A 57,671-nucleotide genomic window follows, 5' to 3' on the forward strand; every position below is an offset into this window, starting at 1 on the left:
GACAGTCTCTCAGGTGCTTCCGGCCGTGGCACAAACCGGCGGCGGTCCGAGGATGTCGGCAAGGTATTCCCATGCACGCTGGCGAAGGTGGGGTGGAAATCTGAGTCGTAGTTCCTATCCATAAAGGATGGCTTACCAGTACACCTACCTTGCCCAGCCGGGCCCCGAGCTCGGCATAAAGGTCGATGCCACGAAGACGTACAAGGCAGGCATCGTCTGGCGGTCGACAGTTGCATGTGCGCAAAAGAAGTTAGCTCTAGCTTGGCCGGACCAACCGTAAAATCCAGGAGAGCAGAGCGCCGCGGCGTAGGCTTTCTGCACGACCATCGAAAGGAACAACGTGAACGTCCTGTCTCTCGTCAAGCAGACCATCACGTTTACTGAAGTTCGTCGGCGGTTGTTCTTTCGCCGGGAAACAGAGCGAGTGCGAACCTTTCTGGATTTCGCTATCGACGGGGTACCGCTGCGCGAGCTTGCCCTCGCATGGGACCCCTCCGTGGATACAGACAGGTTCTCCACCAAGCTGACCGAGGATGACCCGCACGAAGCGGCCGACGAGATCGACGCGCTGCTGGGCCGAATGGGACTCGAGCCCAACGAGTATCAGGGATTGCTGTTCCTCCCCGGCAGCCAAAACATAACGGCCGATGGTCTCGCGGCACAACTGTCCTTCGAAACGGACCATGTCGTATGGGGAAATTTCGCGTGGGGCGACGCCAGCCCCTGGCTCGACTTCGACGCCTCCCACCGAATCGAGAACGCGCCGATGTTCACCTTTGACCGACTTCAGTACGAAACCGTGCTCCTTGAGGCTCGTGACCACTACATCCGCTACATCGCTGGGCCGAGTCGTGGTTGAGTGATCGTCCTGCATTATTCACAGCGCGCCAAAGAGCGGGCCGGTAGTCGATCGGCTTATGGAAGAGACAGCGAACCTCGATGATCAGCGCCACGGGATCTTTGAACGGACTCTGTTGATTTCCTTGAGCGCATACGCGGCGTCGGCCTCCACCGGGATGTCTTGCCTGTCCGTCCAGCGCCAGAATCGCTCAGCCTCGTCAAGCAATTCGAGGCAGAAGCTGACAGGTTCCACGCGGGCCTTGGTACGCGCGATGGTGAAGAGAGCTCCGCCGTGGATGCGTTCCAGAATGATGGGAGCGGGGCTATCGGGGAAGGACATTTCTCCCCGACCGTCTGTTAGATAGCCCTCGACCACCATCACTAGGTAGTGCCAGATGCCGCAGACGTCGTCCCACACAGGGACACCGAGCAAGGGAATCCCCTCCCAGGTCAGGGTTACGACGCCGTCGTTGTATGTGAAGTGGTGGCGTTCCCCGGTACTCAGCCAGGCTTTCTTGCCCGCTTCTTCGTCGGCATAGAGGTCTACCAGGTACTTGTCCGGATGCTCTTCGAAATCCTCAAGATCCTGCACCCCGCGGACGAGAATGCCAGTAGTGCTAGTAAGGTGCTTCCTTTCTGCGCCCAAGCTACGGCTCCTTCAAGTTTTCATGTCTACTCTTGAATCTATTCCATCGGATGTGCTGGTTGAAATACCCGCGAGGAAGCACGGGGGTGGCGGGTCGGTTCATTCAATAAGGATCCCTCCAACGGCCACTTTCTCTGGCGCGCATCTCTGAGTAACAGCACGACCTTCCTGGCAGCATGAATTATCCAAGGTTGAAGCGATGTAATGAAGGCTTGCTTGACTGCTGAGGTGCCCGGTGAGACCTCTACGAGCTACTTATTCGGGAACGAACAGGAGGTCGGAACAGGTGGAAGCAATAGACGGACGAATCGTTGCTGTAGCGGTGGGTTTTGCTGTCCTTATCGTGCTGTTCATTGTTCTGCTCGTGCTCATGGCGCGACGGAGTAAGGGCACGAATGCCCGGAGCTCGATGAAAGGGATCAATGTAACAGGTGTCACGGCCTCGACCGTGATTGATTCGGGCGATAATCCCCAGGCGGTGATGGGACGAGTGCGGGATTTGATTGCCCGGTCCCGCCGTTACAGTGATCTTTCGGAAGGAGACGACAGCTTACGGTTCCGGGTGAAGGGTAACTTCTGGAGTTGGGGCGGAGTGGTGACCCTCGATCTTGCACCGCACGACAGGGGAACGAGAATCCAAGCCCGTTGCCAGCCCTGGCTCAAGACAACGATGATCGACTACGGACAGAGGTAAGGATTTAGCGGAGTTCGTTGATGCTTTCCTCGAAAGGGAAACCCGCAGTAATCCAAAGTTGGACTAGGAACGATCCGAGCGGTGTCGGTTAGCCTGGATGCTTTTCGGAATTCTGGCTCCGCTTCTTATTGCGACGGGTGAGGACAGGCACCATGATTGCGGCACCAAGAACAAAGGCGCCAAGCAGGGCGAGTATTGCAATACCGAGAGTGAAGGCATCTTGAATAAGGTAGAAGACCAGCGCACCAAAGCCGGTTACCAATAGGTACCAAACCGCTCGGCCAAGGCCCGCCCGACCGTCTCCGCCTCGGGAATTATCCGGAACAAAACCCGGCGGGACGTGACCATTGTTGAACATTTCCGGCCGCTTCCGTTGAGCCAGCGTGGAAAACCAGACTAACTGCTTCAGCAAAGGCCGGCCACAGACTTGAACGGCCTCGTGCAAGCGAAAGCTGCAGCTGGCGTCATTCTCCTGAGCGGTCGCTCCTTGAAAAAAGTGGCCCCGGCACCACCAGCTCGTGAATCCTGTAAGCCGATGGCTTACCAGTACACCTACCTTGCCCAGCCGGGCCACGTCCCGAGCTCGGCATAAAGGTCGATGCCACGAAGTCGTACAAGGCAGGCATCGTCTGGCGGTCGACAGTTGCATGTGCGCAAAAGAAGTTAGCTCTAGCTTGGCCGGACCAACCGTAAAATCCAGGAGAGCAGAGCGCCGCGGCGTAGGCTTTCTGCACGACCATCGAAAGGAACAACGTGAACGTCCTGTCTCTCGTCAAGCAGACCATCACGTTTACTGAAGTTCGTCGGCGGTTGTTCTTTCGCCGGGAAACAGAACGTGTACGAACCTTTCTGGATTTCGCTATCGACGGGGTACTGCTGCGCGAGCTTGCCCTCGCATGGGACCCGTCCATGGACACCGACAGGTTCTCCACCAAGCTGACCGAGGATGACCCTCACGAAGCGGTCGACGAGATAGATTCGCTGCTGGGCCGAATGGGACTCGATCCCGACGAATATCAGGGATTGCTGTTCCTCCCCGACAGCCAAAACACAACGAACGATGGTCTCGCCGCACAACTGTCCTTCGAAACAGACCGCGTCGTATGGGGAAATTTCGCGTGGGGCGACGCCAGCCCCTGGCTCGACTTCGACGCCTCCCACCGAATCGAGAACGCTCCGACGTTCACCTTTGACCGACTTCAGTACGAAACCGTGCTCCTTGAGGCTCGTGACCACTACATCCGCTACATCGCTGGGCCGAGTCGTGGTTGAGTGATCGTTCTGCATTTTTCACAGCGCGCCAAAGAGGCGGCCGTTTGTCGATCGGCATGGGACGAATACTTCGAGAACGGGCGTTAGTTTCGGAGTGAAACGTGTCGTTCAAGGTCTTTCCAAGCTTGTTCAGGTTGAATCTCTTTATGCGCGGCCGTGTCGAACTCATTGCTTGGGCCCTGCGGGTCTGCTTCGTCATTCTGTTCGTGGCCGGCTTCCTTTACCTCTGGTTCTTGAGTGGTAACCCATGGCCGGCGGTCGGGGCACTGATCGGCGCGACGCTAGGGGCCATACTAGGTCTCTGGTTCAGGAATCGCAGACGCCGGGGATACCTCGTTCGCGGCCAGTTTGAGGGGTATCTGCGAGCATCAGCCGAGGTTCTTCCCCGGCCGCAGGGCAAATGGCAGTTCGGCCTCGCCACACCCACCAAGGGACAAATTGCCTTCCAGCCGCGCTGGAAAAATTCGCGGCATGACTACGCTGACGTTGTGATTCTGCCTGTTACCGGGGTCAGCCAGATACGGGAGCCGACTCTGGTAGACGCCATCTTTCGGATTCGGCCCAACTCCCGGATTCTGGATCTCGAAACGCCTGCCGGTCCTGTTCATCTCGCCGGTCATATCGAAGAACTGCGAAAGACGGCAGAAATTAGTGGCGGAGAGATTGAGAGAGGAGTCCGGTCTTGAGATTTAGGGCTTCCTCACAGTCATTCAGCAACAGGCCAACAGTGTAAAAAGCGGCCTGTTAGTTAGGGGCGGGCTGCTGCGTCAAAAATGTCCCTTACGGGGTGTCCCGTATAGGCGACACAAATCGTCTCGTAAGAGGGTTCTCCAACGGACAAACCCAGCGCTGACTAGCAGTGTCGAGGCAACTGACTGGACACCATCCCACATAGATAGACCGGTGCTGTGGCCGGTGACGGGGAGATATGTGACACACTCATTGGCATGGCTGAATTACTTGTTGGTTACGCCAGATGCTCAACCGATGAGCAGGACCTCACCGCACAGCGCGATGCGTTGACTCTCCTCGGTGTCGACACGGAAGGGATCTATGTCGATCACGGACTCACCGGAATCAATAGGAATCGGCCAGGGCTGCGCGAGGCAATGGCGGCATGCCGTGCCGGCGACACTTTGATCGTGACCAAGCTGGACCGCTTGGCTCGATCCGTTCGAGACGCCCATGACATCGCAGACGATCTGGCAAGTCGGGAAGTCAAACTGAACATCGGGGGCTCAATCCACGATCCGACCGACCCTATGGGCAAACTTCTGTTCAACGTCCTGGCAATGATCGCGGAGTTCGAAACCGACCTCATCCGTTCTCGAACCCGCGAGGGCATGAAAATCGCCAAGGCCAAAGGCCGCCTGCGCGGCAAGCAACCGAAACTGTCGCCCAAGCAGGAAGCTCATCTTTACAAGTTGCACATCGCCGGCGAACACACCATGTATGAACTGGCCGAACTGTTCTCCGTTGGCCGATCCACTGTCTACCGCGCGATCGAAAGAGCAAGACTAAAGTCCCCTCATGAGGACGGTGCTTGATGCAGTGCGCAGACGACATCTGACCACGAAGGCACCGCGGTGCCTTCCTCGTGAACGTGCTGGGGTAAACGGGCCGGCCGGCCGGCCCGGCGGTGGCGGCCTTAGAAGTCCCAGTCCTCGTCTTCGGTATTGACGGCCTTGCCGATGACGTAGGAAGAGCCGGAGCCGGAGAAGAAGTCGTGGTTCTCGTCCGCGTTCGGGGACAGCGCCGACAGGATGGCCGGGTTCACGTCCGTCAGGGACGAGGGGAACATGGCCTCGTAGCCCAGGTTCATCAGCGCCTTGTTGGCGTTGTAGTGGAGGAACTTCTTCACGTCCTCCGCCAGACCCACGCCGTCGTACAGATCGTGCGTGTACTGCACTTCGTTTTCGTACAGTTCGTAGAGCAGGTCGAAGGTGTAGTCCTTCAGTTCCTGCCGCTTGGCCTCGTCCACCTTCTCCAGTCCCTTTTGGAACTTGTAGCCGATGTAGTAACCGTGCACGGCCTCGTCGCGGATGATCAGGCGGATCAGGTCGGCGGTGTTGGTCAGCTTGGCCCGGGACGACCAGTACATCGGCAGGTAGAAGCCGGAGTAGAACAGGAAGGACTCGAGCAGGGTGCTGGCGACCTTGCGCTTGAGCGGGTCATCGCCGGTGTAGTAGTCCACGATGATCTGCGCCTTCTTCTGCAGATTCTCGTTCTCGTTGGACCAGCGGAAGGCCTCGTCGATCTCCTTGGTGGAGCACAGCGTGGAGAAGATCGAGGAGTAGCTCTTGGCGTGCACCGACTCCATGAACGCGATGTTGGTGTACACCGCCTCTTCATGCTGGGTGATGGCATCCGGAATCAGGCTGACGGCGCCGACGGTGCCCTGCACCGTGTCCAGCAGGGTGAGGCCGGTGAAGACCCGCATGGTCATCTCCTGCTCGGCCGGGGTCAGCGTGGCCCAGGACTGCACATCGTTGGACAGCGGCACCTTCTCCGGCAGCCAGAAGTTGTTGACCAGGCGGTTCCAGACCTCCACGTCCTTCTCGTCCTGGATGCGGTTCCAGTTGATGGCCTCAACGTGGTGGAGCAGCTTGACCTTCTCCGTCATTTCTAACCCTCGGATTCCTTTGGTGTTTACTTCAAGTCTAGTTCGCGCGGGGTGGCGCTTAAGCGCCGAAGCCGCGCCCTTTTGGGAAAGGGCGCCGCTCGGTGGACGTACGACGGCGGGCGCGCACCCGCCGTCGTACTTTTCAGTTGCTTTGGGCTACTACAGCATGCAGCTGACGCAGCCTTCCACTTCCGTGCCTTCCAGCGCGAGCTGGCGCAGGCGGATGTAGTAGATGGTCTTGATGCCCTTGCGCCACGCGTAGATCTGGGACTTGTTGATGTCCCGGGTGGTGGCGGTGTCCTTGAAGAACAACGTCAGGGACAGGCCCTGGTCCACGTGCTGCGTGGCAACCGCGTAGGTGTCGATGATCTTCTCGTAGCCGATTTCGTACGCGTCCTGATAGTAGTCCAGGTTGTCGTTGGTCAGGTAAGGAGCCGGGTAGTAGACGCGGCCGATCTTGCCTTCCTTGCGGATCTCGATCTTCGACGCCACCGGGTGGATCGAGGACGTGGAGTTGTTGATGTAGGAGATCGAGCCCGTCGGCGGGACAGCCTGCAGGTTCTGGTTGTAGATCCCGTGCTCCATGACCGAGGCCTTCAGCTCCCGCCAGTCCTCCTGGGTGGGAATGTGGACGCCGTCGAAGAGCTCCTTGACCTTCTCGGTCTGGGGCTCCCAGACCTGGTCCGTGTACTTGTCGAAGAACTCGCCGCTGGCGTACTTGGACTTCTCGAATCCGCCAAAGGTCCGGCCGGTCTCGATGGCGATCCGGTTGGATGCTCGGATGGCGTGGTAGACCACGGAGTAGAAGTAGATGTTGGTGAAGTCCAGGCCTTCTTCGGAACCGTAGTACACCCGCTCCCGCGCCAGGTAACCATGCAGGTTCATCTGGCCCAGACCAATGGCGTGCGACTGGTCATTGCCCTTGGCGATCGACGGCACTGAGCCGATGTTGGACATGTCCGACACCGCGGTCAGGGTCCGGATAGCCGTCTCGATCGTCCGCCCGAAGTCCGGCGAGTCCATGGTCTTGGCGATGTTCAGCGAGCCCAGGTTGCAGGAGATGTCCTTGCCGGTCTCGTCGTAGGACAGGTCGTCATGGTACGTGGTCGGCTGCGAAACCTGCAGGATCTCCGAGCACAGGTTGGACATGATGATCTTGCCGTCGATCGGGTTGGCCCGGTTCACCGTGTCCTCGAACATGATGTACGGGTAGCCGGACTCGAACTGGATCTCCGCCAGGGTCTGGAAGAAGTCGCGTGCCTTGATCTTGGTCTTCTTGATCCGGCTGTCGTCCACCATCTCGTAGTACTTCTCGGTCACCGAGATGTCCGAGAAGGGCATGCCATAGACTTTCTCCACGTCATACGGGGAGAAGAGGTACATGTCCTCGCCCTTCTTGGCGAGTTCGAAGGTGATGTCCGGAATGACGACGCCGAGCGAGAGGGTCTTGATCCGGATCTTTTCGTCCGCGTTTTCGCGCTTGGTATCCAGGAAACGGTAGATGTCCGGGTGGTGCGCGTGCAGGTAGACGGCACCGGCGCCCTGGCGCGCACCGAGCTGGTTGGCGTAGGAGAAGCTGTCTTCGAGCAGCTTCATCACGGGGATGACGCCGGAGGACTGGTTCTCGATCTGCTTGATCGGTGCGCCGACCTCGCGGATGTTGGTCAGGGCAAAGGCGACGCCGCCACCGCGCTTGGACAGCTGCAGGGCGGAGTTGATGGAGCGGCCGATGGACTCCATGTTGTCTTCGATGCGCAGCAGGAAGCAGGAGACCAGTTCACCGCGCTGCTTCTTGCCGGCGTTGAGGAAGGTCGGCGTGGCCGGCTGGAAACGGCCCTCGATGATTTCGTCCATCATCTGGGTGGCCAGCTGCTCGTCGCCACGGGCGAGGTGCAGCGCCACCATGCAGACGCGGTCTTCGTAGCGCTCCAGGAATCGCTTGCCGTCAAACGTCTTCAGTGTGTAGGAAGTGTAAAACTTGAAGGCACCCAGGAAGGTTTCGAAGCGGAACTTCTTCTTGTACGCGCGGTCCCACAGGCCGCGCATGAAGTTCATGGTGTACTGGTCAAGCGTTTCACGCTCGTAGTAATCGTTCTTGACCAGATAGTCCAGCTTCTCCTCAAGGTCATGGAAGAAGACGGTGTTGTTGTTGACATGCTGGAGGAAGTACTGGTGTGCAGCCTCCCGGTCCGCCTCGAACTGAATCCTGCCGTCGGGACCGTAGAGATTCAGCATGGCGTTGAGCTCGTGGTAGCCCAGGCCCTTGTACGCCTCGGGCAGCTCCGGCTTCGAATCCGCTACTGCCGGGTCTTCAACTGTCGTTTCCAAAAGTCTTCCAATCCTTGTTTCACACGCTCGACGTCGTCCGACGTGCCCATGAGCTCAAATCTGTAAAGGTGCGGTACATCGCATTTGGCCGCGATCTTGTCTGCGGCCAGGCAGTAGGTAGTACCGAAGTTCGTGTTTCCGGCGCCGATCACGCCCCTAAGCAGCGACCTGTTTCCCTCGTTGCGGAGGAACTTGAGCACTTGCTTGGGAATGGAATTGCGGCCTGATTCCCCACCGTAGGTGGGAACGATCAGAACATATGGTTTCCGGGCATAAATCGTTTCTTCCTGGGTGCGAAGCGGGATTCTTGCCGCTTCCACACCCAGCTTCGTGACAAATCGGTGCGTATTTTCCGATGCCGAAGAAAAGTAGACCAGTGACGCACTGGTCGATGAACCGGGGCCTGCTCCGGAGCCGTGCCTAGTGGCTCCTTCGGCCATCAGCGTAGCTGCCATGGAGATTGCCTCCCGACTTTGTTGGAAATCAGGCCACCGAGGTAGCCGCAGACTGGGCGAGCTCGGCGATCTTGTCCGGACGGAATCCGGACCAGTGGTCCTGCTCGGTGACGACTACAGGAGCCTGCATGTAGCCGAGCGAACGGACGCGCTCCAGTGCAGCCGGATCCTGGGAGAGATCAACGCTCTGGTAGGCGATGCCCTTCTTGTCCAGAGCTCGGTAGGTTGCGTTGCACTGCACGCATGCTGGCTTCGTGTAAACCGTTACAGTCATGGTCCCTCTCCCCTAAAACTTGGTGACTATTAGTCGCTGTCTGTCGGGATTCAAGTTGGTAGTTCAGGTGTTCCTGAGTCTGTCCCTGCCAGCGGTTTCAATCTACTACATCCACTACATCTAGTGCACGCTTCTGGGGCGAACCCCTAGATGATGTATTACAAGTATGTCATTTGTGCGTCCTTCAGTCCACAGGCATTGGGGATAATTCCTGCTCCCGGCCCTTGATTTGGCGCAGTTTTCGCTCCCCCGTCCACAAGCTGTGGACAACGATCCCCACAGGTACAAATAGTTCGTGTCGCCGATTCTCCGGGCGTGTCGAATAGCGTCGGCCGTCACCATGGCCAGTGGCCGGTGGCACAGATGTGCTCGACGGATGTGGCTCCCGCCGCCATTTGCTGCACCCGCCGACACCGCTCTGTAGGTTCAACTGTCCTGCTCCCGCCGGTGCATAAGATGCCATTAATACAACATTCGCCAAGCGTGAGGAATTCCGATGGTCAACCCGGTCCATTTGCGCACTCTGCTGGAGGTGACCCGGCGTGGCTCCTTCGCTGCCGCCGCCGTGCAACTCGGCTATACCGCCTCCGCCGTCTCGCAGCAGATGTCCGCTTTAGAGCGGGAGGCCGGGGTAACCCTTTTTGAACGCTCTGCGCGCAGCGTCCGCCCGACCGAGACCGCATTCGTCATGGCCCGCCATGCCGCGAAGGTCCTGACCGACATCGATGCGCTGCTGGCGGCAACCTCGCGCACCCATGACACCACCGCCCAGGAAGTCCGGCTGGGGATCTTTCCAAGTCTGGCCACGTATGCGTTGCCGAGACTGCTCCGCCTGCCGCAGTGGCCCAATCTGGGCATCAATCTGAAAGTTTTCGTGGCGGAACCGGCCCAGACCATCCAAGGCCTGCGCACCGGCGGCGAACTCGATCTGGCCCTGGTGTACCAGGTGGGCCAGGGCGGACTGGCCTGGCCGCATTCGGTCAACAGGCAATGGCTCGGCGACGATAATTTCCGCGTGGTCCTGCCCGAATCATGGGGGCTGCAGGCCGGCTCCCAGGTCTCCGCGTCGCAGCTGGCGGAAATGCCCTGGATCATGCATCACCCCGGCACTTCCGATGCCACGGTGATCGAACGGCTCTTCGCCAGCTGCAACCTCCACCCACGCGTGGTTGCCTATTGCGACGATTTCAACGCCAGCCTCGAAATGGCAGCCGCCGGATTCGGCGCGGCCCTGGTGCCGGAGCTGGCCATGCAGCACATGGACAGCGGTGTGGTGGTACTGGACGTGCCGGAAATCCGCCTGGCCCGGAACATTTTTGCCCTGCTCATCAATGAAAAGCAGAATGCCCAGGTCGGCCTGTTCATGGAACAGCTCTCCGACATTCTCCGCGGCCTGAGCATCAGCCCGCGGCGCCGCTAAGCCACCCCGACGGCCGCGCAAAAACGCGATGCCCCGGCAGGCAGCCGCCGGCCGGGACATCGCGTTTTGGGTGGGTTGAAAAGTTCTATCCGGCCAGGCTGTCCACAAGTGAGGCGCGCACCGTGCGGGCGGCCTCCACAAGATTCTCCAGGGACGCCTTGGTTTCCGGGTAGGCGCGGGTCTTAAGACCGCAGTCCGGGTTGACCCACAGCTGCCGTACCGGCACATGTGCGACGGCGGCACTCAGCAGTTCCTGGAGCTCCCCTGCCGACGGGATGCGGGGCGAATGGATGTCGTAGATCCCCGGTCCCACGCCTCTGGCAAAGCCGTGCTGCTCAAGGTCCTGAACTACTTCCATCCGGGAGCGGGCCGCCTCGATGCTTGTCACGTCCGCATCCAAGGCATCGATGGCGTCGATGATCTCACCGAACTCGGAATAGCACAGATGCGTATGGATCTGCGTAGCGGCGGCAACGCCGGAGGTAGCGAGTTTGAAGGAGCCGACGGACCAGCGCAGGTAGTCCGCGTGGTCGCGCCGGCGCAACGGCAGGAGCTCCCGCAACGCCGGCTCATCGACCTGGATGATTTTGGTGCCGGCCTCCTGCAAGTCCGAAATTTCGTCCCGCAATGCCAGCGCTACCTGGTTGGCGGTCTCCTCCAGCGGCTGGTCGTCCCGCACAAAGGACCAGGCCAGAATGGTCACCGGTCCGGTCAGCATTCCCTTCACCGGCTTCTCGGTCAGCGACTGCGCGTAGCGCGTCCACGGAACCGTGATGGGTGCCAGCCGGCTGACGTCGCCCCAGAGAATGGACGGACGGGTGCAGCGGCTGCCGTAGGACTGGACCCAGCCGTGCACCGTGACGTCGAAGCCGTCCAGGTTCTCGGCAAAATACTGGACCATGTCGTTGCGCTCGGGTTCTCCGTGCACCAGTACGTCGAGACCCAGTTCCTCCTGCAGTTCGATGACGCGCTTGATCTCCTCCTTCATGAGCTGCTCGTAGGCGGCGTCTTCCAGTTCGCCTTTGAGCGCGCGGGCCCGGGCCAGCCGGATGTCGCGGGTCTGCGGGAAGGATCCGATGGTGGTCGTTGGCAGTGCGGGCAGCCGCAGAACGTCCTGCTGGGCGGTCCACCGGCTCTCGAACTCATCGCGGGTGAAGTCGGCCGGAACCAGTCCCCCGGTCCGGGCGCGCACGGCGCTTTGCCGGACGCCCGGAGACTGCCGGCGGGTTTCCAGGATGGCTGCCGCGGCCGCCACCTCTGCGGCAATCGCGTCAGGCCTGCCGACCGCCCGGGCCAGGGTGCGGACCTCGTCCACCTTCTGGTCCGCGAAGGCGAGCCAGCTGCGCAGGACCGGGTCCAGCTGCTGCTCCTGCTCCACATCGTGCGGGACATGGAAGAGCGAGGTCGACGTCGCGACGGCGAGCCCCTCGACGGATTCCTCCAAACGTCGCAGCTTGGCTGCTGCGGCGGCCAAGTCTGCCTTCCAGATGTTCTGGCCGTCCACCAGGCCCGCGACCAGCACGGTGCTCCCCAGCGCCTCCAGCTCCGCCGCTGCAGGGACAGTTCCGTTGACCAGGTCCAGATGGAGGGCATCCAGGCCGGAAGCGGCCAGCACGGGCAGCAGCCCGCCCAGCGAGCCGTAGGACGAGGTCACCAGCAGGCGCGGCCGCTGCGGGGCCTGAAGTTCCGTGGCCAGCGCGATGTAGGCCAACTGGACCGCCGCCGCCAGTTCCCCTTCGGACAAGTCCTGGTCGGCTACCAGGGCCGGCTCCTCGAGCTGGACCCATTCGACTCCGGCCGCCGCCAGGGCGCGAAGCACCTCGGCGTAGACCGGCAGCACGTCGGCCAGGCGCGACAGCGGCTCGAAGCCCGCGCCGGCGTCGTTAGCCGCTTTGCTCAGAAGCAGGAAGCTGACCGGCCCCACGAGCACGGGCCGGGTGGTGAAACCTGCCTGACGTGCCGCCGTGAAGTTCTCCACGATCCAGTCATTGGCGAGGCGGAACACCGTCTCCGGCCCGAGTTCGGGGACCAGGTAGTGGTAGTTGGTGTCGAACCACTTGGTCATCTCCAGCGGAGCGCGGTCGGCGTCGCCGCGGGCAAGGGTGAAGTAGGCGTCGAGCCCCAGCTTGCCCTCGCCGTCGAACAGGTCGGCAAAGCGGGACGGCACCGCGCCCAGCGTCACGGCGGTGTCCAGGACCTGGTCATAGTAGGAGAACGACGCCGGGACCGCCGACGCGTGGGCGTCCAGTCCGAGTTTGGTCAGGTGCGCATAGCTGCGGTGGCGCAGGTCCTGGCAGGTCTGCTCCAGCTCGGTGGCAGTGCTGGCGCCGGACCAGAAGTTCTCCAGGGCCTTCTTCAGCTCCCGGCGGGGTCCGATTCTGGGGTAGCCAAGGATGGTGGCAGCGGGGAAAGTTTTGTCAGTCATGGGATAAGTCCTTAAATCTCGTGTAGCGCGAAAGGTGAGTTGCGGCGGTAGCCCTAGGGCGCCGTCGTGCGTGAGGTTTTACGCCCGGGCCAGCACCTTGTGGCGAACCGGGGCAGCCGGTCGGGGCAGCTGCAGTTTCTCCAGCAGCTGGAGGGCGGAGACATGCTCGTTGAAGGTATAGACATGCAGCCCGGGAGCCCCGGCGTCCAAAGCCGCGTTGGCAAGATCGACGGTGGCCTGGATCCCGATGCGCTGGCGCGTCGAGTCATCACCGGCGCTGGCCAGCCGGTCGCGGACGGCAAGATCCACGTCGATGCCGGCCAGCTGGGCAAGCCGGTCGAGCCGGCGGACACTGGTCAGCGGCATGATCCCGGGAATGATCGGGATGTGGACTCCCGCCTGCCGTGCACGGCGCAGCAGCGATGAATAATCGTTGGCGTCAAAGAAGATCTGCGTGATCGCGAAGTCCGCGCCCGAGGACTGCTTGGCCAGCAGCACCTCCACATCGTGCTCGAAGCTGGGCGATTCGGGATGCCGGCTGGAGTAGGCAGCCACACCGATGGCCACTTTCCCCGCGGCCAGGTGGGCTGTCCGCTGGCGTTCAATCCGCCGGATCAGTTCGACCAGCTGCTGCGCGTACCGCAGTTCTCCCGAGGGTCTGCCCGAGCTGCCGGCCGGGGCATCGCCGCGCAGCGCCAGGATACCCCTGACTCCCCTGCCGATGATCGCCTCGATGGTCCGGGCAAGCTCCACACCGCTGCTCCCGACACAGGTCAGGTGGGCCAGCGGCCGCAGCCGGGTCTCGTTCTGCAGCCGTTCGAGCAGCTCCAGGGCCGTTCCCTGGTTGGAGCCTCCGGCACCGTAGGTAACCGAAACATAGTCCGGTGCAGTGCTTTCAAGTTCGCGGATGGTCCGCCAGAGGGTCTCCTCTGCCTGCGCATTCCTGGGCGGGAAGAGCTCGTAGGACAGGGCGGGATGGTTGGTGATTTCCGCATCGATGTATGGAAGCGTTGGGGTTGGCGGTGACATTTGTATCCTTACGGTGAGGTCACGCGGCTGCAGAGAAGCCAGGGCGGAAGAACCGCCGGAGGCAACGCAGCACACGTGATTGTTCGGAAAGGAGCTCAGGAGCCGGCCTGCGTTGCATGCGGCCGCACGCAACGGGGACTCCTGTGCCAAATGTCAGACCCACACCCGGGGCACCCACACCCTCATTGAGAGGGTCGCTGACCTGTTACGGAAGTAACTTGTCCAGAACTCTACGCACGGGCAGCAGAGCCGACAAGCAAAGGACCGATGGTGACGGCACGTTTCCGTTCTTGACGGGGCCCGCGGCATATGTGACGGGCGGAGCGTCATGCCAGAGGAAATGTGACGCGCAGAGAAAGGGCCGATAGCCCGATGACGATTGCAGGGAAAAGAAAAGAGCCGCTCAATCTGAGCGGCTCTTTTCATCGGTGGAGCTGAGGGGACTCGAACCCCTGACCCCCTGCATGCCATGCAGGTGCGCTACCAGCTGCGCCACAGCCCCGTTTCCGGTTTCTACCGTCTTGCCCTGCCCGGTTCGTTTCCTCCCCGTGCCGCAGCAACTTGAATATTCTATGCAGAGGATCCATCAGATTCCAAATCGAGCCCGCCCCGGCCCCAATTCCAGCAAAACCGCGCCATTCCGCGGCTTTCGGCTCGGATCTACGAGGTGATCGCTGCCGGCAAGGTCTGAGTTTGATCTAAATCACATCGCTGTTATTCGCCGGGCCGCAGTCACGGGCGGCATTTCCCACTGTACGGGCGTGCAAATGCAAAAATCCCCGGACGGCCGATAACGGTATCCGGGGATCATCTCAAAGCTTGAAGCTTCGGGCGTTACTCAATCACTCGCCGTCGGACGCTGTTGCCGGGGCTTCGTCGAGCTGCAGGTCAATCTGCGGGCAGTCCTTCCACAGGCGCTCCAAGGCGTAGAAGACCCTGTCTTCCTCGTGCTGGACGTGGATGACAACCGTGGCGTAATCGAGCAGCACCCAGCGTCCTTCGGACCGGCCTTCGCGGCGGACCGGTTTCAGATCATGCTTGTGTAGCTCTTCTTCGATGCCGTCAACAATCGCGTTGACCTGGCGCTCGTTGGAGGCGGAAGCAATCACAAAAACGTCAGTGATGGCCAGGCGCTCGCTGACGTCGAGGGCGATGATGTCCTGGCCGATTTTGTCGGAGGCAGCCTTGGCAGCCATCCGCGCAATGGAAATCGAATCTTCTGAGGCTGCCATAGGGCTCCTTATTTGGTTAGGTACTGGTGGAACTAATTGCTGAGACCGACGATCATCATAATCAGTCCGGTGATAAAGGCTGCTCCGCCGAGCACCAGAGCCGCGATGACAGCAATCCTGGCGCTGTTGGCTTGGCTAGCAGTCCGTGCGTCCAGCGGGTCCAGGCCATGAGCGCTCCTGGCACTGAGCGGTTCCACTTTCCTGCCGCGCCCGTCGGCGACGGCTTCGGCCTGAGCCAGAAGCCTGGACCTGGCCGGCGCTGCCGGTGTGGCCGGCCTCGTGCTCGGTGCCGCCGGACGAGAGCCGGGCGTTGGAGGTTTTTGTCCCGGTGCTGCCGGCAAGGACTTCGACTTGGCGGAACCGTTGGGGACAGGGCCGCTGTTGCCAGCGGGTCTTCCTGCCGGGGATGGCTTGTCCGCCGGTGCGGGCCGTTCTGCGGGCGCTGGCTTTTCCGCGGGCGCGGGCTTCCGCTGGGGTGCCTCCGACCGTTTCGGGGCCAGCGGTTGGGCCGGTGCAACAGGTCGCACCGGTACGCCTGGCCGTGAGTCCGCGGCCCGCTCCGGCGCATTGCTCACCAGCGGAACGTTGGACGTCGGGGACGGACGCAGAACATGCTTATCGCTGCCCGGCAGACGCACGAATTCCATCGGAGCCGAGGCGATATCACCCGGCCCCGCGGTCTGCCGCCGCTGCTGGTTCTCCTGGCTCAGCCGCTGTTTGTCCGCGGCCCGGCGGTTCAGCACGGCCGCACGTTCGGCCAAGGCCTTCTGCTGGGCCAGGATTTCCAGATCCACCGTCCGGGGGTCCTGGTCCTTGCGAGCCTCCATCATGGTGGCGAGGTTCTTGGCCTGACCCATCAGCAGTTCCCTGGCTACCAGAGCCTGCTCGACGGTCATCTTTCCGGCGTCGACGGCTTCAGCGGCAGCGTCAGGTAGAACAGCTGCATCAGTAACCTGGGGCTCCGCTGCGCCGGCGGCTGCGCCTGTGCTCCGGCGGCGGCGCTCCCGGCGTCCGCCCTCGATGGGGGGCCGGTTGGGCCGGTACTGCGCATCGGCCTGAGGTGCTTGAAGAGGACGCTCCTTTGCCGGCGCCTCCCCCGCTGCTGTAGAGGCAGGCTTGGCGGGCCGGTTCGCCGGGGCGGCTACCGGCGAGCGGGACGACCCTTCGGGCTGCGGGCCTTGTTCCCGTTCCAGTTGCTGGCGCCTCAGTTGGCGCCGGGAGGGTTGTTCCTGCGCGCCAGGAACAACAGGAATCGCCTCTGTCAGGGCACGGTAGGCACGGTGCGCTTCACGATCCCGGGCGCGGGCTTGGGAAGACCGCTCGCTGCCTTCGGACGGGCCTGGCGGCGTCGTCGTACCGCCCGCAGTTCCTGCCGGCGTACCACCGCCGTCCGGAGTCCCGCCGGGCCCACGCTGCAGCCGGGCTTCTCTCCGGCTGCGCGGCGTCTGCGATTCCTTACTCATTGATAACTTTTCACCCAGAATGTGGAGGTATTTACGGCTTAGTTTGTTGCGGGGAACCGATCAGCCGGTTCCAGTGCCCGGTAGAGACCGTATTTGGCAATGTACTGTACTACGCCGTCCGGAACGAGGTACCAGACGGGTTGGTCTTCGGCCACCCGGTCCCGGCAGTCGGTCGATGAGATGGCCATGGCCGGGACTTCGAGCAGGCTGACGTCCTTGCGTCCCAGATCATGCAGCTCGTGGCCTGGACGCGTGACTCCCACGAAGTGCGCCAGCGACCACAGTTCGTCGATGTCCTTCCACGACATGATCTGGGCCAGCGCGTCCGCACCGGTGATGAAGTACAGCTCAGCTTCCGGACGGGCGGCCCGCAGATCACGCAGCGTATCGATCGTGTACGTCAGTCCTGGACGGTCGATATCCACCCTGCTCACCGTAAAACGCGGATTCGAAGCGGTGGCAATCACGGTCATGAGATACCGATGCTCCGCGGGTGAAACAGACCGCGAGGATTTTTGCCAGGGATGGCCCGTGGGAACAAAGACCACTTCGTCCAGATCGAAAACCGCCGCCACCTCGCTGGCCGCGACCAAGTGTCCGTGGTGGATCGGATCGAACGTGCCGCCCATGACCCCGAGCCGGAATTTGCGGCCAGAGGCTCTGGTACCAGGCAGCGTGGCCGCTGTTCCGGTTGAGGGGGAAGCCATAGGCACTTTAGCGCTGGGCTTGGCCGTGATCGTGCTTATTCGGGTGCTGGCGGTGCGGGTCCGCATGCTCCTCGACGGCGGAGTGGCGGTGGCCGACACTGGTAAAGGCGACGGTGGTGAACATCATGATCAGGAAGACCACGAAGATTCCGCCGCCGATGACCACCGGCGACACCGGAAGTTCAACGTGGGCCTCGCTGGCCACCAGCGCGGCGCCGAATACCTGAGTCAGCATATTTTCTCCCTTGGGAATGGATGGACCGCCCGGGCAGGCGGAAGTTCAGTTCTGTCTAATGGTACGCGTTCGCGCGGCGGAACACCCATCGGACGCTTCCGAGCGACGGCTCGGGCCGGTGGCCGCCGGGTGTGCTTAGTCCCGGACCTGGCCCTCGCCCTGCACAATCCACTTTGTGGTGGTCAGTTCCCGCAGGCCCATGGGGCCACGGGCATGCATCTTCTGCGTGGAGATGCCGACTTCGGCGCCGAGGCCCAGCTCGCCGCCGTCGGTAAACCGGGTGGAGGCGTTGACGATCACCGCGGCGGAATCAATCTCTGCAACGAAGCGGTCGGCGTTACCAAGATCATTGGTAATGATGGCCTCGGTGTGCCCCGTGGTCCATCTGCGAATGTGATCGAGCGCGTCGTCCATCGAGTCCACCATGGCGACGGCGAGATCCAGGTCCATGTATTCACGGCCCCAGTCTTCATCCGTTGCCCGCTCGACTTGGATTCCGTCCGGCACGATCGCGGCCACGCGGTCATCGACGTGGAGCCGGACACCGGCCCCGGCGAGCGAACGGAGCACGTCCACGCCCGCGCCGGCGCCCGAATGCAGGAGCAAAGTCTCTACGGTATTGCACACCGAAGGCCGCTGGGTCTTGGCATTAAGCAGGATCTCCACGGCCATTTCGGTGTCTGCCGATTCGTCCACATAGATGTGCACGTTGCCTTCGCCCGTTTCGATCACAGGCACCCTGGCGGTACTGAGCACAGTCTGGATCAAGTCACGGCCGCCGCGCGGAATGAGCACATCCACCTTGCCGCGGGCCTCCATCAAGGCTTTCGCACCCTCGCGGCCGTACTCATCAACACTCAGTACCGCGTCCGCGGGCAGGCCTACCCGGTCCAGCGAATCCCGGATGATGCCCAGCAAAGCAACGTTCGTCTCGGCTGCCGCACTTCCGCCCCGCAGGATGACGGCGTTGCCACTCTTGAGCGCCAGACCGGCGATGTCCACGGTGACGTTGGGACGGGCTTCATAGATAGCGGCGACCACGCCCATGGGCACATGGACCTGCCGCAGCCGCAGCCCATTGGGCAGCGTCTGCCCGCGCATCACGGTACCGACGGGGTCCGGCAGGCCGGCCAGGCTGTGCAGTGCCGCCGCGAGCGAGTCGATACGGGCAGGATCCAGCTTCAGCCGGTCCAGCATCGCCTTGCTCGTACCGTTGTTGCGGCCTTTCTCGAGGTCCAGCCGGTTGGCATGCAGCACAATGTCGCGCTTGGCAACGAGCTGCTCGGCGATCTCTACCAGCGCCCGGTCCTTCCACGCGCGGTTGGCGCGTGCCATCCGCCGCGAAGCCCCACGGGAGCGTTCGGCAATACTGTGGACGGCGGCAGTGACATTCGGCTGCTCTGCAGCGGACTGCTCGGTAACGGCCGGGATCTGGGAGTCAGCTGTCTGGGTCATAGTCCGATTTTAGCCGTTATAGTCCCTGACCGTTTTCGCGTTACGTAGTCTGCCGTCCTACAGGACCACGAGGTCGTCCACGTGGATGACCTCGCGCTCATACTGGCGCCCCAGGCTCGCCCCCAGCTCTTTGGTGGATCGTCCCAGCATCCGGGGCAGCTCGTAGGAGGAGAAGTTCACGAGTCCGCGGGCAACGATGCGGCCGGCCGAGTCGGCCATTTCCACCGGATCTCCCGGCTCGAAGGTGCCCTTAACCGACGTGATCCCGGCCGGGAGCAGCGAGCGGTGGCGTTCCCGCACGGCCTGCACGGCGCCGTCGTCGATTGTCAGGCGGCCCTGGATGGAGGCCAGGTGTGCCAGCCAAAGCAGCCGCACTGGGCGGCGCGTGCCGTTGGTGCTGAACCACGTGCCCACATCCTCGCCCGCCAGCGCCGCGGCGGCATTGGCCGTTGCCGTCACAAGCGCGGGAATGCCGGACTCGGCAGCCATGGCTGCGGCCTCGACCTTGGTTACCATTCCCCCGGTGCCCACGCCGGCCTTGCCTGTGCGGCCGATGCTGACCCCGTCCAGGTCGGCGGGCCCGGCAACGTGCGCGATGCGCTTGGCCCCGGCCTTCGGCGGTCCGTCATAGAGGGCATCGACGTCGGAAAGCAGGACCAGCGCATCGGCTTTAACCAAGTGGGCCACCAGCGCTGCCAAGCGGTCATTGTCGCCGAACCGGATCTCATGTGTGGCGACGGTGTCGTTCTCGTTAACCACCGGAACGACGCCGAGGTGAAGCAACCGGTTCAGCGCCCGGTAGGCATTCGCATAGTGCTGGCGGCGCATCAGGTCTTCGGCGGTCAACAGCACCTGGCTGACGGCCACGCCGTGGGCGCCGAACGCCTGGGTATAGCGGGCCATCAACAGCCCTTGGCCCACGCTGGCAGCCGCCTGCTGGGTGGCCAGGTCACGGGGGCGGCGCCCCAATCCCAGCGGAGCCAGCCCGGCAGCGATGGCACCTGAGGAAACCAGGATCAGCTCCGTGCCGGTGTTGCGGCGCGCGGCCAGCACGTCCACCAGGGACAGCAATGCGTCCTCGGAGATGCCTCCCGCAACAGAGGTCAGCGACGATGAGCCGACCTTAACTACTACCCTGCCGGCGGTCCGCAGCAGTGTACGGTCCGCCGGTTGAGAGCTAGCTTTCATCGTCTTCTTCCGAGGCCCCGCTTCCGGCGTGGTGCTTGTAATTGACGGATTCGGTCCAGATGCCGGCCTTGCGCTCGGCTTCCAGCTCCGCGCGTGCCGCCGCCCTGGCATCCTTGCGCTCCTGCTGTTCCTGGCGCTTCTGGCTGCGCGTGGGACGGCCGCTGAAATCGTCGAGCCGGATGTCGGTCCCGCGCGGTGCGCCGGCCAGCAGCTCGGCGCCGCCCATCATGGTCGGCTCCCAGTCGAAGACAACGGCGTCGTCTTCGCCGATGACCACGGTGGATCCCGGCACGGCTCCGGCCTTGAAGAGTTTGTCCTCGACACCCAGTTTGGCCAGGCGGTCCGAGAGGTAGCCGACGGCCTCGTCGTTGTTGAAGTCAGTCTGCTTGACCCAGCGCTCCGGCTTCTCGCCGAGCACCCGGTACAGCGGCTCAAGGTTCTTCTCTTCCTTGCGGATGATGAACCCTGCTTCGTTGACGGCCCGGGGCCGCAGGACAACCTTCACCGGCGCCGGCGCGGCTGCCGCCTCCTGGCGTGCCGCGGCGACGATGTCCGCCATGGCAAAGCTCAGCTGGCGCAGTCCCTCATGGCTGACCGCAGAGATTTCGAAGACTTTATAGCCGCGCTTCTCCAGTTCGGGCCGGACGAATTCCGCCATGTCCTTGCCGTCGGGCACATCCACCTTGTTCAGCGCCACCAGCCGAGGGCGCTCGTTCAAGGGCACGACGGCGCCGTCGGCACCGGCGTAGCTGAGGTCGACGGCGTAGGCAGCCAGTTCCGCCTCAATGGTCTCCAGGTCGGAAATCGGGTCGCGGTCGGCTTCCAGGCTGGCGCAGTCGAGAACGTGCACCAGGGCGGCGCACCGCTCTACGTGGCGCAGGAATTCGTGGCCCAGGCCCTTGCCTTCGCTGGCACCGGGGATCAGCCCGGGCACATCGGCGACGGTGAACCGCACGTCGCCGGCCTGGACGACGCCCAGGTTGGGCACCAACGTGGTGAAGGGATAGTCGGCGATCTTCGGCCGCGCGGCACTCAGGGCCGCAATCAGGCTCGACTTACCGGCCGAGGGGAAGCCTACCAGCGCGATATCCGCCACGGTCTTCAGCTCCAGGACGATGTCCCGCTCGTCGCCGGGGACCCCCAGCAGGGCAAAGCCAGGAGCCTTGCGCTTCTGCGACGACAGCGAGGCATTGCCCAGCCCGCCCTGGCCGCCAGCCGCCGCCACGTACTCGGCGCCTTCGCCAATGAGGTCGGCCAGCACTTCGCCGTCCTTGGTCTTGACCACGGTGCCGTCCGGGACAGGCAGGATCAGCGTTTCGCCGTTGCTGCCATGGCGCATATCGCCCTTGCCGAAGTCGCCGTTGCTGGCGTGCCGGTGCGGTGCGTGGTGGTAGGACAGCAGGGTGGTGGTCTGCGAGTCGACCCGCAGGATGACGTCGCCGCCGTTGCCACCGTTACCGCCGTCCGGACCGCCCAGCGGCTTGAACTTTTCACGCTTGACGGAAACACAGCCGTGGCCCCCGGTTCCACCGGATACATGCAATACAACCCGGTCAACGAAAGTTGCCACGTTTATCTCCTTTTACTTCAGGTGATCCCGGTTCACACCGGATGTGCCCATCAGTGATTCTAGTCTGGTTAAACACCAGTGAGGCGGACCCGCGGCCCGCCTCACTGGAAAGCTGTATTACTGCCGAAAATTACTCGGCAGCTGCTGCAGCAACGATGTTCACAACGCGGCGTCCGCGGCGAGTACCAAACTCAACCGCACCGGCCTCGAGGGCGAACAGGGTGTCGTCGCCGCCACGGCCGACGTTGGCGCCCGGGTGGAAGTGGGTGCCACGCTGGCGGACGATGATCTCACCAGCGGAAACAACCTGGCCGCCGAAGCGCTTTACGCCCAAACGCTGAGCGTTGGAATCGCGACCGTTGCGAGTGGAGCTCGCACCTTTCTTATGTGCCATTTGCTATGCCTACCTTTTGTGTCTATGGAAACTGTTGGAAGCCTGCCGACCGCAATTACGCGATGGAGGTGACCTTGACCTTGGTCAGTTCGGAACGGTAGCCCTGGCGCTTCTTGTAGCCGGTCTTGTTCTTGAACTTCTGGATGACAATCTTCGGCCCGCGAAGATTCTCAATGATCTCTGCAGTGACCTTGACCTTGGCCAGCTCATCAGCTGCGGAGGTAACCTTGTCGCCATCGACCAGGAGCAGCGCGGGCAGCTCGAAGGTGCTACCGGCTCCACCGGGGACGCGGTCAAGGGTTACGAGGTCTCCAACGGAAACCTTTTCTTGGCGGCCGCCTGCGCGGACAATCGCGTACACCACTTGGGAACTCACTTCTCTCGACGTTTAATACAGTTATGCGCTTTGAATACAGGCGGTAAAAGGATGCCTGCCAGCACTGTGCAGTGACGCCTACGGGATTTACCCTTCGAAGGCGTTCGCACCGAAGATCAAGATTACGCTATTTCCGCTATTTCCTGCAAATGACGCCCCCGCGGCGCGCCGCGGAACTGCGCTGTTAGCCCGGCCACACCGGTTGTGGTTCAAGCATAAAGCCTCGGCGCATCGAAAAAGTGGAGCTCATAACGCGCCGAATGCTCGAAGGCGGCCATCATCCGTTCGCGTTCCTGCTCCGGCAGCTGCTGGGCAGCCGCGTCCATGATTGCCACGGCCTGCCGGGTGGCTTCCGCAAATTCCTCGTCCGCATAAGTCTCGATCCACGCGCCGTACGGGTGACCCGCGGCTCCGGCGGACTTGTACCGGTCATACAGTTCACCGCCTACGTGGGCATACAGCCAGTAGCACGGAACCACAGCGGCCACCAGCTCCGCGTAGCTCCCCGCGGCGCTAACGGCAAGCAAGTGGTCCACGTACGCCTTGGTGACCGGCCCCTGTTCCGACTGGACGCCGCGGCCGGCGAGCCATTCCCGGTGCAGCTGAGCCTCGACTTCGATGCAGTTATGCGCGCTCTTGGCCCAGAAAAGCTGTTCCTGCTCGGTCGGCGCCAGCGCGCTGGCACGGGCCAGTGCCCGCGAGTAGCCATTAAGGTAGCGCGCGTCCTGGGCCAGGTAGTAGCCGAACTGCGCTTCGCTCAAGGTCCCCGCCGCGAGCTGCCGCACAAAATCCAGCTCCATGATCTCGGCCCGGATGCCGGCGGTGCGTTCCCAGACTTCCGTGCTGAACCGGTCCGCCGGACGCGGCGTGTGCTGGTGGAAATGGTGGATGGGCCCGCTGCCCTTCCCGACCTCCAGCTCGTCAGCGCGCACCAGCGCACCGAACAGCCACTCCTTGACCTCTTTGAGCGACTCCGTCCAGTCCCCCGTCCGGGCCTGCACCGTGGCCATCGCTGCCGAGAGCGAGCAGCCGGTCCCGTGCGTGTTTTTCGTCCGCACCCGCCCTGAACGGAATTCAACCACCTCGCCCGCCAGCCGGCCGTTCACATCCACCAGCGCATCGGGGCAGTCCTCCGCGGGCAGGTGTCCGCCCTTGACCAGAACCATCACGCCATGCCGGCGGGAGAGCTCCCTCCCCTGCGCCAGCGCCTCTTGCCAGTCTGCGGCAGGCGCGGCACCGAGCAGCACCGCCAGCTCCGGCAGGTTCGGCGTCACGAGGTGGGCCTGGTTGAGCAACAGGCGCAGCGCTTCCTCCGCTTCCGCAGCCAGCAGCCGGTCGCCGCTGGTGGCCACCATCACCGGGTCCAGGACAACGACGGCGGGGCTCACCTCAGCGAGCCAGCGGCCTACCGTGCCAATCACCTCGCTGTCACCAAGCATGCCGATCTTCACCGCATCGATGCAGACGTCGTCGCTGACCGCGGTGAGCTGTTCGGTGAGGAATGACGCCGGCGGCGTGTGGACGGAGCGCACGCCTTGGGTGTTCTGCGCTACCAGGGCGGTCACCGCGGCCATACCGTAGCCGCCGTTCGCTGCGATGCTCTTCAGGTCCGCCTGGATCCCGGCGCCGCCGGACGGATCGGTTCCTGCAATGCTCAAAACCCTGGGGGTGGTTCGAATGGTCATGGCTGCTCCGTTGCTGCTCAGGGCGGAACACGCACGGCAGAATTCCACGCTGGCCAGCCAGCGGCCCGAAGACTGCAGCGACATCCCTCCGCCAGTCCTAACTGGTTCAGGTTCAACGGGTCTAAAATCTCAGCCAGCCAGTCGCTGGCACCCCGTGTCACTGCTGCCAGCCTAATGCATCAGGGGCGGTCCTTTCGACATGAAAGGACCGCCCCTGTTACTAGCAGCAATTACTCAGTGTGGGATCAGAGTTCCGACGCGGGAACTCCGACTCCCAGAATGACCGGCTGCACCGGAGTCTTTTTCTCGGCATCAGGCTTGGCCCCAGCTTCTTCATGGCCCGCCGACGCATCGGCGCCGCCCGCTCCGGAGGCCGGCTGAACTGCCGGGGCCGCCTTCGCGGACTGCTCCATGCCGTCACGCTGCTCAATGGGGGCTTGATTCGCGGATCCCTGGGGGCTGCTTGCGGCACGACGACGGCGGCCGCGGCGCTCCGGCGGCGCCGTCACCTCAGGTTTTGCCTCCGGAGCCGGCGTCGGCGTCACCTCAGGCTTTCCCGCAGGTTCCGGTTGCGTTTCCGGCTCCGGCTCCGTGACGATCTCCGGGCTGACCTTGTTGAAGGCATCCGTCAGGCTCGCCAGCGTCAGGACCGGCTCTTCGCGGGCCGCTACCGGGCTGTGTTCGGCGCGGGGCAGCACAACCTTTTCGCCGTTGATGGTCAGGACCGGAGCCTCGGGGGTTGCAGCCGGTTCCGCCTTGCGGGCCGCCTCGTGTTCCTCGGCCTCATGGGCGGCGTGGGTTGCGGCGGCGATGGAGGCCAGTGCGGCACGGGCCGCCTGAGCCTTGGCTTGCCGCTCGGCGTCGTCCTCATGCTCCGGTTCCACAACATTGTCCGGCGTCGAGGGCGCAGCGCCCTGGTTGTTCTGGCTCTTGCTCCGGCGCTTTTCACTGCGGGACGGCTTCTCCGGCCGCCCCGGCTTTTCAGCGCGGACAAGGTGCTGGTGGTGCTCAGCAGCCACCGCGGCACGGCGGTGCTCCAGCGGTTCGTCGTGGGTGACCACGCCGCGGCCGCCGCAATGCTCGCAGTTCTCGCCGAAGACCTCCAGCAGCCCGGTGCCCATCCGCTTGCGGGTCATCTGGACCAGGCCCAGCGACGTCACTTCGGCTACCTGGTGCTTGGTCCGGTCCCGGCCCAGGCATTCGACCAGTCGGCGCAGCACCAGATCGCGGTTGGCCTCGAGCACCATGTCGATGAAGTCGATGACGATGATGCCGCCGATGTCGCGCAGGCGCAGCTGCCGGACTACCTCTTCGGCCGCCTCCAGGTTGTTCTTGGTGACGGTCTCTTCGAGGTTGCCGCCGGAGCCGGTGAACTTGCCGGTGTTGACGTCCACCACGGTCATGGCTTCGGTACGGTCGATGACCAGCGACCCGCCCGAGGGCAGGAAGACCTTGCGCTCGAGGGCCTTGTGGATCTGCTCGTCGATCCTGTTGGCCGCGAAGATGTCGTCCGCGCCGGTCCACTTCTCCAGCCTGTCCACGAGATCCGGTGCCACATAGGTCACGTAGGCCTCGATGGTGTCCCAGGCCTCTTCACCGGACACGATGAGCTTCGAGAAGTCCTCGTTGAAGACGTCGCGGACCACCTTGATGGTCAGGTCAGGCTCTGCGTAGAGCAGTTCCGGCGGCAGCGTCTTGTTGGAGGTCGACTTGCGTTCGATCCCTTCCCACTGCGCGCGAAGCCGGTTGATGTCGTTCATCAACTCTTCTTCGCTGGCGCCTTCGGCCGCGGTGCGGACAATGACGCCGGCGCCCTCGGGGACGTGTTCCTTCAGGATCTTCTTGAGTCGGTTGCGCTCCACGTCAGGCAGCTTCCGGGAGATGCCGGTCATGGAACCGCCGGGCACGTAGACGAGGAAGCGGCCGGGCAGCGAGATCTGGCTGGTCAGGCGGGCACCCTTGTGGCCTACCGGGTCCTTCGTGACCTGGACGAGCACCGAGTCGCCGGACTTCAGTGCGTTCTCGATCCGGCGGGGCTGGCCCTCCAGATGCGCGGCCTCCCAGTTGACCTCGCCGGCGTACAGCACGGCATTGCGGCCGCGCCCAATGTCAACGAACGCCGCTTCCATGCTCGGCAGCACGTTCTGGACCTTGCCAACGTAGACGTTGCCGATCAGGGAATCTTGCTGCGTCTTGGACACGAAATGCTCGGCCAGCACGCCGTCTTCAAGGACACCGATCTGGATCCTGTCATCGCGCTGGCGGACAATCATCTGGCGGTCCACGGATTCACGCCGGGCCAGGAACTCTGCCTCGGTGATGACCTGGCGCCGCCTGCCGGTTTCGCGCGATTCACGCCGGCGCTGCTTCTTGGCCTCAAGCCGGGTGGAGCCCTTCACCGAGGAGACGCGGTCGCTGGGCGGGGTCTCGCTGACCGGACGCGGAGCGCGTACGCGGGTCACCGTGTTGGGCGGATCATCGTCCTGGCCGCCGGTCAGCTCGAGGTCCTGGTCGCCGCGGCGCCGACGACGACGGCGGCGGGCAGTTACGCCGTCGCCGGACTCTGTAGCGGCTTCTTCGGCGCCTTCACCCTGGGTCTCCGTCTCGGTCTCGGTGCCGGTTTCGGCTGCGTCGGCACGGTTCCGGCCCTTGCTGCGGCGGTTCCGGCGGCTGCGGCGACGGCCGCTTTCTTCATCCTCGTCGGTCTCTTCCTCGGCGGCGGCCGGACGGACGGGGCGGACAGCGGTCAGGTCAGGCGCGTGGAAGAGGACCTGTACGGGCGATTCGGGGACAGCGAAGGGGCTCAGCACCGCTGGCTCGTTGGCCTCTTCCGCCTCTTCCCCTGCCGCGGCTGTATTCTCGGTGGCCTGGCCGGAAACCGGCTCTGCGGCAGACGGCTCTGCGGCAGACGGCTCTGTGCCAGACGGAGCTGGGGCCGACGTATCTGTGGGGGACGCATCCGGTCCGGCTGCGTCGGGGCTCTCCTGCGTGGCTTTCGGAGCCGCCGTTCGGCGTGCACGGGTGCGGGTGCTGCGCGTGGCGGGAACGGTGCTTCCAGAGGTATCCGCTTCGCCAGGCTCCGCTACAGTCCCGGACTCGGCGCCGGCGGCATCCGGTGCCGTTTCAACGGCGGCTTCCTGCGGGGCTGCGCTGTCCACGGCGACCTCCGGTGCTTCAGTCCGGGGCTGCGCCTTCCTGCGCTTGCGCGGGGCTTTCGCCACGGCCGCGTCTTCAGCCGGCTCTGCTGCCGAAGCTGTATCCTCGGCCACCATTGCGGGAGGTTCTGTCGGCATGGGCGGTACTGCGACGCCCGCTGCCGAACCTTCGTCGGCCGGTGCCGATGCCGTCTTGCGGGTCCGGCGCACGCGGGTCTTCGCCGGTGCTGCTTCTTCCCCGGCGCCCTGGCCGGCGGCTGCTTCGGCGGGCTGCGCTGCCATATCCGTAGCCGCAACGGCGGTTGCTGCGATGTCCTCCGTCGCGGCTGTCGACGGGGCCTCCGCCGTTTCCGCCGCGGGCTTGCGTCGGGCCCGGGTGGCCCGTTTGACCGGCGCCTTGGCCGTAGTTTCGGTTGCTTCTGGTGTTGCGATTGCGGCGGCGCTGTCCGTGCCCGCTGCTCCGGGAGTATCCGACTGTTCGGATGTTGCCGGGTTTACCTGTTCATTATCCATTTATTACTGCACTCCAGCCCCTGGAGGCACCGGCCACATTCCGGTACCGCCAAGGAAAGTAGCCGGTTATCCTTCGGGCCACGTGGCCACCCGTCACCGGAAGTCCTTGTCGTATCTCCCGAGCTCGCGCCATCTGTGGGGCGCGGTACACTCAGGGACCAGCGGCGCTTTTCCTACTACCGCATATATTCTCTTCATCGGTAGGGTCATCTGGCGGATTCCGCAGGGCCCATCCGGATGATGGGCTCCGATATCGGAAGCATCGCCGACAAACCTGGAAGCCTGTCGCTGGACCGGTAGTGGCATGTGGTTCCATTACCAGCCAAGAGCCATTCTCTCATATAGGCCCGGTTTTCGTTATCATTTGGCGCTTCTGCAGCGGATAGAATCGTCCCAGACATTCCCTGATGGAAGAGGAGCCCGGTGAACCACCATACGGCCCACGCCGAATCCGGCGCAGAAACCGTCCCGGCCGGACATCGTCCGGACAACGCCGTAGCGGTACATTTTCGGCACAAACCCTTCGCTTGGCTCCTGCTCGCCACCGGCGTCGTCGGTTGGATCGCTTCGGCCATCCTTGTCCTGGAGCGGCTGGCCGTCTACGTAGACCCGGGCCACGTCACCAGCTGCGACGTTAATCCGTGGGTCTCCTGCGGCGAAGTATTCAAAACGTGGCAGGCAGCAATCTTCGGGTTTCCGAATCCGTTCATCGGGATCGTGGCCTTTGCAGTGCCGATTACGACGGCGATGGCGATGCTCGCCGGCGCCCGGCTCCGCCGCTGGTACTGGATCGGACTGCAGGTCGGGGTGACGCTGGGTTTCATCTTCGTGGTCTGGCTGTGGAGCCAGGCGCTGTTCGACATCTTTATCCTGTGCATCTACTGCATAGTGGTCTGGGCCATGATGATCCCGATGTTCGTCATGGTGACCGTACGCAACCTGGTGCACGGGGCGATCAAGGCGCCGGCCGGTGTGGTCGCCTTCGCCAGCGACTGGGCGTGGACCCTGACGATCATCCTCTGGGTAGCCACTGCGGCGAGCGTTTTCATCCGCTTTATGAACGTGTTCCTCGGCGGTTGATGCCGGCGGCAGCGAGGTGCCGCTAACCCCCGTACGGCAAAGGCCGCGCACATCCGGCGAGGATGTACGCGGCCTTTGCCGATGCAGCCGGAGACCGGGCTGCGGGAGGTTCAGCTGAACCAGATGCCGATCTCGCGCTCGGCGGACTCCGGCGAATCCGAACCGTGCACAAGGTTCTGCTGGACCTTCAGGCCCCAGTCACGGCCGAGATCGCCGCGGATTGTCCCCGGTGCCGACGCCGTCGGTTCCGTTGATCCAGCCAACGAACGGAATCCCTCGATCACGCGCTGCCCTTCGAAGACGGCTGCCGCAATCGGCCCGCTGAGCATGAACTCCACCAGCGGCTCGTAGAACGGCTTGCCGACATGCTCGGCGTAGTGCTGCTCCAGCAGTTCACGGGTTGCGTTGACCAGTTTCAGCTCGACGAGCTTGTATCCCTTGGCTTCCACCCGGGCCAGGATGGTTCCGGTCAGCCCGCGGGTCACACCGTCCGGCTTGACCAGTACAAGAGTGCGTTCAACGCTCACGTTTTCTTCTCCTCAAATCGCTTCAGTTCTGGCTCGAGAGCCCGTTCAATCCTATGCGACGCCGCCGCCGGCTAGCTGTCTGCTGCCTCCGGCCCCGGCTGCGGCCTTTCTTCCGGGTGGGTTCGTTCCCATTCGGCTTGTTGGGCGTCGCGCTGGGCATTCTCCCGGTCCAGCCGCATCCCCGTCCGCACCCCGTACCACCAGGTCAGCGCGAACAGCACGCCGACGACGAACATCATCGGCTCGACGAATCCGGTAGCGATGATCAGCAGCTGCAGGATCCAGCCCAGGGCTATTCCGGCGGGCTTGCGGACCAGCGCGCAGCAGAACACCAGCACCAGGGCCAGGGCAATGCCGACGCTGAGAATCACCGGCTGCGGGAAGCGGTCCTTGTGCAGTCCGAAAGCCACGAGGGTCCCGAAGAACACGACGAAGGCCTCCAGCAGGAGCACCGTCGAGGCGAACATGACCTTGATGGAACGCCGCTTCTTCGGCATATCCGGACGCCATTCACGTTGTGCTTTTGTCAGTTTCGCCATGTGTTATTTCCCCAGCAGTATGCGTGCATCGGCGACCAAGGTGATGGACCCCGTGATCAGGACTCCGCCGGCGAGATCGTTCTGTGCTTCGGCCCGTTCCACTGCCCATTCGATCGCGTCGTCCAGCTTCTGGGCCACGTGGATGGAATCTTCGGCAAAGCCGGCGGCCATTGCATCCTCCGCCAACTGCTCAGCCGGGATGGCACGCGGCGAATTGGACGCCGTCACGCAGATCTCGTCCACCAGTTCGCCCAGGTGTTCCTTCAGCTGCTCAAGCAGGCCGATGGCGTCCTTTTCCTGCAGCACACCAACGATCGGCACCAGCCGCGAGAGGTTGAAGGCCTCTTTCACCGCGGCGGCCGTCGCGCGCATGCCGTCCGGGTTGTGGGCGGCATCGACAATCACGGTGGGCGCGGTCCGGACCACTTCGAGGCGGCCCGGCGAGGTGACCTGGCTGAACCCCTCGCGCAGCAGTTCGATGTTCAGCTCCTTCACACCGCCGCCCAGGAACGCCTCAAGGGCCGCCACGGCGACTGCAGCATTCTGCGCCTGGTGCGCCCCGTGCAGCGGCAACAGCAGGTCTTCGTAGCGTCCAGCCAGACCGGCGATGGTCAGCTGCTGGCCGCCGACGGCCATGAGCCGGGACTCGACGCCGAATTCGACTCCTTCGAACCGGAACGGCACGCCCACGTCCCGGGCTTTCTCCAGCAGCACCTGTGCCGCATCGGCCGGCTGGGCCGCGCTGACCAGGAAACTGCCCGGCTTGATGATCCCGGCTTTCTCCAACGCGATCTCTTCGGTGGTCTCCCCCAGCAGGTCTGTGTGGTCCAGCGAGATCGGCGTGATGACGGAAACCTGGCCATCGATCACGTTGGTGGCGTCCGTGATGCCACCAAGGCCCACTTCGATGACCGCCACCTCGACCGGTTCGTCCGCAAAAACGGCGATGGCCAGAATGGTGACGCACTCGAAGTAAGTCAGCCGCGGCTCGCTCGCAGCAGCCAGTTCGGTATCGACGATTTCGAGGTAGGGACGGATTTCATCCCAAATGCGCACGAAGGTCTCATCCTTGACCGGCTCGCCGTCTATGCTGATCCGCTCGGTCACCTTGGTCAGATGCGGGCTGGTGTAGCGCCCGGTCCGCAGACCATGGGCGCGCAGTCCCGCTTCGATAATCCGGGCCGTGGACGTCTTGCCGTTGGTGCCGGTCAGGTGGATGCTGGCGAATGCCTTGTTCGGCTCCCCCAGGATCTCCATCGCCCGGTAAAGGGGCTCCATCCGTGGCTCCATCTTGTTTTCCGGAGCACGGCTGAGCAGTTCTGCGTAGACACTCTCTACGCCGAATTCGTCGCTCATGATTTTCCCTCGACCTTCTCGACAGTGACATTCTGGCCGTTGTCCGAAGGCACCAGCACCAGCTCGACGGTCAGCGTTTCTTCGGAGACCAGCGACTCATGGGTGCCCAGGGCATCCAGCACCGCCTGTTCCGCGCTGACCGTGGTGCGGATCCTGTCGCTGACCACCAGATCGGCGTCCTTGCGGGCTTGCTGGATGGTACGGACAAAGTCGCGCGCCACGCCCTCGGCTTCCAAATCCGGAGTCACTTCGGTATTGAGCACCACGAAACCGCCGCCGGGCAGTACCGCGACCGAGGCAGATCCTCCGCCGGCGCTGTCCGTCACGACGGTTTCCAGCGTGTATTCCTGCGGCTGGAGTTCCAGTCCGCCGGCGGTGACCGCACCGGCGTCGTCCACGGACCAATCACCGGATTTGGACGCCTTGATGGCGGTCTGGACATCCTTGCCCAGCCGCGGGCCGGCGGCCCGGGCATTGACCACAAGCTTCTGCTCGATGCCGAACTCCTCGGGGGAAGCGGTACCGGCGTCGACCAGTCGGACGGACTTGATGTTCAGTTCGTCCTTGATGATGTCCTCGTATCCGCCGGCCAGCTCTTCGGCACCGGCGGCGACGACGGTCAGTTCGGACAGCGGCAACCGCACCCGCAGGTTCGCGGCCTTGCGCAGGCTGGAACCCGCGGAGCAGATGATCCGGGTGCTTTCCATCCGGGTGACCAGATCCTCCCTGGCGGGGAACATGCCGGCGTCGGGCCATTCGGCAAGGTGCACCGAGCGGCCTCCGGTGAGGCCGCGCCAGATTTCCTCCGTCACCAGGGGAAGGAGCGACGCCGCGGAACGGCACACCGCTTCGAGGCAGGTGAAGAGCACGTCGAATGCGTCCTGGTCCTCGTCGAAGAACCGCTGGCGGCTGCGTCGCACGTACCAGTTGGTCAGCGTGTCCAGGTACTCGCGCAGCGCGTCGCAGGCTCCGGAGACGTCGTAGCTGTCCAGGCTCTCCGTGATGGAGCGGATCAGGTCGCCGGTGTGGGCCAGGATGTACTGGTCCAGGGAGTCCAGGGACTCAATGCGGGCAGTGTCGCCGGCAACGGACTTCGCCTCGTAGCCTGCGCCGTTGTCCGCGGTGTTGGTGTAGAGCTTGAAGAAGTGCCATACGTTCCACAGCGGCAGGATGACCTGGCGGACACCGTCGCGAATGCCCTGTTCGGTGACGATGAGGTTGCCGCCGCGCAGGATCGGCGAGGACATCAGGAACCAGCGCATGGCGTCGGAGCCGTCGCGGTCCAGCACCTCGGAGACATCCGGGTAATTGTGCAGGCTCTTGGACATTTTCTGCCCGTCCGAACCGAGCACAATGCCGTGGCTGATCACGTTGCGGAACGCCGGCCGGTCGAAGAGTGCGGTAGCCAGGATGTGCAGCGTGTAAAACCAGCCGCGGGTCTGGCCAATGTACTCGACGATGAAGTCACCCGGATTGTGGTGCTCGAACCAGTCCTGGTTTTCGTGCGGGTAGTGGACCTGGGCGTACGGCATCGAACCCGAGTCGAACCAGACGTCCAGCACATCCTCCACGCGGCGCATGGTGGACTTGCCGGTGGGGTCGTCCGGATTGGGCCGGGTGAGTTCGTCGATGAACGGCCGGTGCAGGTCCGGCTCGCCCGCCTCGTTCAACGGCAGCCGGCCGAAGTCGGCTTCAATCTCGGCCAGCGAACCGTAGACATCCTGGCGCGGGTAGTCCGGGTTGTCCGATTCCCAGACCGGAATGGGGCTGCCCCAGTACCGGTTGCGGCTGATGGACCAGTCGCGGGCGTTTTCCAGCCACTTGCCGAACTGTCCGTCCTTGACGTTGTCCGGGATCCAGTTGATCTGCTGGTTCAGCTCGACCATCCGGTCCTTGATCTTGGTGACCTCGACGTACCAGGACGAGATGGCGCGGTAGATCAGCGGGTTGCGGCAGCGCCAGCAGTGCGGGTAGCTGTGCTCGAAGCTGGCCTGGCGGACCAGCCGGCCCTGGGCCTTGAGGACGCGGGTGATCGGCTTGTTGGCCTCGAAGACCTGCAGCCCGGCGATCTCAGAGAGCGGGCCCTCGCTGAAGTAGGGCAGGAACTTGGCGCCTTCGTCCACGGAAACGATGACGGGGATGCCGTGGGCTTCGCAGACCCTCTGGTCATCTTCACCGTAGGCCGGAGCCTGGTGCACCAAACCGGTACCGTCCGTGGTGGTCACGTAGTCCGCCACGACGAAGCGCCAGGACGTCCCGGTGCCCCACTTTTCGGCGTCTGTGTAGTAATCCCACAGCGGTTCGTACTGCAGGCCATCCAGCTGGGTGCCGGTGTAGGTGGCGGTGACAGCGTCGGCAGCGGCAGCGCCGTCGTCGTACCCCAGGTCCTTGGCGTAGCTGCCCAGCAGGTCCTGCGCGATGAGGAACTTATCCCCCGCGGCGGTGCTGCCGTTGGGGCCGACGGGGACCACGGCGTAGATGATTTCAGGCCCGACGGCGAGGGCCTGGTTGGTGGGCAGGGTCCAGGGCGTAGTGGTCCAGGCCAGGGCGTTGACGCCGGCCAGCTCGCGGCCGAGCGCGCTGTCACCCGCGACGATCGGGAAGGTCACGGTGACCGTCTGGTCCTGGCGGTTCTTGTAGACGTCGTCGTCCATGCGGAGCTCATGGTTGGACAGCGGCGTCTCGTCCTTCCAGCAGTAGGGCAGCACACGGTAGCCGCTGTAGGTCAAGCCCTTTTCGTGCAGCTGCTTGAACGCCCAGATGACGGACTCCATGTATTCCACATTGAGAGTCTTGTAGTCGTTCTCGAAGTCCACCCAGCGGGCCTGGCGGGTCACGTAGGCCTGCCATTCGCTGGCATACTTCATCACCGAGGTGCGGCAGGCATCGTTGAACTTGTCGATGCCCATGGTTTCGATCTGCTGCTTGTCGGTCATGCCGAGCTGCTTCATGGCCTCCAGCTCGGCGGGCAGGCCGTGCGTGTCCCAGCCGAACCGGCGTTCAACCCGCTTGCCGCGCTGGGTCTGGTACCGGCCGACAATGTCCTTGACATAGCCGGTCAGCAGGTGGCCGTAGTGCGGCAGGCCGTTGGCAAAGGGCGGGCCGTCGTAGAAGACGAATTCGTTGGCGCCGTTTTCGCCGGCGTCGCGCTGGTCGATCGAGGCCTGGAAGGTGCCGTCTTCTTTCCAGTACTTGAGCACCAGTTCCTCGATCTCCGGGAATTTCGGGGAACTCTGGGCAGCGGCTGCGCCGGCGGTGGTGGCCTTGGGATAAATCTGGGGCATATTCGTCATCCTGGAAAGACAGCTAGCAAGCGTGGACACTTCCTGCGAGGACGTGCTCTGAACCAAGCAGCCGTGCCAGTTGTCTCAACTAGCCCGGCGGCCGGGAGCGGAACCCGCGGTACCACCTCACTTGCTGACCTCCCCGGGCTCCTCGCGGAACCTGGAGGGACAGCCCCTCATTCACTGCTGTGACGGGCTTACCCGTCCGGTTCTACTGGGCGCCGCACCGGTTGGCGGGCACTTTTCTTCCGGAAGCTCACCGGTGATGGCCGGGTCCAAGCTGTTGCCTTCCAGTTTAGATGGCTGCGGCCTCCAATGTCGAAACATCGGCGGCCTGGTGTCGGGTTCAGCGCCGGATCAGCTTGTGTGCCGCTGCCTGCGCGACCGGCCGGATGACTATTTGGTCCAGATTGACGTGATGCGGCAGATTCAGCGAATAGGCGACGACGTCGGCTACATCAGCGGCGACAAGCGGCTTGTCCACGCCCTGGTAGACCTTGTCCGCCGCGGCCCGGTCCCCGCCGAGCCGGTTGAGCGAGAACTCCTCGGTGCGGACCAGACCCGGGGCGATCTCGATCACGCGCACGTTGTGTTCTGCTTCTTCGAGCCGCAGGGTGTTCGCCATCGAATGCTCTGCGAACTTGGCCGCCACGTATCCGCCGCCGTTTTCGTAGGCCGCCAGTCCCGCCGTCGACGTCAGCAGCAGCACGGAACCTTCCCCGTTCTCGCGCAGGGCCGGGAGGAATCCCTGGATCATGCGCAGCGTACCGAGGACGTTAACGTTGTACATCTGCTCCCAGTCGGCCAGCTTGGCGTCAAGCATCGAATCCGCACCGAAGGCGCCACCGGCGATATTGACCAGCGCATCGACACTGCCGGTTGCCAGCACATTCTTGACCAGTCGGTCCACGGAGGCAGCATCGGTAATGTCGGCGGCATAAGCGGTGGCCCCGGTTTCGGCGGCCAGGTCTTCGAGCCGCTCCGCTCTGCGCGCAACAGCGATCACGTCCCAGCCACTGGCACACAGCGCCCTTACTGATGCCTCGCCGATGCCTGAACTTGCCCCGGTTACTACTGCACGTTTGGTCACAGGACCAGCGTAAGCATGTCAGGAGCGCAATTTCGCTATTAAGTACTCGTTTAACACAGCCGCTTGGTTGTGCTCCTTGTCCTTGGCGCCGAAGAGCAAGGTCATCCGGTCATGTTTTCCGGCAGCGTCGATCAGGACTTGGACAGCATCTGACTGCCGTAGCTCCTTGCGGTAGGCCTGGGCAAAATCATCGAATTTCTCCGGATCGTGGCCGAACTCTTTGCGGAGCCCGTCGGAGGGACCGACGTCTTTGAGCCATAGGTCGATGTGCGCGTCTTCCTTCTTGATGCCCCGGGGCCACAGCCGGTCCACCAGCACGCGGTATCCGTCCGCTGGTTCGGCTTCTTCGTAGATGCGTTTGATCCGGATGCTTCCCATAGCCGCATGCTACGCCGGACAGCGCCCTCCCGGCAGGAGCCTACCGGCAGGGGCCGGACCGCGGATATGAATCCGTTCGCGCGGTCATGGGAGAATGACCCCATGGCTGAACATGAACCGGGCACAGACACGCCCGCAACCGTAAACGTCCCCGACAAGCCGGCCCTCGAGGGCCTCGAGGCTGTCCTCACCCAGCGGTGGCGCGAGGAAGGAACCTACAAGTTCAATCCGGACACCACCCGGGAACAGGTCTACTCGATCGACACTCCCCCGCCGACCGCGTCGGGTTCGCTGCATGTGGGCCACATGTTCTCCTACACGCAGACCGACGTTCTGGCCCGCTTCCAGCGCATGCAGGGCAAGAACGTTTTCTATCCGATGGGCTGGGATGACAATGGCCTGCCCACCGAACGCCGCGTGCAGAATTTCTACGGTGTCCGCTGCGACCCGTCCGTGCCGTACAACCCCGATTACCAGCCACCGGCCAAGCCCGCAAAGAACCAGCGTGATTTCGACGTCGTGTCCCGGCGGAACTTCATCGAGCTCTGCGAGGAGCTGGCCGTCGAGGACGAAAAGGTCTTCGAAAACCTCTTCAGCACGCTCGGCCTGTCCGTCGACTGGGAACTGACCTACCGGACCATCGACGATGTTTCCCGCGCCGTCTCCCAGCGCGCCTTCCTGGCGAATCTGACCGCCGGCGACGCCTATATGGCCGAAGCTCCGACGCTGTGGGACGTCACGTTCCGCACTGCGGTTGCCCAGGCGGAACTCGAAGACCGGGACATGCCCGGTGCATACTACCGTTACGCCTTCGAAACGCCGGCCGGCGAAAAGATCCACATCGAAACCACCCGGCCCGAGCTGCTGGCCGCTTGCGTGGCCCTCGTTCCCCATCCGGACGACGAGCGCTACCAGCCGCTGTTCGGCACGAAGGTGAAATCCCCGTTGTTCGGCGTCGAAGTAGAGGTCAAGGCCCACCCGCTGGCCAAGCCGGACAAGGGCGCCGGCATTGCCATGGTCTGTACTTTCGGCGATCTCACCGACGTCACCTGGTGGCGTGAACTGCAGTTGCCTACCCGGGCCATTGTCGGACGGGACGGCCGCATCGCCGCCGAAACTCCGGAATGGATCACTTCTGACGAGGGCAAGGCCAATTACGCCGAGATCGCCGGCAAGACTGTCTTCTCCGCCAAGGAGAAAGTCGTCGAACTGTTGGGCGCTGCCGGAGAACTGGACGGCGAGCCGAAGAAGATGTCCCATCCGGTCAACTTCTACGAAAAGGGCGACAAGCCGCTCGAGGTCGTCACGTCCCGCCAGTGGTACATCCGCAACGGCGGACGCGACGCCGAACGCCGGGAACGGCTGATCGGCCGTGGCCGGGACATCGAGTTCCATCCGGCCTTCATGCGCTCCCGCTACGAAAACTGGATCGAAGGCCTCAACGGTGACTGGCTGGTCTCCCGCCAGCGTTTCTTCGGCGTTCCGATCCCGGTCTGGTACCCCTTGGACTCCGCGGGGAATCCGGATTACGACAATCCGGTGCTGCCCGCGGACGAGATGCTGCCGGTGGATCCCGCCGCGGAACCAGCCCCGGGTTACGACGAATCACAGCGCGACGTTCCCGGCGGCTTTACCGGAGACGCCGATGTATTGGACACCTGGGCCACGTCCTCGCTGACGCCTCAGATCGTAGGCAAGTGGAGCCGCGACGAAGAGTTCTTCGGCAAGGTCTTTCCGTTCGACCTGCGTCCGCAGGGCCATGACATCATCCGCACCTGGCTCTTCTCCACAGCAGTGCGCGCGGACGCGCTCAATAACTGCGCACCGTGGAAGCATGCCGCAATCTCCGGCTGGATCCTGGACCCGGACCGCAAGAAGATGTCCAAGTCCAAGGGCAACGTCGTGGTTCCTACGGATGTCCTTGAGCAGTTTGGCGCCGATGCGGTGCGCTATTGGGCCGCTTCGGCCAAGCTGGGTGCGGACACGGCCTACGAAATCGCGCAGATGAAGATCGGCCGCAGGCTGGCCATCAAGCTGCTCAACGCCTCCAAGTTTGTGCTGAATCTGGGGGCCACCGAAACGTCGATCATTTCCTCCGATGCATCTGTGATCACCAACCCGCTGGACAAGTCGCTGCTGGGCCAACTGTCCGATGTGGTCGAGCAGGCTACCGCGGCATTCGAGAAGTACGACTACGCCCGGGCGCTCCAGATCAGCGAGAGCTTCTTCTGGTCCTTCACCGACGACTATGTCGAGCTCATCAAGGACCGTGCCTACGGCGGTGCCGGTGAAGCGGAGCAGGCAAGTGTGCTGGCGACGCTGGCCACAACCCTGGACGCCCTGCTGCGACTCTTCGCACCCTTCCTGCCGTTCGCCACTGAGGAAGTGTGGGGATGGTGGCGCGCCGGCTCCGTCCACCGCACCGAATGGCCGACGACGGCGGCGCTGTCCGGTATCGCCGTGGACGCCGACAAGGATTTGCTCGGCACAGTCGGCCTGGCGCTCGGCGGCATCCGCAAAGCAAAGTCCGAGGCCAAGGTCAAGCAGCGTACCGAGGTCGTGACTGCGTTGATCAGCGGATCCGCGAAGCAGGTGGCACAGCTTGAAGCCGGTCTGGGCGATCTGAAGGCGGCAGGCAACGCCAACGAGCTGAAGCTCACGGAAGCGGACGGTGAATTAACAGTCTCCGGCGTCGAACTCGCCCCAGCTGAAGAGCCCGGCGTAACCAGCCATTAACGAGGGGAAGCCCCATCAGCGTTTAGCCGTTGGTGGGGCTTCGACTCGATGATTCATATAGTGACATTCAGAATCTCCCGAACTCCGCAGAACTCCAGGTCTTCCAAGCCTTGTCACTGGCTGGCAGTTGGTGGAACTGAGTCCATTCAACTTGTCTCTGAATCTTTGGTGTTCGTTCCCGCATCTTTTGGGGGATGCGTATAAATATTTATACTCCCCTGCAAGCCGACACGCCAGAGTTTGCGAAATTTTTTCCGCTAAATCTCCAGCGTGTCGTTGCCTTAGTTGAACTCGGGACTGGTCGTGCGGGAGCGCTTGATCTCGTAGAAGTACGGGAATTCCGCCAGCGCGACTGCGCCATCGAAGATCCGCCCGGCCGTATCTCCGCGGGGAATCCGGGTCAGTACCGGTCCGAAGAAGGCGGTTCCGTTGAAAGCGACTACCGGGGTTCCGACTTCGTCGCCTACCAGGCTGATGCCTTCCTCATGGCTGGCACGCAACTCCTCGTCATACTCGTCGGAAGTGGCGAATCCTGCCAGATCCGCCGGCAGGCCCACTTCCGCCAGCGATGCCGCTATGACAGATTCGATGTCCTTGTTGCCTTCATTGTGGATACGCGTTCCCATGGCGTCGTACAGCCGCTTAACGTAGTCGGCACCGTGCAGTTCCCGGGCGGCAATGATGACGCGGACCGGACCCCAGGCAGTTTTCAGGAATTCCTTGTAGTTCTCGGGCAACTCATCCCTGCCATCGTTCAGTACTGCCAGGCTCATGACGTGCCAGTCCACTTTAACCTCACGGACCTTTTCCACCTCAAGCATCCAGCGTGAGGTGATCCATGCGAACGGGCATGCCGGGTCGAACCAGAAATCAACGGTCGATGGTGAGTTGTTTTCGGACATACTCAGAACTCCTTATTGTGGAAACAGTTGTGGTACTAAAATGCCCAACCCGGAATCAGGCGGATTTGTTCCGGCGCAGGGCAGCAACGTCCTGCGGGATCAGGATGGGGTAGCCTTCGCCCCTGATGACGTCGCCGGTAATGACCACGGAAGCGATATCCTGCCGGCTCGGTATCTCGAACATCACCGGCTGCAGCGCTTCCTCGACAATGGCCCGCAGTCCGCGGGCACCTGTCCCCCGTTCGAGCGCGAGTTCCGCTACCGTTTCGAGGGCCTCCGGCTCGAACGAAAGTTCCACACCGTCGAGTTGGAACATCTTCTGGTACTGCTTGATCAGTGCGTTCTTCGGCTCTGTCAGGATCTGCATCAACGCCGGACGGTCCAGTTTCGATACCGTGGTGATCACCGGCAGGCGTCCGATGAATTCCGGTATCAGCCCGAACTTGAGCAAATCCTCCGGCATGACCTGTCCTTGGCTGTCCCCGTCCGTCGAAACCTCGCGCAGTGCGGCGCCAAAGCCGACTCCCTTGCCTCCGGACCTGCCGTCAACGATTTCCTCGAGTCCGGCGAAGGCGCCTGCCACGATAAAGAGCACGTTGGTCGTATCGATCTGGATGGCTTCTTGCTGCGATTGTTTCTTGCCGCCCTGCGGCGGAACGGAGGCTACGGTCCCCTCGAGGATCTTCAGCAGCGCTTGCTGGACACCTTCACCGGAAACGTCGCGGGTGATGGAAGGGTTCTCGCTCTTGCGCGAGATCTTGTCGATCTCGTCAATGTAGATGATCCCCTGCTCGGCCTTCTTGACATCGTAGTCAGCGGCCTGCAGAAGCTTGAGCAGAATGTTCTCGACGTCTTCGCCAACGTAGCCGGCCTCGGTCAGGGCCGTCGCATCGGCTATCGCGAACGGAACGTTGAGCCTGCGTGCCAAGGTCTGCGCGAGAAAAGTCTTGCCGCAGCCCGTGGGACCCACCAGCAGGATATTGGATTTGCCAACCTCGACGTCGGCCAGTGGGCCGATGTCGGCGGAATCAGGAGAAGCTTCGGATACCGGAGCCGGCTGGGTACGTTTGTAGTGGTTGTAGACCGCAACAGCCAGGGCGCGCTTGGCAGGCTCTTGCCCGATGACGTATTCCTGCAGGAACTCGAAGATCTCCCGCGGTTTGGGTAGTTCGAAGGCGGCAGGCTCGGCTGCTACCGAAAATTCTTCCGCAAGCATCTCGTTGCACAGCTCGATGCATTCGTCACAGATGTAGACCCCGTGGCCCGCGACCAGCTTTCGGACCTGTTTCTGGCTTTTGGCGCAGAAAGAGCATTTGAGCAGGTCGCCGTTTCCACCAATGCGGGCCATATTCCGTCCTCTACCTGGTCGTCTGTCTGGATTGTGCGGCGCCCGTTCCGGTCAGGCGGACTTGTTCCGTCGCTTGGCAACCACGTCGTGGGAAATGAGGGAGGGCTCCCCCTTGCCGTTCACCACATCGGCGGTAATCACCACGGAAGCGATGTCTTCGCGGCTGGGCAGGTCGAACATCACCGGCTGCAGAGCTTCCTCGACAATGGCCCGTAGTCCACGGGCACCTGTCCCCCGTTCCAGCGCAAGCTGGGCGACGGCCTCCAGGGCCTCCGGTTCGAAGGAGAGTTCAACACCGTCCAGTTGGAACATTTTCTGATACTGCTTAATCAGTGCATTCTTGGGTTCGGTGAGGATCTGGATCAGCGCGGTACGGTCAAGGTTCGACACCGTAGTGATCACCGGCAGCCGGCCGATGAATTCGGGGATCAAGCCGAACTTCAGCAAGTCTTCCGGCATGACTTCGCCGTAACTGTCAGCGTCCTTGCTGGCGTCGCTCAACGGGGCGCCGAACCCGATGCCCTTGCGTCCGGCGCGTGAACCGATGATTTCCTCCAGCCCGGCGAAGGCTCCGGCCACAATGAACAGCACATTGGTGGTGTCAATCTGGATGAATTCCTGATGCGGGTGCTTCCGGCCGCCCTGGGGAGGCACGGAGGCTACGGTTCCCTCAAGGATTTTCAGCAGTGCCTGCTGGACACCTTCACCGGAAACGTCGCGGGTGATGGAGGGGTTCTCGCTCTTGCGTGAGATCTTGTCGATCTCGTCAATGTAGATGATGCCCTGCTCGGCCTTCTTGACGTCATAGTCAGCGGCTTGGATGAGCTTGAGCAGAATGTTCTCGACGTCTTCCCCGACGTAGCCGGCTTCGGTCAAGGCAGTTGCATCTGCGACGGCAAAGGGAACGTTGAGCCGGCGTGCCAGCGTTTGGGCCAGATAGGTCTTGCCGCAACCGGTAGGACCGATCAGCAGAATGTTGGACTTGCCGACCTCAACGTCATCCAGCGGACTGGTGTCCGCGAGGTTCGCTGAGCTCTTGGGCGCGTGCCCCGACTGGATGCGCTTGTAGTGGTTGTAAACGGCAACAGCCAGTGCCCGCTTTGCCGGTTCCTGTCCGATAACGTATTCCTGCAGGAAATCGAATATTTCACGCGGCTTGGGCAGCTCGAAGGAACCGAGGTCCGAGACCTCGGAGAGCTCCTCTTCGATGATCTCGTTGCAGAGCTCAATGCATTCGTCACAGATATAGACGCCGGGGCCAGCGATCAGCTTCCGGACTTGTTTCTGGCTTTTGCCGCAGAAGGAGCACTTGAGCAGGTCAGCGCTCTCACCAATGCGAGCCATATTCAGTCCCCTTACTTGGTCCTACTGGAATCGGTCAACGCCCGGGAGCGGCGTGCGGAGCTCCCATGCTCAGACGAATGAAGGCGGCTGACTAGCTTCCACTCTAAATCACTTGGCTGACAGTTTCAGTAACCACAGAGCCCGTGGTGCCATGTTAAGCACCACGGGCTCGGTGGATCAGCAATGAAATTGCCGGTACACAATCATTAGGCCTTGTTGATGGCCGGCTTGTGGATCTTGCGCGAATCGAGGACCTGATCGATCAGGCCGTAGGACAGTGCGTCCTCGGCCGTCAGGATCTTGTCACGCTCGATGTCAACGTTGACCTGGTCCGAGGTCCTGCCGCTGTGCAGCGCCAGTGTGTCTTCGAGCCAGGTGCGCATACGCATGACCTCGGCTGCCTGGATCTCCAGGTCAGAAGCCTGCCCGCGCTCACCGCCGCCGAGTGCCGGCTGATGGATCAGCACCCGCGCGTTCGGCAACGCCAGGCGCTTGCCCGGGGTACCAGCAGCCAGCAGCACGGCGGCCGCACTGGCCGCTTGTCCGAGGCACACGGTCTGGATCTCGGGACGGATGTACTGCATGGTGTCGTAGATTGCCGTCATCGCGGTGAAGGAGCCGCCGGGCGAGTTGATGTACAGCGTGATGTCGCGGTCCGGATCCGTGGATTCCAGGACCAGCAGCTGCGCCATGACGTCGTCTGCCGAGGCATCGTCCACCTGCACACCGAGGAAGATGATCCGGTCCTCGAAGAGCTTGGTGTAGGGGTCCTGGCGCTTGAAGCCGTAAGGCGTGCGCTCCTCGAACTGCGGCAGCACGTAGCGGCTGGTCGGAAGGTTGGCTGCGTGGCCGCCGGCAGCGGCAGCAAAATTGTGGTTCATCGTGATTCTCCTGCTTCTAATGATCGTAGGGCCGTGTCGCAGAACCTGCGATCATGAATCCTGTGAAGTTCCGCCGCCGCCGGTAACGCCGCCGGCGTGGGCCGAGATCTTGTCGAAGAAGCCGTACTCGAGGCCTTCCTCGGCGGTAAACCACTTGTCGCGGTCATTGTCCTTGAGGATCTGGTCCACGCTCTGCCCGGTCTGCTCCGCGGTCAGCTCCGCCATGACCCGCTTCATGTGCAGAATCAGCTCGGCCTGGATCTTGATGTCGGACGCGGTACCGCCGATGCCGCCGGAGGGCTGGTGCATCAGGATGCGCGCGTGCGGAGTGGCGTAGCGCTTGCCCTTCGTTCCCGAGGACAGCAGGAACTGGCCCATGGAAGCTGCCAGGCCGGTGGCGACCGTGACGACATCGTTCGGAATGAACTGGATGGTGTCATAAATGGCCATGCCTGCCGTCACCGAGCCGCCGGGCGAGTTGATGTAGAGGTAGATGTCCTTGTCAGGATCCTCGGCCGAAAGCAGCAGCAGCTGGGAACAGATGGCATTGGCGTTCTCGTCCCGCACTTCCGAGCCAAGCCAGATAATGCGTTCCTTCAGCAGGCGGTTGTAGATGTAGTCTTCCCGGGTGGCCGGGTCGACGGTGGCCATCTTCGGAGTGGTTGATTCACTGGACATTCTGAAATACCTCTCGCTTGTCCCCACAGGCTGCACCGGTGGCCGGTGCAGTCCCCAGGTTCTTTTTCCTTCTTGGACACTAACGCGGATCGGTGCCCGTTTCTGCCTTATTTACGGGCTGTTCGCTGACGGCGCATCAGCGCGCCGGGACGTTGCAGGCCGGTGTTTAAACGCGGCAACCGCCCACCCCGTGAGGGGCAGGCGGCCGCCATGGAACTTTGCTGTTTAGGCCTTGGACTCGGCAGCGCTGTCGTCCGCGCTCTCCTCGGACGCAGCCTCTGCCGGGGCTTCCTCAGCCTGTGCGGCTTCTGCCTGCGCAGCTGCGATCATGTCCTCAACGTTCGGCTCTTCCTCACCGGCGGGGCGGACGAAGTCGCTGAGGTCGACCTCGGCACCGTTGGTGTCGGTAACCTTGGCCAGCTCCAGCACCTTCGCCAGGGCCTTGCGGCGGCGAACCTCGGAAACCATCATCGGCACCTGGCCGCTCTGGTCGATGAGCTGTGCGAACTGGTTCGGATCCATGCCGTACTGGCTGGCGGAGGAAACGATGTAGTCGATCAGCTCTGCCTGGCTGACGCCGACCTCTTCCTTGTCCGCCACGGCGTCGAGGATGATTTCGTTCTGGAAGGCACGCTCGGTGTTCTGGCGAACTTCAGCGCGGTGCTCTTCGGTGTCGTGCTCTTCGCTGCCGTCGCTGTTCTCCGGGCGGAAGTGCTGCTCGAGCTGCTCTTCAATTACGGATTCGGGAACGGGAACCTCAACGAGTTCCATCAGCTTGTCCAGCACCTTGTCGCGTGCTTCGACGCCCTGCTCCATGACCTTGCTGTCGGCAGCCTGCTTTGCCAGGTCTTCCTTCAGCTCGGCAATGGTGTCGAATTCGCTGGCCAGCTGGGCAAAGTCATCGTTTGCCTCCGGCAGCTCGCGCTCCTTGACGGCCTTGATGACAACCTTGACCTCGGCTTCTTCACCGGCGTGCTCGCCACCGGCCAGCGTGGTCATGAAGGTGGCGTCTTCGTCGGCGCTCAGGCCGGTTACGGCTTCGTCCATGCCCTCGAGCATGGTTCCGGCGCCGACCTGGTAGGACAGATCCGCTGCGGAATCAACCTCTTCGCCGTTCACCTTGGCGGTGAGGTCGATGGTGATGAAATCATCCTGGGCGGCGGGACGGTCGACAGACTTCAGCGTGCCGAACCGGCCGCGCAGGTCGTCCAAGGCCTTTTCGACGTCGGCGTCGCTGGCTTCGGCAGCTTCCACGGTGACCTCGAGGCCGGAATACTCCGGCAGCTCGATTTCGGGGCGGATGTCCACCTCGACATGGAAGGACAGCTGGCCTTCGGTGGCAGCCGGGTCCGGGACCTCGGTGATCTCAACCTCGGGGCGGCTCAGGGGGCGGATACCGCTCTCCTGCACAGCGTTCTGGTAGAAACCGTTCAGGCCCTCGTTGATGGCCGTCTCGATGACATAGCCGCGTCCAACCCGCTGATCGATGAGCTTGGAGGGAACCTTGCCCTTGCGGAAGCCAGGCACCTGGATCTGGGAGCCGATTGTCTTGTAGGCCTCGTCAATGCTGGGCTTGAGTTCCTCAAAGGGAACCTCAACATTGAGCTTGACCCGGGTGGGGGTGAGGTTTTCGACAGCGCTCTTCACAGCGTTAGAACTCCTGATAGCTATAGGGGTTGGATCTGCACCAAGAATACAGAGTCGGGGCGACAGGACTCGAACCTGCGATCTCCTGCTCCCAAAGCAGGCGCGCTAGCCACTACGCTACGCCCCGTAGTGCACGGCAAGTCTACGGCCTAAGCAGACTCCGTGCACAATCGGCGGCGGCAAAAACTCTGCCGCCTTAACGAAAAAGACGGACCGCTGCCGGCCCGTCTCATCGCAGAGGGGATGACGGGAATCGAACCCGCGTAATCAGTTTGGAAGACTGAGGCTCTACCATTGAGCTACATCCCCAGGACGTTGAAACTCTAGCATGACCACAGACCTGTTTCGCAAATCGGCAGGCCCGACGCCCCATTCAGGCCTGCTGGCAGCCCGGACACCAGTAGAGCTTGCGGTTTCCCATCTCCGCCAGCACGACATCAGTGCCGCAGACGCGGCAGCCGATCCCCTGGCGCTGATAGACATAGTGCGCGTTGTCCGGCCACACCGGCAGCCCGCGGTCATCACGGTGTTCGGCACGCGTAGTGATGATCCGCCCGTCCCGGACACCGTCGCGCATGACCAGGGCAATGTCCTCCCACAGCAGCGCCGCCTCCTCGGTAGACAGGCTTTTGCCCGGCCGCCAGGGATTCAGCCCGCGGCGGAACAGCGTCTCGGCCCGGTAGATGTTGCCGACACCGGCGATGACGTCCTGGCTCATCAACAGTGTGCCCACCGCGGAGCCTTTGGAGGTCAGCCGCTGGACAAACTCGTCCGGGCCGGCATTTGGCTGCAGCGGGTCCGGTCCCAGTTTGGCGACGACGGCGGACCGCTCGCCTTCGGTGATCACTTCGCAGGCCGTCGGCCCGCGCAAATCCGCCCAGCCGTGGGCTGACACAAGCCTGGCGCGGACCTGGCCCACCGGCTCCGGCGGGCCGTCGTACGCAAGGCCGGGATCGTCGTCGAACGCTTCACGCTCCCCTACCCGGCGCGGGGCACCAATGCTGGAGGCGCCGCGGAAGGTCTGGTCGCCGCCGAAGTCCCAGGCGCCGTAGAGACCCAGGTGGACGCGCAGAATCAGCTCGTTGTCGAAGTGCAGGAAAAGTTGCTTGCCGTGCGCGCGGGCAGCTTCCAGGATGTGTCCGTTGACCCGCTCCGCGCCGGCAGCGAAACGGCCTTGCGGGCTGCTTACGGCCAGGCGCTGACCGCCGAAGACGGAATTGAACTGTGCGGCGAGGCGGTGGACCGAGTGGCCTTCAGGCATGTGCTTTAGGCTGGGACTTCGCCGGTGGTTTCGTACGCGGCGATCTTGCCGATCCGCCGCACGTGGCGTTCGGCGTTGGAAAACGGCTCGGCCAGGAACGCTTCGATGATCTCGGTAGCCTCGTCGACGCTATGCTGGCGGCCGCCCACCGCGACGACGTTCGCATCGTTGTGCTCGCGCGCCAGTTTTGCCGTATCCAGGTTCCAGGCCAGCGCCGCGCGGGCGCCCTTGACCTTGTTGGCGGCAATCTGCTCGCCGTTGCCGGATCCGCCCAGCACGATGCCGAGGGCGTCCTGGCCTGCGGCCTGGTCTGCCACTACTGCGAGCGCCGCGTTGATGCAGAACGACGGGTAGTCGTCCTCGGCGTCGTATTCCTTGGGGCCGTGGTCGATGACCTCGTAGCCTTTGCCGGTCAGATGGTCGATCAGGTGGTGGCTCAGCTCGAGTCCGGCGTGGTCGGTGGCAATGTGAACGCGCATATATGGTCCTTCAGGCGGGAGGGGCGGAAGAATGACGGCTTCAAGCCTACTCTGAACCAATGTGCTTGCTGGCGGCCAGGCCCGGACCGGCGACGCAACAGAACGGCAACTTTTCCTTCATCGCATCACGCCGGTGCTGTACATCCGCGGGCGCGGTGAAAGAATGGCCGCACTGTGCAAGGGTCCTTTCAGACAGCGCCCCTGCACTCCGCACCGTCCCCGCCGGGACCCGCTACGACACTGGAGGCATCACTTTGCCAGGTTTGAATCTGACCCGCGCCGAAGCCCGCGAGCGCGCCGCATTGCTCAACGTCGAGTCCTACGACGTCACCCTGGACCTGACCCGGGGCGAGAAGGTCTTCGGCTCCACGACCGTTGTGAAGTTCTCGGCAACGGCGGGTGCGTCAACTTTTATCGACGCCATCACGGAGACGGTGCGCTCCGTAACGCTTAACGGTGTGGACTTGGACCCTGCGGAGGTTTCCGACGGCGTCCGCATCCAGCTGCCCAACCTGGCGGCGTCCAACGTCCTCACCATTGACGCGGACGCGCTGTTTATGAACACCGGCGAGGGGCTCCACCGCTTCGTGGACCCGGTGGACAACGAGGTCTACCTCTACAGCCAGTTCGAGGTGCCCGATTCCCGCCGCATGTTCGCCGTCTTTGAGCAACCGGATCTGAAGGCTGCCTTCCGGTTCACGGTAACTGCGCCGTCGCACTGGGACGTCATCTCCAACTCCCCCACCCCCGAGCCCGTCGCTGCAGGGGCCATCGGGGAAGGCAATGGTGCCTCCACCTGGGACTTCGAGCCGACCCCGCGCATCTCCTCCTACATCACCGCGCTCATCGCCGGCCCGTACCAGTCGGTGCGCAGCGAGCTCACCAGCTCCGATGGCCGCACCGTCCCGCTGGGCGTCTTCGCCCGCAAGTCGCTGATGCAGTACATGGACGCGGAGAACATCTTCGAACTCACGCGCCAGGGCTTCGCGTTCTATGAAAAGCAGTTCGACACCACCTACCCGTTCGCCAAGTACGACCAACTCTTCGTCCCCGAGTTCAACGCCGGCGCGATGGAGAACGCGGGCGCTGTGACCTTCCTGGAGAACTATGTCTTCCGGTCCAAGGTCGCCGAGGCCATGGTGGAGCGCCGGGCCATCACCATCCTGCACGAGCTGGCGCACATGTGGTTCGGGGACCTGGTGACCATGCGCTGGTGGAACGACCTGTGGCTGAACGAGTCTTTTGCCGAGTTCATGTCCACGCTGGCTGCCGCGGAGGCCACCGAGTGGAAGCAGGCCTGGACCACCTTCGCCTCGATGGAGAAGTCCTGGGCCTACCGGCAGGACCAGCTGCCCTCCACACACCCCATCGTCGCGGATATCCCGGATCTGCAGGCGGTGCAGGTCAACTTCGACGGCATCACCTATGCCAAGGGCGCTTCCGTCCTGCGCCAGCTCGTGGCCTGGGTCGGCCAGGAGCAGTTCATGGCCGGCGTGCGCGAATACTTCGCCAAGCATGCCTGGCAGAACACCGAGCTGGAGGACCTGCTCTCGGAGCTTGAAGTTTCCAGCGGCCGCGACTTGAAGGAATGGTCCGCGCTGTGGCTGGAGACCGCTGGCGTCAATACGTTGCGTCCGGAAATCACAACGGACGACGGCGGCAAGATCACCTCGTTCGCGATTCTCCAGTCCGCGGTGCCCGAGTTCCCGACCATTCGGCCGCACCGGCTCGCCGTCGGCTTCTACAACCTCGATGCCGAAGGCAGGCTGGTACGCACCCACCGCGAGGAACTCGACGTCGACGGCGAGCACACGGAGGTGCCCGAACTCGCCGGCCTCGAACGGCCTGCGCTGGTGCTCCTGAACGACGATGATCTGGCCTACGCCAAGATCCGGCTGGACGAGGTCTCCCTCGCGACGTCGAAGGTCCATGTGAAGGACTTCACGGAATCCCTGCCGCGGACCCTGGTGCTCGCCTCCGCCTGGGACGCTACCCGCGACGGCGAAACCCCTGCACGGGAGTACGCGGAGCTGATCCTGAACAACATCGCCTATGAGTCCGATTCCTCGGTGGTGCTGGTACTGCTGCGGCAGCTGGCAACCACGCTGGCCTTCTACGTCAACCCGGCGGACCGCAAGCGCCTGACCCTCGCTGCGGCTGACCATCTGTGGGAACTCAGCCAAAACGCCGAGGCCGGCTCCGACGCGCAGCTGCAGTTCGTCAAGGCCTTCGCACTGCATGCCCAGACCGATGCCCAGCTCGACGCAGTGGCTTCGCTCCTCTCCGGCGAGCGCGTCCTGGACGGCCTTACCGTCGACGCGGACCTGCGCTGGGAGCTGCTGACGTCGCTGGTGGCCGGCGGCGAATTCGGTCAGCCGGAGATCGACGCCGAACTCGAGCGCGACGCCACGGCCACCGGCCAACGCGCCGCAGCCCTGGCCAAGGCGGCCATCCCCACAGCCGACGCGAAAGCGGCAGCCTGGGACGCCGTCGTCGTTCGCGGCGATCTGCCCAACGCCACCCAGCAGTCCGTCATCGCCGGTTTCAACCGGGTCCACGACACTGCCCTGCTGGAGCCCTACGCTGCTGCGTACTTTGCCGCGGTCGAGGACATCTGGAACACCCGCACGCATGAGATCGCGCAGCAGATTGTGGTGGGGCTCTACCCCTCGCAGCTGGCCACGCAGTCCACCGTGGACCTCACCGACGAGTTCCTGGCGGCGCTCGGCGCGGACTCGCCGGCGCTGCGGCGCCTGGTGCTGGAGAGCCGCGATGGAATTGTGCGGGCGCTGAAGGCCCAGGCCGCCGACAAGTAACGACGGCGAAAGACCGTCCCCCGACGGTCGCGCCTAGGAGATGCCTGCGGGGAACTGCTTCCCCGCAGGCATCTCCTGTCTATATTCTGGCAGGAGGCAGTGCACCGGGCTGCGAGGTGAAGCTATGTCCTGGGTTGCGATCGGCCAGCTGACAACGCTTCTGGCGGTCTTCTACATCCCTGGGTATCTGGTTCTGCGCGGGCTACGGCTGAACCATCTGAGGGCCTTGGTCTTGGCCCCCGCCGCCTCTGGTTCCCTGGTAGCGGTCGGAACCCTGCTGTGCCGGGTCACCGGTATCCGCTGGGTGCCGTCGACGCTCCTTGCCACTAGCTTGTTGGCCGCCGTTCTCGCTGCTTGCCTCTACCTGCTGATCCGGCCACAGCGGATGCTGCCCGAGCCAGGGCCGGGATGGCCGACGAAACTCCTCACAGCTAGCTCGCTGATTGCTGCGGCGGTCCTCAACGCGGGGACCATGCTCGATGCGATGAACCAGATCGATAGAGTCAACCAAGCTTGGGATCCCAGCTTTCATGTGAACGCTCTCCGCTGGATCAAGGAGAGCGGGCAGGCATCGCCTTGGGATATCAATCCCATCTACAGCCAGGGAACAGGCTCTTTCTACCCCGCCGGCTGGCACGCACTGGTGGCACTGTCGCCCGGTGACGTCGTTACCTCAGCGAACCTGGCCACACTCATTGTGGCGTGTGTCGTGTGGCCAACTTCGCTGACGTACCTGGCTGTAGCGCTGTTCCCACAACGGCGAATGACTTGGGTGCTGACGCCGGTCGTGGCCGCCGGCGTCATAGCGTTTCCCATCATTCAGCAGAGCCGGAGTGCGCAGTGGCCAAATGCGTTGGCCGTCGCGTTGGTGCCGGCGGTGCTCGCCCTGGGGATCGAGGTCGCTGCCGCCCGGTACCAGCAGCGCTCAGATCCACCCGTGGATGATAGGCCCACCCACCCGTACGGGCGAAGCCCGGCTGTGAAGTCACTCGTACTCGTACTCGTGCTCGTGCTAGCGGCCGCGGGTGCGGCCTGGATCCATCCCAGTGCCATCTTCGCCCTGATCGCCTTGGGCTGTATCTATGTGCTGCGGTACATCGTCCTGATGTGCAGGGCCAGATGGTTACGGGACCGGTGGCAAGGGTTTCTCTGGGTTGCCTTCTGGGCTCTTTCTGCAGGTGGCGCGGTCTGGCTGATCAGTACCTCCCCCATTGTCGCTGGCATGGCGGATAACACTGCCGTCATTGCACCGTTCCCAGACGCCATCGAGCGCCTATTCTTCGATCTGCCCAGGTCCCCCGATGACGATCGGATCCAGCTAGGTGACTACAACTTCTGGATCGGCCCGCTGGTTGTCCTCGGCGCCTTGTTTGCCCTGCGACGGAAAAGAACCTGGCCTGCTGCCGTTGGGCTTGTCATAACTGTTGTTCTCTACCTGGCCGCCCTTCACCACGCGAGGCCGCTCTCGTGGATAACAGGCCTTTGGTATCACGATGCAGTTCGTATCGCTGCCATCTCCGCCGTGGTCGCCTGCGTATTTGCCGCCTATGCCCTCGATCAAATTCTCGCTGCGCTGATACGGTACGTGCCGGTCAATGGACGAGGTGTCGCTGCGGCTGCCATCGTAGCCGCAGGGGTCTTTACTGTAGTAGCTTCGGGGTCCTTCCGCTATGACACACGCCAGATGGCGGCAACGCCTCATTATGACGTTGAATCGGACGAGTTCGGCCGCAGCATGCTGCCAGGCGAGCAAGACTTCATCAAGTCCTTGGCCGACGTCCTGCCCGCGGACGCAACCATCATCGGGGACCCGTTCAACGGATCGACGTTCATTTACGCGCTCACGGGACGACGTGTCGTCTACTCCCAGTACGGGTTCGCGGACCGAACTGCGGACGAGAAGTTCCTGCGATCACGCTTTCGAGATATCCATCGCGATCCGGAGGTGTGTGCTGCCTTGAAGCGCACTGGTGCAGAGTACGTGTACTTGGGAGATGCCGAACGGGCGCGGCAGTTCAACCCCTACCTTCAGTGGCCCGGTTTCTATAACGTGGACGTTTCCCAAGGATTCGAGTTGTTGGCGTCTGCCGAACACGCTGCACTGTATAAAATCACCGCGTGCGACCGCACCAGCATAAAGAAAGACCACGGCTCCCCGCGCATAACTTCTGGACGTGCTTTAATCCGGTCATGGACCTCAGCAACCACCGCTACCGCATATCGCTCGCCTGGACCGGCAACCGTGGCGAAGGCACTTCGTCATACCGGAGCTACGGACGTGACCACGTCATCACCGCGCCCGGACTTCCGGATCTCGCCGGCACAGCCGACCCCACCTTCCATGGGGACAAGGACCGGTGGAATCCGGAACAGCTCCTGCTCACGGCGCTGTCCCAGTGCCACATGCTCTCCTACCTGCACGTTGCGGTGAAAAACGGCATCGTGGTGACCGAGTACACGGACGACGCCGAGGGCACCTTGCACCTGAACCGGGACGGCAGCGGCGAATTTACTTCCGTAACGCTTCGACCGCGCGTCACTGTTGCTGACCCGGCCCACAACGAACTGGCGCAGAAACTGCACCACGACGCGAACCAGGTGTGCTTCATTGCCCGCAGCGTCAATTTCCCGGTGATGCACGAACCTGTCATCATGAACTGACTCCGTTCCCGGCCGGCTGCGCCCAAACCAAGAGCCGGGTTGGCCAAGCAACGCGCGCGTGCGGCGTTCAACGGCGGCGGGCCAGATCGCTCAACGTGGCGAACCCGGCTCGCCACGCCGTGAGGTTCACCGCGGCCAGTTCACGGGCCTCCACCATCGATCCGGCGATCTGCTCGAATCCATGCTCGGTCACGAAGAGCCTGGTGCCGGCCCCCTCCGGCTCCAGGCGGAAGGTCACCACCGTACTGGCGCCCGGCTGTGGTTCCGTCTCGGGTCGGGCGGCATAGCGGTACTGGAAAAGTCCGTACGGCTGGACCTGCAGCACCTTCCCGAGGAAACGGCCATGTTGGCGCCACCGGTGTTCGATCCGGCCGCCGTTAACCGCTTCGCAGACCGCGCCATCGAACGCATACCAGCGACGGATGGCGTCAGGATCGGTCAGCAGGCTCCAGACTCTTTCGGGCGGCGCATCGATAACCAGATCATGTTCGATGCTGATGTCCTCATGCATGCTTGCCCTCCTGATCCCGCAACAACTCCCGCCGCCACCAGACTAAGTCCTCCCCGCCGCTCGGGATCCAGAGCCAAAGGGAATTAGCCGCAACGGACCGATGTTGGAGAGAATGGACCAGACACCAACGAACAGGCTGCCAATAGTTATGACTGACAAAGATCTTCCCTCTGCCTCGCTGCCGGAAGCTACCCCTGCTGCCGCCACGGACGGCGGTGCAGCGGCCACCCCCCTGCAGTCGCGGTTCGGCCAGCCCATCGCGACGCTGCAGCCGGCGGCACGGGCGGCCAACGCGTTCCAGCAGCCGCAGTACACGGACAACTTCTATGATGCCGTGGGCGGACATGAGACCTTCGTGAAGCTGGTGGACGTTTTCTACGAGGGCATCGCCGAGGACGAAGTGCTCCGGAAGATGTACCCGGAGGAGGATCTGGGGCCTGCCACGGAACGGATGCGCATGTTCCTCGAGCAGTACTGGGGCGGCCCCGGCACCTACAGCGAGCAGCGCGGCCATCCCCGGCTGCGGATGCGCCACCAGCCGTTCAAGGTGGATTTCGACGCCCGCGACCGCTGGCTGACCCACATGCGCAAGGCCGTGGACTCACTCGAACTGCCGCCCCTGTACGAGCAGACCCTATGGGACTACTTCGAGCGGGCAGCCCACTCCATGGTCAACAGCGCCTAGCCCACCTGCCCCGGCGTTCCCGCCGCCGAGCGCAAGGTCTAGAGGGACGCGCCGCTGCGGACCAGCACGTGGCCGCGGGCGGTGGACAACCGCAGCCAGCGGCCGCTGCGGAACAGGGCCGCCGGTTGATCATCCAGGAAACCCAGCGTCAGCGCCGCGAATGCCGCACCGGCCGGCACAGCCACGCCGGCCGCCGGCAATGACCTGCCCCAAACGGCGCTGCGCGCATTATTGACGATCAACTGGCCCGGTTGCGCCGGCACGGCTGCGGCCACTTCACGGATTCCCGCCTCCGCGGCAGCCCGCAGGTCCGCGGACGGAATCTGCTCCACAGGTTCCCAGCCCGAGCGCGGCGGCAGTACCCCGGTCCAGGATTCCTTGACCTGCATCGGCGGCAGCGGCAGGACAACGTCATTCTCGGCCATCCGTGCCAGCCTGTCGGCCATCGATGCCAGCGATACGGTCATTTCGGCCTGGGCCGGACGTCCCAGCGCCATGGTCCGCAGCCCCAGGATGGTCGGCGTTGCTTCCCCCAGCAAACGTGGCCTCATGAGGCACACATAGGCGGCGAGGACGGATCCGGAGACCTGCAGGTGCACGGCACCGTCGTCGGCAGCGCGCGCCCGTGTGATGAACGTGCGCAGGTCCGCCGTCACCTGTGGATCGGCCAGACTCAGCATGATCATGTTGTCCACGGAATCAGGCACCTGCCCTTTGCGAAGCACGACGGCGGAAGGGAACTTCCGGTCCTTGGTAATGTCCCAGCGCTTTTCGGTACTGCTCCGGCAGCGGCACCGGTCGGCCGGATTCCCGGCTGACGAGCACCATCGTGGTTTCCCCCACGGCGTACGTTGCCGAGCCGTCCTCTTCGGAGACCTTATAACCCAGCGCAAAGCTGGAGCCGCCCACCTCCGTCACCCAGACGCTGACCCACACCGGTTCCGGCCGGAATAGCAGCGGCGCGAGGTACTCGATCTCCTGCCGGCCCACCAACGTGAAGTTCCCGGCTCCGGCCAGATCGCTCACGGACAGCTGTCCGCCGTCGTCCGTAGTCTGCCCTGACGGACTGCCGTGCAGCCGGACGCGTGCCGTCTCCAGGTAACTCAGAAAGGTCACGTTGTTCACATGACCGTAGGAATCGATGTCGCTGAAACGGAGCTGCAACGGGAACCGGGACACTTTAGGCATGAAGCCATCTTCTCAAGCCACGGCCACGCGGCGCGAACCGGCCGAGGTAGTTGAGCCGGGCGCCCGTGCGAACTAGTCTCGGAAGGGTTCCATTACTCACGGGTAACGCCGGCAAGGAGATTCCATGACAGCCTCTGACGAGCGCATTGAGCCCACCGCGGCCTTGCTGCAACTGCTGGACCTCTCGGACGCCGATGGCGCCAATACCGATGAGGAAATTTTCGTTGGGATTTCGGAGCCGCAGCCTCATGGACGGGTCTTCGGCGGACAGGTTCTCGCACAATCGATCCTGGCTGCGGTGCGCACGGTGGATGAGGCCCGGCAGATCCACTCCATGCACGGCTATTTCCTCCGCCCGGGGGACGCCAACGCGCCCATCACCTTCGGCGTGCAGAAGCTGCGCGACGGGCGGTCCTTTTCAGCCAGGCGGACCCATGCCTACCAGAACGGCGTGCCCATCCTCTCCATGATCGCTTCCTTCCAGGTACCGGCCGACGGGGTGGACCATCACGAGCCCTTTCCAGAGGGCATTCCCGACCCGGAGTCGTTGCCGAGTACGGCCGATCTCCTCAGCGAATTCGAGCATCCGATCGCGCAGCAATGGGCGTATGAACGGCCCTTCGATATCCGGCATGTGCAGAGCCCTTTGTATCTCCGGGCCGAAGGCGAACGTGAGCCGACCAACGCCGTCTGGATGAAATCCAAAGGCCCGCTGCCCGACGATCTGAATCTGCATCGCGCGGCGCTGGCTTATGCCAGTGATTACACGCTGCTTGAACCGATCCTGCGGCGCCACGGAATAGCGTGGATCAGCCCCGGGATCAAGTTCGCGAGTCTGGATCACGCCATGTGGTGGCACCGGCCGTTTCGGGCAGATGAGTGGCTGCTCTATGTCCAGAATTCGCCGAGCGCTTCCGGTGCACGCGGATTGGGCGTCGGCCGGGTCTTCAGCCGCTCCGGTGAGCTCGTGGCCACGGTGGCCCAGGAGGGCATGATGCGCATTCCCGTGGAAGCCGTGGACGCATAACAAGCTGCGACTGAATCAAGATGGTCCGTCCGGCTGTCAGCAGCCGGACGGACCATTTTCTTCAGTTGTGCGACCTCTTCAGTTGCACCCTGTCCCAGTGGGCCGCCTATGCAGCTGAGGGAGACGCGATCTAGTCGCGGGTAAGCCGCCGGTGCGTAACGCGATGCGGCTTGGCAGCATCCGGACCGAGTCGCTCGATCTTGTTCTGCTCGTAGGCCTCGAAGTTGCCTTCAAACCAGTACCAGTTCGCGGGATCCTCCTCGGTACCTTCGTAGGACAGGATGTGGGTGGCTACCCGGTCGAGGAACCAACGGTCGTGGGAAATGACCACGGCACAGCCGGCGAATTCGAGCAAGGCGTTCTCCAGGCTGGACAGCGTCTCCACGTCGAGGTCGTTGGTCGGTTCGTCGAGGAGCAGCAGGTTGCCGCCCTGCTTGAGGGTCAGCGCGAGATTCAGCCGGTTACGCTCACCGCCGGACAGCACCCCGGCCTTCTTCTGCTGGTCCGGGCCCTTGAATCCGAAGGCGGAAACGTAGGCGCGGGACGGCATCTCCACCTGGCCGACCTGGATGAAGTCCAGTCCGTCAGATACGACTTCCCACAGCGACTTGTTTGGGTCGATTCCCCCGCGGCTCTGGTCCACGTAGGAAATCCTGACGGAGTCGCCGATCTTCAGATCGCCGCCGTCGAGTTCCTCGAGACCAACGATCGTCTTGAACAGCGTGGTCTTGCCGACGCCGTTGGGGCCGATTACGCCGACAATGCCGTTGCGCGGCAGGGAGAAAGACAACCCGTCGATCAGCGGGCGATCGTCGAAGCCCTTCTGCAGGTTCTTGCCTTCGACGACAAGCTGTCCGAGGCGGGGACCCGGCGGGATCTGGATCTCTTCGAAGTCCAGCTTCCGCGCGCGGTCCGCTTCGGCTGCCATTTCCTCATAGCGGGCGAGACGCGCCTTGGACTTGGTCTGACGGCCCTTGGCGTTGGAGCGGACCCAGTCGAGCTCCTCCGACAGTCGCTTAGCCAGTTTGGCGTCCTTCTTGCCTTGGACTTCGAGGCGGGCGCGTTTTTTCTCCAGGTAAGTGGAGTAGTTGCCTTCGTAGGGGTAGAGGTGCCCGCGGTCGACTTCGGCGATCCACTCGGCCACATGGTCAAGGAAGTACCGGTCGTGAGTCACGGCCAGCACAGCACCGGCGTAGGACTTCAAGTGCTGTTCGAGCCAGAGCACGCTCTCGGCGTCGAGGTGGTTAGTGGGCTCGTCAAGGAGCAGCAGGTCA

General features: G+C 63.1%; 49 protein-coding genes, 3 tRNA genes, 1 pseudogene and 1 riboswitch (1 of these 54 running past the window's edge). Of the genes and pseudogenes, 13 read left to right on the forward strand and 40 right to left on the reverse strand.

Annotated features, from left to right (window positions below; all coding sequences use genetic code 11):
- Positions 1–424: 424 nt before the first annotated feature.
- Positions 425–859, forward strand: a complete 435-nt coding sequence (locus AC20117_RS19375; RefSeq protein ID WP_139186833.1) for a hypothetical protein — start codon at positions 425–427, stop codon at positions 857–859.
- Between the two features lie 84 nt (positions 860–943).
- On the opposite strand, the gene AC20117_RS19380 is transcribed toward AC20117_RS19375, so the two are convergent.
- Entirely contained in the window at positions 944–1,486 is a 543-nt protein-coding gene (locus AC20117_RS19380) for a hypothetical protein (RefSeq protein WP_074702178.1), read from the reverse strand.
- 286 nt (positions 1,487–1,772) lie between these two features.
- On the opposite strand from AC20117_RS19380, the gene AC20117_RS19385 reads away from it, so the two are divergent.
- Entirely contained in the window at positions 1,773–2,180 is a 408-nt protein-coding gene (locus AC20117_RS19385) for a hypothetical protein (RefSeq protein ID WP_074702176.1), read from the forward strand.
- A gap of 88 nt (positions 2,181–2,268) precedes the next feature.
- Here AC20117_RS19385 and AC20117_RS23405 read toward each other — a convergent pair whose 3' ends face one another.
- Positions 2,269–2,538, reverse strand: coding sequence for a hypothetical protein (locus tag AC20117_RS23405; protein WP_139186832.1), 270 nt, complete (start codon positions 2,536–2,538; stop codon positions 2,269–2,271).
- A 395-nt stretch (positions 2,539–2,933) separates the two neighbouring features.
- Between AC20117_RS23405 and AC20117_RS19390 the strand changes: the two genes are divergently transcribed.
- From AC20117_RS19390 to AC20117_RS19400, 3 genes are all read left to right on the forward strand, one after another.
- Positions 2,934–3,452, forward strand: a complete 519-nt coding sequence (locus tag AC20117_RS19390; RefSeq protein ID WP_074702175.1) for a hypothetical protein — start codon at positions 2,934–2,936, stop codon at positions 3,450–3,452.
- A gap of 101 nt (positions 3,453–3,553) precedes the next feature.
- Positions 3,554–4,138, forward strand: a complete 585-nt coding sequence (locus tag AC20117_RS19395; RefSeq protein ID WP_074702173.1) for a hypothetical protein — start codon at positions 3,554–3,556, stop codon at positions 4,136–4,138.
- 261 nt (positions 4,139–4,399) lie between these two features.
- Positions 4,400–4,999 (forward strand): recombinase family protein, encoded by a 600-nt coding sequence (locus AC20117_RS19400; protein ID WP_074703394.1) that lies wholly within the window; start codon positions 4,400–4,402, stop codon positions 4,997–4,999.
- Between the two features lie 101 nt (positions 5,000–5,100).
- Here AC20117_RS19400 and nrdF read toward each other — a convergent pair whose 3' ends face one another.
- The 4 genes from nrdF to nrdH all read right to left on the reverse strand — a co-directional run bounded on the left by nrdF (position 5,101) and on the right by nrdH (position 9,132).
- Positions 5,101–6,075 carry a class 1b ribonucleoside-diphosphate reductase subunit beta gene (gene nrdF / locus AC20117_RS19405; protein WP_101632650.1) on the reverse strand — a complete coding sequence of 325 codons (975 nt, stop codon included), beginning with the start codon at positions 6,073–6,075 and terminating at the stop codon, positions 5,101–5,103.
- A 159-nt stretch (positions 6,076–6,234) separates the two neighbouring features.
- On the reverse strand, positions 6,235–8,310 hold the full coding sequence (gene nrdE, locus AC20117_RS19410; protein WP_236777615.1) for a class 1b ribonucleoside-diphosphate reductase subunit alpha: 2,076 nt from the start codon (positions 8,308–8,310) through the stop codon (positions 6,235–6,237).
- Positions 8,311–8,372: 62 nt separating this feature from the next.
- Positions 8,373–8,858, reverse strand: a complete 486-nt coding sequence (nrdI, locus tag AC20117_RS19415) for a class Ib ribonucleoside-diphosphate reductase assembly flavoprotein NrdI (protein WP_083339850.1) — start codon at positions 8,856–8,858, stop codon at positions 8,373–8,375.
- 28 nt (positions 8,859–8,886) lie between these two features.
- Positions 8,887–9,132, reverse strand: a complete 246-nt coding sequence (nrdH, locus tag AC20117_RS19420) for a glutaredoxin-like protein NrdH (protein WP_074702172.1) — start codon at positions 9,130–9,132, stop codon at positions 8,887–8,889.
- A gap of 496 nt (positions 9,133–9,628) precedes the next feature.
- On the opposite strand from nrdH, the gene AC20117_RS19425 reads away from it, so the two are divergent.
- On the forward strand, positions 9,629–10,552 hold the full coding sequence (locus AC20117_RS19425) for a LysR family transcriptional regulator (RefSeq protein ID WP_074702170.1): 924 nt from the start codon (positions 9,629–9,631) through the stop codon (positions 10,550–10,552).
- Positions 10,553–10,637: 85 nt separating this feature from the next.
- On the opposite strand, the gene metE is transcribed toward AC20117_RS19425, so the two are convergent.
- The 14 genes from metE to AC20117_RS19495 form a co-directional block, all read right to left on the reverse strand.
- On the reverse strand, positions 10,638–12,977 hold the full coding sequence (gene metE / locus AC20117_RS19430) for a 5-methyltetrahydropteroyltriglutamate--homocysteine S-methyltransferase (RefSeq protein ID WP_074702169.1): 2,340 nt from the start codon (positions 12,975–12,977) through the stop codon (positions 10,638–10,640).
- 78 nt (positions 12,978–13,055) lie between these two features.
- The gene (locus AC20117_RS19435) at positions 13,056–14,006 is read right to left on the reverse strand and encodes a methylenetetrahydrofolate reductase (protein WP_074702167.1); all 951 of its coding nucleotides are present in this window, start codon (positions 14,004–14,006) and stop codon (positions 13,056–13,058) included.
- Positions 14,007–14,435: 429 nt separating this feature from the next.
- Positions 14,436–14,508: transfer RNA gene (locus AC20117_RS19440), tRNA-Ala, on the reverse strand.
- A 340-nt stretch (positions 14,509–14,848) separates the two neighbouring features.
- A complete protein-coding gene (rsfS, locus tag AC20117_RS19445) occupies positions 14,849–15,238 on the reverse strand; it encodes a ribosome silencing factor (RefSeq protein WP_074702166.1) in 390 nt (129 codons plus the stop codon).
- A gap of 32 nt (positions 15,239–15,270) precedes the next feature.
- Positions 15,271–16,701: a hypothetical protein gene (locus AC20117_RS23410; RefSeq protein WP_139186831.1), complete on the reverse strand. Its 1,431-nt coding sequence runs from the start codon at positions 16,699–16,701 to the stop codon at positions 15,271–15,273.
- Between the two features lie 38 nt (positions 16,702–16,739).
- Positions 16,740–17,330 (reverse strand): nicotinate-nucleotide adenylyltransferase, encoded by a 591-nt coding sequence (gene nadD, locus AC20117_RS19455; protein WP_236777616.1) that lies wholly within the window; start codon positions 17,328–17,330, stop codon positions 16,740–16,742.
- 85 nt (positions 17,331–17,415) lie between these two features.
- Complete coding sequence (locus tag AC20117_RS19460) at positions 17,416–17,643, reverse strand: hypothetical protein (protein ID WP_074702161.1); 228 nt, start codon at positions 17,641–17,643, stop codon at positions 17,416–17,418.
- Positions 17,644–17,778: 135 nt separating this feature from the next.
- Complete coding sequence (locus tag AC20117_RS19465; RefSeq protein ID WP_074702160.1) at positions 17,779–19,098, reverse strand: glutamate-5-semialdehyde dehydrogenase; 1,320 nt, start codon at positions 19,096–19,098, stop codon at positions 17,779–17,781.
- Between the two features lie 57 nt (positions 19,099–19,155).
- Positions 19,156–20,286, reverse strand: a complete 1,131-nt coding sequence (gene proB, locus AC20117_RS19470; protein WP_074702159.1) for a glutamate 5-kinase — start codon at positions 20,284–20,286, stop codon at positions 19,156–19,158.
- Positions 20,276–21,856 (reverse strand): GTPase ObgE, encoded by a 1,581-nt coding sequence (obgE, locus tag AC20117_RS19475; RefSeq protein WP_074702157.1) that lies wholly within the window; start codon positions 21,854–21,856, stop codon positions 20,276–20,278. Before obgE ends, proB begins: the two co-directional genes overlap by 11 nt.
- A gap of 130 nt (positions 21,857–21,986) precedes the next feature.
- Entirely contained in the window at positions 21,987–22,250 is a 264-nt protein-coding gene (gene rpmA / locus AC20117_RS19480; RefSeq protein ID WP_074702156.1) for a 50S ribosomal protein L27, read from the reverse strand.
- A 55-nt stretch (positions 22,251–22,305) separates the two neighbouring features.
- Positions 22,306–22,614, reverse strand: coding sequence for a 50S ribosomal protein L21 (rplU, locus tag AC20117_RS19485; protein WP_074702154.1), 309 nt, complete (start codon positions 22,612–22,614; stop codon positions 22,306–22,308).
- 221 nt (positions 22,615–22,835) lie between these two features.
- The gene (gene thiD, locus AC20117_RS19490) at positions 22,836–24,311 is read right to left on the reverse strand and encodes a bifunctional hydroxymethylpyrimidine kinase/phosphomethylpyrimidine kinase (RefSeq protein ID WP_074703391.1); all 1,476 of its coding nucleotides are present in this window, start codon (positions 24,309–24,311) and stop codon (positions 22,836–22,838) included.
- Positions 24,312–24,377: 66 nt separating this feature from the next.
- Positions 24,378–24,476, reverse strand: a riboswitch (TPP riboswitch).
- 80 nt (positions 24,477–24,556) lie between these two features.
- Positions 24,557–27,979 (reverse strand): Rne/Rng family ribonuclease, encoded by a 3,423-nt coding sequence (locus AC20117_RS19495; protein WP_083339849.1) that lies wholly within the window; start codon positions 27,977–27,979, stop codon positions 24,557–24,559.
- Positions 27,980–28,402: 423 nt separating this feature from the next.
- Between AC20117_RS19495 and AC20117_RS19500 the strand changes: the two genes are divergently transcribed.
- Positions 28,403–29,059 (forward strand): vitamin K epoxide reductase family protein, encoded by a 657-nt coding sequence (locus AC20117_RS19500; RefSeq protein WP_083339848.1) that lies wholly within the window; start codon positions 28,403–28,405, stop codon positions 29,057–29,059.
- Between the two features lie 110 nt (positions 29,060–29,169).
- On the opposite strand, the gene ndk is transcribed toward AC20117_RS19500, so the two are convergent.
- The 6 genes from ndk to AC20117_RS19530 form a co-directional block, all read right to left on the reverse strand.
- Positions 29,170–29,586 carry a nucleoside-diphosphate kinase gene (gene ndk, locus AC20117_RS19505; RefSeq protein ID WP_074702153.1) on the reverse strand — a complete coding sequence of 139 codons (417 nt, stop codon included), beginning with the start codon at positions 29,584–29,586 and terminating at the stop codon, positions 29,170–29,172.
- Positions 29,587–29,657: 71 nt separating this feature from the next.
- Positions 29,658–30,125: a DUF4233 domain-containing protein gene (locus AC20117_RS19510; RefSeq protein WP_074702151.1), complete on the reverse strand. Its 468-nt coding sequence runs from the start codon at positions 30,123–30,125 to the stop codon at positions 29,658–29,660.
- A 3-nt stretch (positions 30,126–30,128) separates the two neighbouring features.
- Complete coding sequence (locus AC20117_RS19515) at positions 30,129–31,481, reverse strand: bifunctional folylpolyglutamate synthase/dihydrofolate synthase (protein ID WP_074702150.1); 1,353 nt, start codon at positions 31,479–31,481, stop codon at positions 30,129–30,131.
- Entirely contained in the window at positions 31,478–34,765 is a 3,288-nt protein-coding gene (gene ileS, locus AC20117_RS19520) for an isoleucine--tRNA ligase (protein WP_418202229.1), read from the reverse strand. Before ileS ends, AC20117_RS19515 begins: the two co-directional genes overlap by 4 nt.
- Positions 34,766–35,111: 346 nt before the next feature.
- Positions 35,112–35,855, reverse strand: a complete 744-nt coding sequence (locus tag AC20117_RS19525) for an SDR family oxidoreductase (RefSeq protein WP_074702147.1) — start codon at positions 35,853–35,855, stop codon at positions 35,112–35,114.
- A gap of 18 nt (positions 35,856–35,873) precedes the next feature.
- Positions 35,874–36,233 (reverse strand): DUF488 domain-containing protein, encoded by a 360-nt coding sequence (locus tag AC20117_RS19530; RefSeq protein WP_170837966.1) that lies wholly within the window; start codon positions 36,231–36,233, stop codon positions 35,874–35,876.
- A gap of 102 nt (positions 36,234–36,335) precedes the next feature.
- On the opposite strand from AC20117_RS19530, the gene valS reads away from it, so the two are divergent.
- Entirely contained in the window at positions 36,336–38,969 is a 2,634-nt protein-coding gene (gene valS, locus AC20117_RS19535) for a valine--tRNA ligase (RefSeq protein ID WP_101632757.1), read from the forward strand.
- Positions 38,970–39,250: 281 nt separating this feature from the next.
- Here valS and AC20117_RS19540 read toward each other — a convergent pair whose 3' ends face one another.
- The 10 genes from AC20117_RS19540 to AC20117_RS19585 all read right to left on the reverse strand — a co-directional run bounded on the left by AC20117_RS19540 (position 39,251) and on the right by AC20117_RS19585 (position 47,509).
- Positions 39,251–39,871, reverse strand: a complete 621-nt coding sequence (locus AC20117_RS19540) for a mycothiol-dependent nitroreductase Rv2466c family protein (RefSeq protein WP_074702146.1) — start codon at positions 39,869–39,871, stop codon at positions 39,251–39,253.
- Positions 39,872–39,926: 55 nt separating this feature from the next.
- Positions 39,927–41,219 carry an ATP-dependent Clp protease ATP-binding subunit ClpX gene (gene clpX, locus AC20117_RS19545; protein WP_074702144.1) on the reverse strand — a complete coding sequence of 431 codons (1,293 nt, stop codon included), beginning with the start codon at positions 41,217–41,219 and terminating at the stop codon, positions 39,927–39,929.
- A gap of 51 nt (positions 41,220–41,270) precedes the next feature.
- Positions 41,271–42,563: an ATP-dependent Clp protease ATP-binding subunit ClpX gene (gene clpX, locus AC20117_RS19550; RefSeq protein ID WP_074702142.1), complete on the reverse strand. Its 1,293-nt coding sequence runs from the start codon at positions 42,561–42,563 to the stop codon at positions 41,271–41,273.
- A gap of 206 nt (positions 42,564–42,769) precedes the next feature.
- On the reverse strand, positions 42,770–43,444 hold the full coding sequence (locus AC20117_RS19555) for an ATP-dependent Clp protease proteolytic subunit (protein WP_074702141.1): 675 nt from the start codon (positions 43,442–43,444) through the stop codon (positions 42,770–42,772).
- A 51-nt stretch (positions 43,445–43,495) separates the two neighbouring features.
- Positions 43,496–44,095, reverse strand: a complete 600-nt coding sequence (locus AC20117_RS19560; RefSeq protein ID WP_074703386.1) for an ATP-dependent Clp protease proteolytic subunit — start codon at positions 44,093–44,095, stop codon at positions 43,496–43,498.
- Between the two features lie 252 nt (positions 44,096–44,347).
- The gene (tig, locus tag AC20117_RS19565) at positions 44,348–45,769 is read right to left on the reverse strand and encodes a trigger factor (RefSeq protein ID WP_074702140.1); all 1,422 of its coding nucleotides are present in this window, start codon (positions 45,767–45,769) and stop codon (positions 44,348–44,350) included.
- Between the two features lie 54 nt (positions 45,770–45,823).
- Positions 45,824–45,896 (reverse strand) — tRNA-Pro (locus AC20117_RS19570).
- A gap of 111 nt (positions 45,897–46,007) precedes the next feature.
- A tRNA-Gly gene (locus AC20117_RS19575) sits at positions 46,008–46,078 on the reverse strand.
- Positions 46,079–46,142: 64 nt separating this feature from the next.
- Positions 46,143–47,030 (reverse strand): Fpg/Nei family DNA glycosylase, encoded by an 888-nt coding sequence (locus AC20117_RS19580; protein ID WP_074702139.1) that lies wholly within the window; start codon positions 47,028–47,030, stop codon positions 46,143–46,145.
- A 5-nt stretch (positions 47,031–47,035) separates the two neighbouring features.
- On the reverse strand, positions 47,036–47,509 hold the full coding sequence (locus AC20117_RS19585) for a ribose-5-phosphate isomerase (protein ID WP_074702138.1): 474 nt from the start codon (positions 47,507–47,509) through the stop codon (positions 47,036–47,038).
- 254 nt (positions 47,510–47,763) lie between these two features.
- Between AC20117_RS19585 and pepN the strand changes: the two genes are divergently transcribed.
- The 3 genes and pseudogenes from pepN to AC20117_RS19595 all read left to right on the forward strand — a co-directional run bounded on the left by pepN (position 47,764) and on the right by AC20117_RS19595 (position 52,986).
- On the forward strand, positions 47,764–50,325 hold the full coding sequence (gene pepN / locus AC20117_RS19590) for an aminopeptidase N (RefSeq protein WP_236777377.1): 2,562 nt from the start codon (positions 47,764–47,766) through the stop codon (positions 50,323–50,325).
- A 124-nt stretch (positions 50,326–50,449) separates the two neighbouring features.
- Positions 50,450–52,384 (forward strand): annotated as a pseudogene (locus AC20117_RS24250) (DUF6541 family protein); the annotation flags it as partial.
- A 131-nt stretch (positions 52,385–52,515) separates the two neighbouring features.
- Complete coding sequence (locus AC20117_RS19595) at positions 52,516–52,986, forward strand: OsmC family protein (RefSeq protein ID WP_074702137.1); 471 nt, start codon at positions 52,516–52,518, stop codon at positions 52,984–52,986.
- Positions 52,987–53,053: 67 nt separating this feature from the next.
- On the opposite strand, the gene AC20117_RS19600 is transcribed toward AC20117_RS19595, so the two are convergent.
- Positions 53,054–53,497 (reverse strand): SRPBCC domain-containing protein, encoded by a 444-nt coding sequence (locus AC20117_RS19600; RefSeq protein WP_074702136.1) that lies wholly within the window; start codon positions 53,495–53,497, stop codon positions 53,054–53,056.
- A 256-nt stretch (positions 53,498–53,753) separates the two neighbouring features.
- On the opposite strand from AC20117_RS19600, the gene AC20117_RS19605 reads away from it, so the two are divergent.
- Positions 53,754–54,182, forward strand: coding sequence for a globin (locus tag AC20117_RS19605; RefSeq protein WP_074703385.1), 429 nt, complete (start codon positions 53,754–53,756; stop codon positions 54,180–54,182).
- A 38-nt stretch (positions 54,183–54,220) separates the two neighbouring features.
- Here AC20117_RS19605 and AC20117_RS19610 read toward each other — a convergent pair whose 3' ends face one another.
- Entirely contained in the window at positions 54,221–54,868 is a 648-nt protein-coding gene (locus AC20117_RS19610) for a DUF8185 domain-containing protein (RefSeq protein ID WP_101632758.1), read from the reverse strand.
- Positions 54,869–54,881: 13 nt separating this feature from the next.
- Positions 54,882–55,370, reverse strand: coding sequence for an acyl-CoA thioesterase (locus tag AC20117_RS19615; protein ID WP_074702135.1), 489 nt, complete (start codon positions 55,368–55,370; stop codon positions 54,882–54,884).
- Between the two features lie 124 nt (positions 55,371–55,494).
- Here AC20117_RS19615 and AC20117_RS19620 point away from each other — a divergent pair, with 124 nt between their 5' ends.
- Positions 55,495–56,397, forward strand: coding sequence for an acyl-CoA thioesterase (locus AC20117_RS19620; RefSeq protein WP_074702134.1), 903 nt, complete (start codon positions 55,495–55,497; stop codon positions 56,395–56,397).
- A 130-nt stretch (positions 56,398–56,527) separates the two neighbouring features.
- On the opposite strand, the gene ettA is transcribed toward AC20117_RS19620, so the two are convergent.
- Positions 56,528–57,671 carry the 3' portion of an energy-dependent translational throttle protein EttA gene (gene ettA / locus AC20117_RS19625; protein ID WP_074703383.1) on the reverse strand. The gene runs 539 nt beyond the window's last position, so the window shows 1,144 of its 1,683 coding nt (coding positions 540–1,683); its start codon lies off the right edge, out of view; its stop codon occupies positions 56,528–56,530.

Origin of the sequence: Arthrobacter crystallopoietes (assembly GCF_002849715.1) — a bacterium.
Taxonomy (GTDB): Bacteria; Actinomycetota; Actinomycetes; order Actinomycetales; family Micrococcaceae; genus Crystallibacter; species Crystallibacter crystallopoietes.

What these genes read in the sequence shown, in the direction of transcription:
- AC20117_RS23405 (WP_139186832.1), bottom strand. Translation starts at nt 2,538, where the DNA reads ATGTTCAACAATGGTCACGTCCCGCCGGGTTTTGTTCCGGATAATTCC.
- AC20117_RS19400 (WP_074703394.1), top strand. Translation starts at nt 4,400, where the DNA reads ATGGCTGAATTACTTGTTGGTTACGCCAGATGCTCAACCGATGAGCAG.
- nrdF (WP_101632650.1), bottom strand. Translation starts at nt 6,075, where the DNA reads ATGACGGAGAAGGTCAAGCTGCTCCACCACGTTGAGGCCATCAACTGG.
- nrdE (WP_236777615.1), bottom strand. Translation starts at nt 8,310, where the DNA reads ATGCTGAATCTCTACGGTCCCGACGGCAGGATTCAGTTCGAGGCGGAC.
- nrdI (WP_083339850.1), bottom strand. Translation starts at nt 8,858, where the DNA reads ATGGCAGCTACGCTGATGGCCGAAGGAGCCACTAGGCACGGCTCCGGA.
- nrdH (WP_074702172.1), bottom strand. Translation starts at nt 9,132, where the DNA reads ATGACTGTAACGGTTTACACGAAGCCAGCATGCGTGCAGTGCAACGCA.
- AC20117_RS19425 (WP_074702170.1), top strand. Translation starts at nt 9,629, where the DNA reads ATGGTCAACCCGGTCCATTTGCGCACTCTGCTGGAGGTGACCCGGCGT.
- metE (WP_074702169.1), bottom strand. Translation starts at nt 12,977, where the DNA reads ATGACTGACAAAACTTTCCCCGCTGCCACCATCCTTGGCTACCCCAGA.
- AC20117_RS19435 (WP_074702167.1), bottom strand. Translation starts at nt 14,006, where the DNA reads ATGTCACCGCCAACCCCAACGCTTCCATACATCGATGCGGAAATCACC.
- rsfS (WP_074702166.1), bottom strand. Translation starts at nt 15,238, where the DNA reads ATGGCAGCCTCAGAAGATTCGATTTCCATTGCGCGGATGGCTGCCAAG.
- AC20117_RS23410 (WP_139186831.1), bottom strand. Translation starts at nt 16,701, where the DNA reads ATGAGTAAGGAATCGCAGACGCCGCGCAGCCGGAGAGAAGCCCGGCTG.
- nadD (WP_236777616.1), bottom strand. Translation starts at nt 17,330, where the DNA reads ATGGGCGGCACGTTCGATCCGATCCACCACGGACACTTGGTCGCGGCC.
- AC20117_RS19460 (WP_074702161.1), bottom strand. Translation starts at nt 17,643, where the DNA reads ATGCTGACTCAGGTATTCGGCGCCGCGCTGGTGGCCAGCGAGGCCCAC.
- AC20117_RS19465 (WP_074702160.1), bottom strand. Translation starts at nt 19,098, where the DNA reads ATGACCCAGACAGCTGACTCCCAGATCCCGGCCGTTACCGAGCAGTCC.
- proB (WP_074702159.1), bottom strand. Translation starts at nt 20,286, where the DNA reads ATGAAAGCTAGCTCTCAACCGGCGGACCGTACACTGCTGCGGACCGCC.
- rpmA (WP_074702156.1), bottom strand. Translation starts at nt 22,250, where the DNA reads ATGGCACATAAGAAAGGTGCGAGCTCCACTCGCAACGGTCGCGATTCC.
- thiD (WP_074703391.1), bottom strand. Translation starts at nt 24,311, where the DNA reads ATGACCATTCGAACCACCCCCAGGGTTTTGAGCATTGCAGGAACCGAT.
- AC20117_RS19495 (WP_083339849.1), bottom strand. Translation starts at nt 27,979, where the DNA reads ATGGATAATGAACAGGTAAACCCGGCAACATCCGAACAGTCGGATACT.
- AC20117_RS19510 (WP_074702151.1), bottom strand. Translation starts at nt 30,125, where the DNA reads ATGGCGAAACTGACAAAAGCACAACGTGAATGGCGTCCGGATATGCCG.
- AC20117_RS19515 (WP_074702150.1), bottom strand. Translation starts at nt 31,481, where the DNA reads ATGAGCGACGAATTCGGCGTAGAGAGTGTCTACGCAGAACTGCTCAGC.
- ileS (WP_418202229.1), bottom strand. Translation starts at nt 34,765, where the DNA reads ATGCCCCAGATTTATCCCAAGGCCACCACCGCCGGCGCAGCCGCTGCC.
- AC20117_RS19530 (WP_170837966.1), bottom strand. Translation starts at nt 36,233, where the DNA reads ATGGGAAGCATCCGGATCAAACGCATCTACGAAGAAGCCGAACCAGCG.
- valS (WP_101632757.1), top strand. Translation starts at nt 36,336, where the DNA reads ATGGCTGAACATGAACCGGGCACAGACACGCCCGCAACCGTAAACGTC.
- AC20117_RS19540 (WP_074702146.1), bottom strand. Translation starts at nt 39,871, where the DNA reads ATGTCCGAAAACAACTCACCATCGACCGTTGATTTCTGGTTCGACCCG.
- clpX (WP_074702144.1), bottom strand. Translation starts at nt 41,219, where the DNA reads ATGGCCCGCATTGGTGGAAACGGCGACCTGCTCAAATGCTCTTTCTGC.
- clpX (WP_074702142.1), bottom strand. Translation starts at nt 42,563, where the DNA reads ATGGCTCGCATTGGTGAGAGCGCTGACCTGCTCAAGTGCTCCTTCTGC.
- AC20117_RS19555 (WP_074702141.1), bottom strand. Translation starts at nt 43,444, where the DNA reads ATGAACCACAATTTTGCTGCCGCTGCCGGCGGCCACGCAGCCAACCTT.
- AC20117_RS19560 (WP_074703386.1), bottom strand. Translation starts at nt 44,095, where the DNA reads ATGGCCACCGTCGACCCGGCCACCCGGGAAGACTACATCTACAACCGC.
- AC20117_RS19580 (WP_074702139.1), bottom strand. Translation starts at nt 47,030, where the DNA reads ATGCCTGAAGGCCACTCGGTCCACCGCCTCGCCGCACAGTTCAATTCC.
- AC20117_RS19585 (WP_074702138.1), bottom strand. Translation starts at nt 47,509, where the DNA reads ATGCGCGTTCACATTGCCACCGACCACGCCGGACTCGAGCTGAGCCAC.
- AC20117_RS19595 (WP_074702137.1), top strand. Translation starts at nt 52,516, where the DNA reads ATGGACCTCAGCAACCACCGCTACCGCATATCGCTCGCCTGGACCGGC.
- AC20117_RS19600 (WP_074702136.1), bottom strand. Translation starts at nt 53,497, where the DNA reads ATGCATGAGGACATCAGCATCGAACATGATCTGGTTATCGATGCGCCG.
- AC20117_RS19610 (WP_101632758.1), bottom strand. Translation starts at nt 54,868, where the DNA reads ATGATCATGCTGAGTCTGGCCGATCCACAGGTGACGGCGGACCTGCGC.
- AC20117_RS19615 (WP_074702135.1), bottom strand. Translation starts at nt 55,370, where the DNA reads ATGCCTAAAGTGTCCCGGTTCCCGTTGCAGCTCCGTTTCAGCGACATC.
- AC20117_RS19620 (WP_074702134.1), top strand. Translation starts at nt 55,495, where the DNA reads ATGACAGCCTCTGACGAGCGCATTGAGCCCACCGCGGCCTTGCTGCAA.